This window comes from Paenibacillus sp. MT86 (assembly GCF_058792535.1).
The window spans coordinates 6,405,172-6,462,842 of sequence record NZ_CM179499.1 but is presented as its reverse complement, the minus strand read 5'-3'; the positions used below and the strand labels follow the sequence as shown (position 1 = coordinate 6,462,842).

Annotated in this window: 50 protein-coding genes (2 of these 50 only partly in view); 43 read left to right on the top strand and 7 right to left on the bottom strand. The window is 49.3% G+C overall.

Features of this window, described 5'->3' with window-relative positions; translation table 11 throughout:
* From flgK to AC3RCL_RS29415, 23 genes are all read left to right on the top strand, one after another.
* Positions 1-1,406: the 3' portion of a flagellar hook-associated protein FlgK gene (gene flgK, locus AC3RCL_RS29525; protein WP_492533514.1), read on the top strand. The gene continues 169 nt to the left of window position 1, outside the view; only the last 1,406 of its 1,575 coding nucleotides appear in the window; its start codon lies beyond the left edge, outside the window; the stop codon is at positions 1,404-1,406.
* A gap of 12 nt (positions 1,407-1,418) precedes the next feature.
* The gene (gene flgL, locus AC3RCL_RS29520) at positions 1,419-2,312 is read left to right on the top strand and encodes a flagellar hook-associated protein FlgL (protein WP_492533512.1); all 894 of its coding nucleotides are present in this window, start codon (positions 1,419-1,421) and stop codon (positions 2,310-2,312) included.
* Between the two features lie 13 nt (positions 2,313-2,325).
* A complete protein-coding gene (locus AC3RCL_RS29515; RefSeq protein ID WP_492533510.1) occupies positions 2,326-2,901 on the top strand; it encodes a DUF6470 family protein in 576 nt (191 codons plus the stop codon).
* Between the two features lie 75 nt (positions 2,902-2,976).
* Complete coding sequence (gene fliW / locus AC3RCL_RS29510; protein WP_492533508.1) at positions 2,977-3,441, top strand: flagellar assembly protein FliW; 465 nt, start codon at positions 2,977-2,979, stop codon at positions 3,439-3,441.
* Complete coding sequence (csrA, locus tag AC3RCL_RS29505; RefSeq protein WP_492533506.1) at positions 3,419-3,670, top strand: carbon storage regulator CsrA; 252 nt, start codon at positions 3,419-3,421, stop codon at positions 3,668-3,670. Before fliW ends, csrA begins: the two co-directional genes overlap by 23 nt.
* Positions 3,671-3,834: 164 nt before the next feature.
* Positions 3,835-4,662, top strand: a complete 828-nt coding sequence (locus AC3RCL_RS29500) for a flagellin N-terminal helical domain-containing protein (protein WP_492533504.1) — start codon at positions 3,835-3,837, stop codon at positions 4,660-4,662.
* A 77-nt stretch (positions 4,663-4,739) separates the two neighbouring features.
* Positions 4,740-5,084, top strand: a complete 345-nt coding sequence (locus AC3RCL_RS29495; protein ID WP_492533502.1) for a flagellar protein FlaG — start codon at positions 4,740-4,742, stop codon at positions 5,082-5,084.
* A gap of 23 nt (positions 5,085-5,107) precedes the next feature.
* Positions 5,108-6,613, top strand: a complete 1,506-nt coding sequence (fliD, locus tag AC3RCL_RS29490; protein WP_492533500.1) for a flagellar filament capping protein FliD — start codon at positions 5,108-5,110, stop codon at positions 6,611-6,613.
* Between the two features lie 66 nt (positions 6,614-6,679).
* A complete protein-coding gene (gene fliS / locus AC3RCL_RS29485; RefSeq protein WP_492533498.1) occupies positions 6,680-7,066 on the top strand; it encodes a flagellar export chaperone FliS in 387 nt (128 codons plus the stop codon).
* Positions 7,063-7,377: a hypothetical protein gene (locus AC3RCL_RS29480; protein ID WP_492533496.1), complete on the top strand. Its 315-nt coding sequence runs from the start codon at positions 7,063-7,065 to the stop codon at positions 7,375-7,377. Before fliS ends, AC3RCL_RS29480 begins: the two co-directional genes overlap by 4 nt.
* A 12-nt stretch (positions 7,378-7,389) precedes the next feature.
* Positions 7,390-10,551, top strand: coding sequence for an IPT/TIG domain-containing protein (locus AC3RCL_RS29475; protein ID WP_492533494.1), 3,162 nt, complete (start codon positions 7,390-7,392; stop codon positions 10,549-10,551).
* A gap of 61 nt (positions 10,552-10,612) precedes the next feature.
* The gene (locus AC3RCL_RS29470; RefSeq protein WP_492533492.1) at positions 10,613-11,692 is read left to right on the top strand and encodes a glycosyltransferase; all 1,080 of its coding nucleotides are present in this window, start codon (positions 10,613-10,615) and stop codon (positions 11,690-11,692) included.
* Positions 11,693-11,714: 22 nt separating this feature from the next.
* On the top strand, positions 11,715-13,622 hold the full coding sequence (locus tag AC3RCL_RS29465) for a tetratricopeptide repeat-containing glycosyltransferase family 2 protein (RefSeq protein WP_492533490.1): 1,908 nt from the start codon (positions 11,715-11,717) through the stop codon (positions 13,620-13,622).
* 89 nt (positions 13,623-13,711) lie between these two features.
* Positions 13,712-15,052, top strand: coding sequence for a glycosyltransferase family 2 protein (locus AC3RCL_RS29460; protein ID WP_492533488.1), 1,341 nt, complete (start codon positions 13,712-13,714; stop codon positions 15,050-15,052).
* Entirely contained in the window at positions 15,049-16,158 is a 1,110-nt protein-coding gene (locus AC3RCL_RS29455; RefSeq protein ID WP_492533486.1) for a DegT/DnrJ/EryC1/StrS family aminotransferase, read from the top strand. The genes AC3RCL_RS29460 and AC3RCL_RS29455 overlap by 4 nt, the downstream gene beginning before the upstream one ends.
* Positions 16,148-17,284: an ATP-grasp domain-containing protein gene (locus AC3RCL_RS29450; RefSeq protein ID WP_492533484.1), complete on the top strand. Its 1,137-nt coding sequence runs from the start codon at positions 16,148-16,150 to the stop codon at positions 17,282-17,284. The genes AC3RCL_RS29455 and AC3RCL_RS29450 overlap by 11 nt, the downstream gene beginning before the upstream one ends.
* A complete protein-coding gene (locus AC3RCL_RS29445) occupies positions 17,281-18,120 on the top strand; it encodes a class I SAM-dependent methyltransferase (protein ID WP_492533482.1) in 840 nt (279 codons plus the stop codon). The genes AC3RCL_RS29450 and AC3RCL_RS29445 overlap by 4 nt, the downstream gene beginning before the upstream one ends.
* Positions 18,121-18,148: 28 nt before the next feature.
* A complete protein-coding gene (locus AC3RCL_RS29440) occupies positions 18,149-19,147 on the top strand; it encodes a TylF/MycF/NovP-related O-methyltransferase (RefSeq protein ID WP_492533480.1) in 999 nt (332 codons plus the stop codon).
* Between the two features lie 237 nt (positions 19,148-19,384).
* Positions 19,385-19,582, top strand: coding sequence for a cold shock domain-containing protein (locus AC3RCL_RS29435; RefSeq protein WP_009594275.1), 198 nt, complete (start codon positions 19,385-19,387; stop codon positions 19,580-19,582).
* A gap of 198 nt (positions 19,583-19,780) precedes the next feature.
* Complete coding sequence (gene hpf, locus AC3RCL_RS29430; RefSeq protein WP_009594286.1) at positions 19,781-20,347, top strand: ribosome hibernation-promoting factor, HPF/YfiA family; 567 nt, start codon at positions 19,781-19,783, stop codon at positions 20,345-20,347.
* A gap of 725 nt (positions 20,348-21,072) precedes the next feature.
* Positions 21,073-23,586 (top strand): preprotein translocase subunit SecA, encoded by a 2,514-nt coding sequence (gene secA, locus AC3RCL_RS29425; RefSeq protein WP_096775884.1) that lies wholly within the window; start codon positions 21,073-21,075, stop codon positions 23,584-23,586.
* A 274-nt stretch (positions 23,587-23,860) separates the two neighbouring features.
* A protein-coding gene (gene prfB / locus AC3RCL_RS29420) for a peptide chain release factor 2 (protein WP_096775885.1) occupies positions 23,861-24,974 on the top strand; the annotation gives its coding sequence in 2 pieces (ribosomal slippage) (positions 23,861-23,932 and positions 23,934-24,974; 1,113 coding nt in all).
* A gap of 26 nt (positions 24,975-25,000) precedes the next feature.
* On the top strand, positions 25,001-25,906 hold the full coding sequence (locus AC3RCL_RS29415) for a YitT family protein (protein ID WP_009594247.1): 906 nt from the start codon (positions 25,001-25,003) through the stop codon (positions 25,904-25,906).
* A 101-nt stretch (positions 25,907-26,007) separates the two neighbouring features.
* On the opposite strand, the gene AC3RCL_RS29410 is transcribed toward AC3RCL_RS29415, so the two are convergent.
* Positions 26,008-26,550: a hypothetical protein gene (locus AC3RCL_RS29410; RefSeq protein WP_492533476.1), complete on the bottom strand. Its 543-nt coding sequence runs from the start codon at positions 26,548-26,550 to the stop codon at positions 26,008-26,010.
* Between the two features lie 147 nt (positions 26,551-26,697).
* Between AC3RCL_RS29410 and AC3RCL_RS29405 the strand changes: the two genes are divergently transcribed.
* The 8 genes from AC3RCL_RS29405 to argH all read left to right on the top strand — a co-directional run bounded on the left by AC3RCL_RS29405 (position 26,698) and on the right by argH (position 36,332).
* A complete protein-coding gene (locus tag AC3RCL_RS29405) occupies positions 26,698-27,267 on the top strand; it encodes a GNAT family N-acetyltransferase (protein WP_492533474.1) in 570 nt (189 codons plus the stop codon).
* A 389-nt stretch (positions 27,268-27,656) separates the two neighbouring features.
* Entirely contained in the window at positions 27,657-28,712 is a 1,056-nt protein-coding gene (gene argC / locus AC3RCL_RS29400; protein WP_492533471.1) for an N-acetyl-gamma-glutamyl-phosphate reductase, read from the top strand.
* A gap of 18 nt (positions 28,713-28,730) precedes the next feature.
* Positions 28,731-29,957, top strand: coding sequence for a bifunctional glutamate N-acetyltransferase/amino-acid acetyltransferase ArgJ (gene argJ / locus AC3RCL_RS29395; RefSeq protein ID WP_492533470.1), 1,227 nt, complete (start codon positions 28,731-28,733; stop codon positions 29,955-29,957).
* A gap of 32 nt (positions 29,958-29,989) precedes the next feature.
* Positions 29,990-30,826 (top strand): acetylglutamate kinase, encoded by an 837-nt coding sequence (gene argB / locus AC3RCL_RS29390; protein ID WP_492533468.1) that lies wholly within the window; start codon positions 29,990-29,992, stop codon positions 30,824-30,826.
* A gap of 253 nt (positions 30,827-31,079) precedes the next feature.
* Positions 31,080-32,297: an acetylornithine transaminase gene (gene argD / locus AC3RCL_RS29385; protein WP_015737701.1), complete on the top strand. Its 1,218-nt coding sequence runs from the start codon at positions 31,080-31,082 to the stop codon at positions 32,295-32,297.
* A 58-nt stretch (positions 32,298-32,355) separates the two neighbouring features.
* The gene (gene argF, locus AC3RCL_RS29380) at positions 32,356-33,312 is read left to right on the top strand and encodes an ornithine carbamoyltransferase (protein ID WP_009594235.1); all 957 of its coding nucleotides are present in this window, start codon (positions 32,356-32,358) and stop codon (positions 33,310-33,312) included.
* 106 nt (positions 33,313-33,418) lie between these two features.
* Positions 33,419-34,651: an argininosuccinate synthase gene (locus tag AC3RCL_RS29375; protein WP_015737700.1), complete on the top strand. Its 1,233-nt coding sequence runs from the start codon at positions 33,419-33,421 to the stop codon at positions 34,649-34,651.
* Positions 34,652-34,916: 265 nt separating this feature from the next.
* Positions 34,917-36,332, top strand: a complete 1,416-nt coding sequence (gene argH, locus AC3RCL_RS29370) for an argininosuccinate lyase (RefSeq protein WP_304148678.1) — start codon at positions 34,917-34,919, stop codon at positions 36,330-36,332.
* A gap of 202 nt (positions 36,333-36,534) precedes the next feature.
* On the opposite strand, the gene AC3RCL_RS29365 is transcribed toward argH, so the two are convergent.
* A complete protein-coding gene (locus AC3RCL_RS29365) occupies positions 36,535-37,308 on the bottom strand; it encodes an alpha/beta hydrolase (RefSeq protein WP_492533464.1) in 774 nt (257 codons plus the stop codon).
* A 416-nt stretch (positions 37,309-37,724) separates the two neighbouring features.
* Here AC3RCL_RS29365 and AC3RCL_RS29360 point away from each other — a divergent pair, with 416 nt between their 5' ends.
* Together AC3RCL_RS29360 and AC3RCL_RS29355 are read left to right on the top strand one after the other, a co-directional pair.
* The gene (locus AC3RCL_RS29360) at positions 37,725-38,453 is read left to right on the top strand and encodes a polymer-forming cytoskeletal protein (protein WP_145039242.1); all 729 of its coding nucleotides are present in this window, start codon (positions 37,725-37,727) and stop codon (positions 38,451-38,453) included.
* 66 nt (positions 38,454-38,519) lie between these two features.
* Positions 38,520-39,260 carry a hypothetical protein gene (locus tag AC3RCL_RS29355; protein ID WP_492533462.1) on the top strand — a complete coding sequence of 247 codons (741 nt, stop codon included), beginning with the start codon at positions 38,520-38,522 and terminating at the stop codon, positions 39,258-39,260.
* Between the two features lie 73 nt (positions 39,261-39,333).
* On the opposite strand, the gene AC3RCL_RS29350 is transcribed toward AC3RCL_RS29355, so the two are convergent.
* On the bottom strand, positions 39,334-40,770 hold the full coding sequence (locus AC3RCL_RS29350) for a VanW family protein (RefSeq protein ID WP_192570431.1): 1,437 nt from the start codon (positions 40,768-40,770) through the stop codon (positions 39,334-39,336).
* A 206-nt stretch (positions 40,771-40,976) separates the two neighbouring features.
* Here AC3RCL_RS29350 and ftsE point away from each other — a divergent pair, with 206 nt between their 5' ends.
* From ftsE to AC3RCL_RS29325, 5 genes are all read left to right on the top strand, one after another.
* Complete coding sequence (gene ftsE / locus AC3RCL_RS29345; RefSeq protein WP_015737694.1) at positions 40,977-41,663, top strand: cell division ATP-binding protein FtsE; 687 nt, start codon at positions 40,977-40,979, stop codon at positions 41,661-41,663.
* Positions 41,653-42,561: a permease-like cell division protein FtsX gene (gene ftsX / locus AC3RCL_RS29340; protein WP_015737693.1), complete on the top strand. Its 909-nt coding sequence runs from the start codon at positions 41,653-41,655 to the stop codon at positions 42,559-42,561. The genes ftsE and ftsX overlap by 11 nt, the downstream gene beginning before the upstream one ends.
* A gap of 27 nt (positions 42,562-42,588) precedes the next feature.
* Positions 42,589-43,857, top strand: a complete 1,269-nt coding sequence (locus AC3RCL_RS29335) for a murein hydrolase activator EnvC family protein (protein WP_192570432.1) — start codon at positions 42,589-42,591, stop codon at positions 43,855-43,857.
* A gap of 130 nt (positions 43,858-43,987) precedes the next feature.
* Positions 43,988-45,460: a S41 family peptidase gene (locus tag AC3RCL_RS29330; protein WP_015737691.1), complete on the top strand. Its 1,473-nt coding sequence runs from the start codon at positions 43,988-43,990 to the stop codon at positions 45,458-45,460.
* A 92-nt stretch (positions 45,461-45,552) separates the two neighbouring features.
* Positions 45,553-46,875, top strand: coding sequence for a PDZ domain-containing protein (locus tag AC3RCL_RS29325; RefSeq protein WP_213580632.1), 1,323 nt, complete (start codon positions 45,553-45,555; stop codon positions 46,873-46,875).
* 79 nt (positions 46,876-46,954) lie between these two features.
* Here AC3RCL_RS29325 and AC3RCL_RS29320 read toward each other — a convergent pair whose 3' ends face one another.
* Complete coding sequence (locus AC3RCL_RS29320) at positions 46,955-47,605, bottom strand: response regulator (protein ID WP_492533458.1); 651 nt, start codon at positions 47,603-47,605, stop codon at positions 46,955-46,957.
* A 48-nt stretch (positions 47,606-47,653) separates the two neighbouring features.
* Positions 47,654-48,814: a sensor histidine kinase gene (locus tag AC3RCL_RS29315; protein WP_492533456.1), complete on the bottom strand. Its 1,161-nt coding sequence runs from the start codon at positions 48,812-48,814 to the stop codon at positions 47,654-47,656.
* A 182-nt stretch (positions 48,815-48,996) separates the two neighbouring features.
* On the opposite strand from AC3RCL_RS29315, the gene AC3RCL_RS29310 reads away from it, so the two are divergent.
* The 3 genes from AC3RCL_RS29310 to AC3RCL_RS29300 are packed head-to-tail and all read left to right on the top strand — an operon-like array spanning position 48,997 to position 52,329.
* Positions 48,997-49,944 (top strand): ABC transporter ATP-binding protein, encoded by a 948-nt coding sequence (locus AC3RCL_RS29310; protein ID WP_277747184.1) that lies wholly within the window; start codon positions 48,997-48,999, stop codon positions 49,942-49,944.
* A 47-nt stretch (positions 49,945-49,991) separates the two neighbouring features.
* The gene (locus AC3RCL_RS29305; RefSeq protein ID WP_375121444.1) at positions 49,992-51,173 is read left to right on the top strand and encodes an ABC transporter permease; all 1,182 of its coding nucleotides are present in this window, start codon (positions 49,992-49,994) and stop codon (positions 51,171-51,173) included.
* Positions 51,166-52,329: an ABC transporter permease gene (locus AC3RCL_RS29300; protein ID WP_277747182.1), complete on the top strand. Its 1,164-nt coding sequence runs from the start codon at positions 51,166-51,168 to the stop codon at positions 52,327-52,329. Before AC3RCL_RS29305 ends, AC3RCL_RS29300 begins: the two co-directional genes overlap by 8 nt.
* A 256-nt stretch (positions 52,330-52,585) precedes the next feature.
* Here AC3RCL_RS29300 and AC3RCL_RS29295 read toward each other — a convergent pair whose 3' ends face one another.
* Together AC3RCL_RS29295 and AC3RCL_RS29290 are read right to left on the bottom strand one after the other, a co-directional pair.
* Positions 52,586-53,401 carry an OmpA/MotB family protein gene (locus tag AC3RCL_RS29295; protein ID WP_192570439.1) on the bottom strand — a complete coding sequence of 272 codons (816 nt, stop codon included), beginning with the start codon at positions 53,399-53,401 and terminating at the stop codon, positions 52,586-52,588.
* Complete coding sequence (locus AC3RCL_RS29290) at positions 53,385-54,179, bottom strand: flagellar motor protein (RefSeq protein ID WP_090909949.1); 795 nt, start codon at positions 54,177-54,179, stop codon at positions 53,385-53,387. The genes AC3RCL_RS29295 and AC3RCL_RS29290 overlap by 17 nt, the downstream gene beginning before the upstream one ends.
* 303 nt (positions 54,180-54,482) lie before the next feature.
* On the opposite strand from AC3RCL_RS29290, the gene uvrB reads away from it, so the two are divergent.
* Both uvrB and uvrA read left to right on the top strand, forming a co-directional pair.
* Positions 54,483-56,474, top strand: coding sequence for an excinuclease ABC subunit UvrB (gene uvrB, locus AC3RCL_RS29285; protein WP_009594250.1), 1,992 nt, complete (start codon positions 54,483-54,485; stop codon positions 56,472-56,474).
* Positions 56,475-56,574: 100 nt separating this feature from the next.
* Positions 56,575-57,671, top strand: the 5' end (the start) of a protein-coding gene (gene uvrA / locus AC3RCL_RS29280; RefSeq protein WP_492533451.1) for an excinuclease ABC subunit UvrA. 1,771 nt of this gene lie beyond the right edge of the window; the window shows 1,097 of its 2,868 coding nt (coding positions 1-1,097); its start codon is at positions 56,575-56,577; the stop codon falls past the right edge of the window.

The window sequence follows — 57,671 nt, the reverse complement described above, 5'->3', positions numbered from 1 at the left end:
GCTCTCAAGCGGCTGGTCAGCTCGGGATGGGCGTAGAAGCGGCGAGTATTCAGCGGGTTCGGGATTTCCTGTTGGATATCGAATACCGCAATCAGAACACGAATTTGTCGACATGGAGCGTTCAGCAAGAGACGCTTTCAAATATTGAGGGGATTTTTAACGAGCCTTCGGACAGCAGCCTGAGCGCAAGTATTGCAGAGTTCTGGACGGCTTGGCAGACGCTGAGCAAGAATCCAAGCGACACCGATTTGTCCGCGCGTATGGCGGTTCAACAGAAAGCGATCGCTTTGACGGAGACGTTTAACCATATTTACTCACAACTGGATACCCTCAGCAATAACTTGACGTCTCGCATCGACACCAAGGTAGCAGAAGCTAATAACTATATTGAGCAAGTGGCGGAATTGACGCAAAGCATTAAACGCATCGAGGGTCTTGGCGATAACGCGAACGACCTGCGCGATAAGCGGGATCTGCTCGTTGATCAGCTATCATTGCTCGGAAACGTCAATGTCACGGAGACCGGTGACGTTTATCAAGTGACGTTTGGCAACCAGGTCGTGGTTGATGATATGACGTTTACCCCGATTACAAACGCGATTGCGGGTGCATTGACTGGCGGGGAGATTGCCGGTTATGTGACCTCCCGTGATGTGCATGTTCAAGGGTATATCACCCAGTTGAACATTATGGCCAATACACTGGCTACAGGAAAAGTAGAAGTGACACTGCCCGCTGGAACTATTCTTCCTCCAGGTGTCAACATACCGAATGCGGTTATGGATGCGAATAATCCGCGTAAACTCGCAGAGGATACCAAGCATACCGTAGATGGTCTCAATGGGCTGCATAAGCTGGGTTACACCCTGAATGAGCCAGCGACAACCGGCGGCGATTTCTTTGTCTCTGCTAATGGAGGGCCGATTACGGCGGGGAATATGAGGCTTAGCCAGACCATTCAATCCGATCTGAAGAACATCGGCGCCTCCCTGCGGACCGAAATGAAGACTGATCCGGTGAACGGTACGACATCCGAGGTGGTTCTGAAAGGGAACGGCGGCATGGCGCTTTTGATCGCCCAACTGTCAGAACGTACGTTTAATTTCAATCCGAATAACAACAATGGTTCAGTAACGGATATCACTAATTTTGAAGGATATCTGCAGTCCGTTATCTCCAAATTAGGTACGGACAGCAGTAATGCCATCAAGATGGTGGAGAACGGCACGTTGCTGGTTGAACATGCAGATACACTCCGCCTATCGATTAGCAGTGTATCGCTTGACGAAGAAATGTCGGATCTTATTCGCTTCCAGCATGCTTACAGCGCATCATCTCGTGTGGTCACTACCATTGATGAGATGTTGGATAAATTAATTAACGGTACCGGCGTCGTCGGCAGATAGGAGGAATAAATTATGCGCATAACCCAATCCATGATGACTAGCTCCATGATGAGCGGCCTGCAAGGCAACTATCGCAGACTGGATAAGTATCAGGAGCAAATGATGACCCAGCGCCGGATTAATCGTCCTTCCGACGATCCGGTGGGTGTTGCAAGTGCTCTCCAGTATCGTGGCCAGATTACTGCTACGACGCAGTTTGAGCAAAATGCGGATGATGCGGATGCATGGCTTAAATATGGTGATACGGTAATGACCGAAGTTACACAGATTATCCAAAAGCTTTCGGAGCTGGCTGTGCAGGGCGGAACGGATACGGTACCGGCCGACGCTCGTGCCAATATTGCCGCAGAAGTAGATCAGCTATTTCAACAGCTGGTTTCTCTTGGGAACTCTCAATTTAAGGGAAAGTATATTTTTAATGGCGAGAGAACCGATGAGAAGCCATTCCCCGATGATCCAACGCAAACCGCATATGCTTTGGATGACGGCGAAGTGAGATATCAAGTAGGTGCTGGAATCACGGTGCCCGTGAACACCTTGGGAGAGCAAGTGTTTGGAGTATATGGAGACACCTCGGGAATATTTGCTGTGGTGGATAATCTTAAGAAGGCGCTGCTTGCAGATGATACTGCTGGTATTCAAAGTGCTGTTCCTTCATTACAGCAGAGTCTGGAGACGACAATTACCGCCCAGGCGGAGATGGGCGGTAAACAAAATCGCCTGGAATTTACGCTTAGCAGACTTGGCGATTTAAATTTAAACTATATGGATCTTCAATCCAAAGTTGAAGACGCAGATATATCCAAAGTCATCATCGGCTTAAAAACATCGGAAAGCGTGTATCAAGCCTCTTTGGATACCATGGCTCGCATTATTCGCCCAAGTCTCCTTGACTTCTTGAGATAGTGGAGGGATTATCGTGAATATTCCCCGAATTCAAATTCAGCAAGGCTATTCGCAAATCGGCTTACAAGTAACGAAAGGGCAACAAAGCATTGAACAAACAAGGCCTACCATCAACATGACCCAAAAGAATGCGACACTGGAAGTAGCGCAGGCTAAGGGAACCCTGGAGATCGATTCAAGGAAAGCCTGGTCTGCTTTAGGAAAGGCTCGCTTCGAAGAAGTGACCGATCGGATAGCCCAAGTTTCTCTGCAAATCTCCATGGATAATATAGCTGAAATTGCCCGTAACGGGGATCGTATGATGGCTACGCATGAAGGTGGACATGTTTTTGCGGACATCGCCAGGGAATATGTATTTAAAGTAGACCGTCCTATTGAGATAGCAGGGGAGCCCGGATATGATAATGTAGATATCAACTACTCGGCGGGTCAAGTTCAAATCAATTACATTCCAGGGGGCGTTAGTTTTAACCCCGAAATATTTAAGCCCGTGATTGACTATTATCCCGGTAAAGTAAACCCTTATCTAATTAATCAGAACTTTATATTCATGTCAGCAAACGGCAAACGTCTAGATGCCGTGGTTTAGGCGCTGATATACAATAGCTATAATGAACGTGAGTTCATTATAGCTATTGTCGTTGATAGAAGGAGGAGGAAATCTGTGATTGTTAATACCAAAAGATTTGGTCAGGTTCAGGTCGCCGAAGACCAATTAGTAACGTTTATCAAACCAATTCTGGGATTCGAAGATTCCAAAAGCTACTTCATAATGAACTCGGAAGGAAATGAAGGGTCATTTGAGTTTTTACAATCCGTAGAGGATGAGAATCTAACGTTCATCGTTATGGATCCTTTTGCATTTTTTAGCGACTATGAATTTCAGTTAAAATCCGATTGGATAGATACTCTTCATTTGGAAGGGGATCAAGATGTCAGGGTGCTGGTGATCGTTACGGTTCGCTCTGAATCTGAGATTACTTGTAACTTGAAAGCGCCTATCATCCTCAATAAAAAAAATCGGTTTGCAGCCCAAATCGTATTGGAGCAAGGAAAATACGCAACCAGGCAGCCCCTTATAGCGTTGGAGAAGGGAGCGGGTTCAAATGCTGATTCTATCCAGAAATAAAGGACAAAAAATCATGATCAACGATAATATCGTTCTGTCCATTATCGACGTGCAGGGGGATCAGGTGAGAATTGGCATCGAGGCGCCATCCGATGTCACTATCTATCGGGAAGAAATATACGAAGCAATTAAAGAACAGAATAATGATGCGACTCAATTTACGGGCAACATCCAGGATATTTTACAGCAAGCTTTTGTTAAGCAAGTAAAGAAGAATAATTTGAAATAATTTTCGAAAAAATCATGAATCAGCTATAAACTTGGAAACATGTTTGCCGATAAATATAATATGGGTCGGAAGATATGGCAGTGACGGCCGTATGCTATGTCTCGACTACAATAGGGTGAAGCAAGGATGCTAAGCACCTACACATTCCAAGGAGGAATTATACTATGCGTATTAACCACAATATCAGCTCTTACAACACACAGCGTCAATTGACTTTCAACAACACACAACAAAGCAAATCCCTCGAGAAACTGTCTTCTGGTTACAGAATCAACCGTGCTGCTGACGATGCTGCTGGTCTGGCAATCTCCGAGAAAATGCGTAACCAGATCCGTGGTCTGGAGCAGGCAAACCGCAACGCTTTGGATGGCATTTCCTTGATTCAAACAGCTGAGGGTGCATTGAACGAAACTCACTCCATGCTGCAACGTATGGCTGAGTTGTATACTCAAGCAGCTAACGAAGTATTGACTACTGCGGATACAGCTAAGATCGATGCTGAGATTAGTCAATTGACATCACAAATTGATTCCATCGCTAGCCAAACTAAGTTCAACACGAAAGAGTTGATCAGTGCTGGTGTTGATGGTAACCAGTTGACATTCCAAGTTGGAGCAAATGCAGGGGATACAATTTCCATCACTCTTTCTGCAGCTGATGCAGGCTCTCTTGACCTGGATAATTTGGCTGCTTTGGACGATGGTCTTAACGCTACTGCTGCTTCAAACTTGCAGATTGTACAAACGGCTATCGACACTGTTTCCGCGATCCGTTCTGATCTTGGTGCTGTTCAGAACCGTCTGGAGCATACCATCAACAACCTGGGAACGACTTCTGAAAATCTGCAAGCTGCGGAATCCCGTATTCGTGATGTTGATATGGCGAAAGAAATGTCGGAATTCACGAAGAATAATATCCTTCAACAAGCTGCAACAGCAATGTTGGCGCAAGCTAATCAGCAACCACAAGGTGTGCTTCAATTACTTCGTTAATTTTTTGCAGCTCATGGAAGCCGGCCGGATTATCCGGTCGGTTTTTTTTATAAAGAATAATGAAGGAGTTGCCGTGGATGCGTGTTGATTCTGTTAAAGAGTATACTACAACACAACATGACACAAGGACGAATAACACAAATAAAACGTTGGATATGGATCAGCAATCTGAAATCAATATTTCAGCATCATCGATTGGGGATAAATATTTCAATGAGATGATAGAAAAGACTAATAAGAAATTGGCTTTGGAGAATACTCATTTACGTCTATCGGTGCATGATATGAGTCACCAAATTGTCGTAAAGGTTGTTAACACAGAGACCGAAGAAGTTATTAGGGAGATACCGCCCGAGAAATTTATTGATCTCGTCTATAACTTATGTAAACAGGTTGGTTTGATTTTAGATGAAAGAGGCTAGTCGAACAAGGAGGTGCAGATTGTATGATATCACCTATACGATTTGGCGGGATAGCATCGGGACTTGACACAGATACCCTTATCAAACAGTTGATGAATGCGGAGCGAATGCCATTAAATAAACTTAATCAACAGAAGCAGAAGCTAGCATGGAAACGCGAAACATATCAGGATATGAATACCTCCCTAAACGCATTAAGGGGCCTTGCCGATAAAATGAGGTTTTCATCTGCATTTAATAAGCAGGCAGCCACAAGTAGCAATGATAGCGTTGTTAAGGTCGCGGCATCTTCTGTGGCCGTTGGAGGCAGCTATAGTATTCAGGTGAATCAATTGGCATCCACAGCATTTGCTGCTGGGGATGGAACAACGATCGCAAACGTGAAAGACAAACTCGGTGTAACCAGTAATCAGACATTTACTATAACGGGGCCACAAGGTAGTCCTCAAGGTGACATTACTATTACAGTTAATCCCGATTCAACATATGAGTCTGTAATGAAACAGGTAAACAGTGCGAATAAGGGTGTTAACCTAAGCTTTGACAGCATTAACAAACGGTTTATGTTATCTACCACGGCTACAGGTGAGACAGCGACTATAAGTGTTAATGATCCAAATAATGTCTTCCAAAACTTCTTTAATATCGATGTTGCTTCCTTTCCTATTCAGGGAAAGAATGCTATTGCGACGGTTAACGGTACGACCATGGAGGTCGCTAATAACTCATTTGAATTTAATGGAGTTCGATTCGATCTTAAGGGCACTTCGACGTCAGCGGTTTCTGTAACAGTTGCCAGAGATACTCAAAATGTAGCAACGCAACTAAAGGATTTTGTCACGCAATATAATGCATTGGTTGATGTAATCAATGGGGCAACCACAACTACACCAAACCGTAGTTATACACCACTTACCGATGAGCAGAAGGAAGCTATGACGGAGAAGCAGATCGAGATGTGGGAGACGAAGGCGAAAGTGGGACTCTTGTATCGGGATAGCATTCTACAAGATACTTTATCCTCTCTTAGAGGAATGCTGATCAATAATGTCAAAGGTTTGCCTGATGAGTTTAACGGACTTGCAGATATAGGTATTACTTTCAAAGCTTATGTTAAGGGTTCACAGAACGAGCTAGGCAAGCTTGAACTTAATGAGCAAAAGCTTCAGGAGGCTCTTAATAAAGACCCAGATGCCGTCATGAATATGTTTACTAAATCTAGTAACTTATCACCAGGTGATCAAGGTTATATCGAAGGAACGGGCTATGGTGAAAGGTTGTACAGTGCTTTAAATACTAGCATTAATAAAATAATTAAGCAGATCGGCACAACCAAAGTATCAGATAGTGCTGACGGCAGTTTAATGGGCCAACAGTTCCGTGATCTTAACAGCAGAATTCACACCTTGGAAGATCGACTTAAATCTGTCGAAGAGCGCTACTATAAGCAGTTTACCGCCATGGAGAAAACACTGCAAAAACTGAATTCGCAGGGCAATTGGATCGCACAGCAGCTGGGAGGACAATAATCTCGTTCTGTATAAGCATTGTCGTCGGTTTAAGATGAAACTTAAGTTATAAGGAGAGGTAAGTATATGATAGCACCAAATTATCAACAACAATACTTGAAGACAAAGGTAGAAACAGCAAGTCCTGGTGATCTGATGCTCCTGTTATACGAAGAGTTACATCGAAAGTTAAACATGGCGAGAATGCATTTTAAGAATGGTCAGTTTTCAGAGATGATGGAGCGTGTTCACGGGGCTCGTGCTATCTTCTATGAATTTGTAGTCACCCTAAACTATGACTATGAAATCTCTCATCAACTCAGAGAATTGTACGATTACTATATTCGAAGATTGGGTGATTTTACAGTTAATAGACAGTTGGAAATTCTTGAAGAGGTTATTGCGTTCGCCCGCGAATATACAGATACATGGAGGCAAGCCCTTGCGATGACGAAGGGCGTAAAAAGCCAATGATGAACAGACTTGACGTTTTAAGGGATCTCAAGAAATTGTATTACAAGGTTGTTATAGGAGGTTCAAATAAAACCTATTATGAGTATGAACATTTAATTGATTGTCAGTACGAAAAGTTGGAAACTTTTGAAATGTTTCCCTACGACAAACAGGAAAAAATGCTTCTAGAAGAAATTGCGCAATTCCATGAATCGGTTGTCCGTCTGATGGAAGCTAAACAGCTTCAAATGACTAGGTTGAATGAAATGACGAGAAACAATTATCATTCATCGGTTATTTCAGACTCCTATTTTTTTGATAAACAAACTTAGAGGAGGATGCATATGCAAAAAAAATCATTGGGTATCATGTTATTAGCACTGTTATTATTGATAACGGGAATACCTGTTTCCCCAGCAATGGCTTCATCCAATTATGTTACGGCATCGAAATCTTTGAACCCTTCCAGTATTATTGTAGGCGGAGAAACCGAAGTTACATTGAATATTCAAGGTACACCACCGATCAATGTCGTAAAGCCAAACGATGTTATTCTGGTTATTGACCGTTCGGGTAGTATGGGTACCGAGAAAATGAACAATGCTAAAGCGGCTGCTAAAGGATTCATTGATTTAATGGATCTCACTAAACATCAAGTAGGTATCGTTGATTACGCCTCAGATGTTAAATCCTTTGATTTAACGACTAGTGCTTCAAGTGCAAAGAGCTATATCGATACGTTGTTCGCTAATGGAGGGACTGCTACGGGTGATGCTATACATAATGCTACCCAGGTGTTGGCGAATCATCGTGCGGAAGCTCAACCCGTCATAGTGCTATTAACTGACGGTGAAGCAACAGGAACCGGAGATGGGTTGAATGCTTTTGATTATGCTTTGAAAAAAGCGAATGAAGCTAAGGATGCAGGTATTGTTTTTTATACAATCGCATTGTTGAATGTTGGAGACAATCCTGAAAACAGCGCTCCGAATACGCTTCTGAAAAACATGGCTACAACCTCTCATCACCATCATTTCGTATTGGGCTCCGTAGGGCTTAGTGATATTTATGCTGCAATCGTACAGGAAATTGGTTTAGCTAGCGCATATGACGTTGTTGTCAAAGATGTTGTCGCGCCCGGATTTGAAATCGTGCCAGATTCATACATGAATAATATCCCTAAACCTGAAGTTGACGGAAATACGCTGACATGGAAGTTTCTTGAGCTGAAGAAAGACACACTTTCCTTTACCTACAAGATTCGTCAGAAACCAGATGGATTAAATGGAAGGTATCCAGTATCTACAAGTGAATCTGTAATTACGTACAAAGATTACACAGGGTCCGCAAAGACATACAAAATGCCTACGGCTAATTTGGATGTAAATTACTTAGCTCCTGTGATTACTGGCATATCGCCGGATAAAGGACTTATTACAGGTGGAGAGAGTGTTATTATCACCGGTAATAACTTTCGTCCTAATGCTAAAGTGACTTTTGGTTCAAGAAGTGCTACGAATGTCGTCGTGGTTAATGGGAATGAAATTACAGCTAACACACCTATAGGAACGCAAGGTCCTGTAACAGTAAAGGTAACGAATGATGATAATCAATCAGCAACCGTGGATTTTAACTATTATGGCATACCAGAAATCACAAGCGTTACACCAACAAACGGTCCTATTTCAGGAAATACCATCCTAAAAATTTATGGTAAGAACTTCATGAATGGAGTTAAGGTCAAGGTTGGCGATAATTATGCTCCATCCGTTACATTTAATAACTCCACGTATCTATATGCCACTACTCCCGCTACAGATGCATGGGGGACTGTGGATCTTATGTTAGAAAATCCGGACGGAACTGCGGTAACGCTGAAAGATGGATTTACCTATAATGAACCTCCAAAATTGACGCTGACAGACATGTCGCCAAAAGAAGGTTTAACGACTGGTAACGAGAGCGTTACATTGACTGGGGTGGAATTTAAGTCAGGCGCAAAAGTTTTCTTCGGAGATGTAGAAAGCCCCTATGTTGCTTTTAATACTAATCAGAGGGTTACTGCTAGAACGCCAGCTTCTTCTGCAGGAGTAGTGGACGTGAAAATTGTAAATCCGGACGGTGCTGAATCTATTCTAGTTCAAGCATTTACATTTAATCCACCACCACCTCCTAAAGCTCCTAAAATCACTTCCATATCTCCAAACTCTGGAAGGAATGACGTTAGTACTCTGGTGACGATTGACGGTACAGATTTCGTGAATGGGGCGGTAGTTTATTTTGATGAGCAACAAGTCTCAACCGATTACGTTAACAATACAAGATTAAGGTTCCGTACCCCAATTGGAACAGAAGCTAAAGTTGTACCGATTAAGGTTGTAAATCCTGATGAACAAGGTGATATTGTTACAGACGCGTTTACACTTCTTGCTCCGCCTCCTAAGCCGGATCCTACGATTAATAAAGTGACCCCAGGAAATGGACCAATGGCCGGTGGTACATCCATTTACATCGATGGAGCAAATTATCAACAGGGTATCAAACTATACTTAGTTCGTAATGGAGTCGAAACGTTGTTATCAGCGGAATATATTAACGCGAATCGATTGAGAGTCCGTACTCCTGCAGCATCAGAACCAGGGAGTGTGGATTTTAAAGTTGTGAATCCAGATCTAAAAGAAGCAACCATAGTTTCTGCGTTTACTTATGATACTCCACCAGTTATTCCTGCACCAGTTGTTACTTCAATAACTCCGTCTGTTGGTAATAAGAACGGAGGTAATATCCTAGATATTTACGGATCAGATTTCCAGAAAGGAGCCACTGTAACATTTGGAGATACTACTGTGGCCTTGCATGCATTTATGAATTCTACAAATATCCGAGTAAAGGCTCCTGCAGTTCCTGTCAGTAGCGTGGTGGATGTAACAGTCACTAACCCGGATGGACAATTCTTTACTATACCCAACGGATATACTTATGAAGAGCTACAACCGGTAGTTTCCTCGGTAAGCCCAGCAAATGGTCCATTAGCTGGAGGGACATTAGTGTATGTGGATGGTATGTTTTTAGAACCGTCATTAGTTGTCACATTTAATGGTTCTGTATTGTCTTATGAATATATTAATTCAACAAGGATACGATTTAGAACACCAGTTGCTAGTACGCCAGGAACGGTTGATATAGTGATTACTAACCCGAGCGGTAATTCTGTTACTTCCCAATTTACTTATGATGCTCCACCACCTGTATTGCCTCCATCTGTTAAATCCCTTTCACCTACAAGTGGCCCAATAGGTGGAAATACACTTCTTTATGTAGATGGTGCAAATTATAAAAATGGCGCAAAAGTAAGTATTAATGGTGTAGAGTATTCGGCAGAATTCATAAATGCAACTAGATTAAGACTCCGCACTCCAAGAGCAAGTAGCGCAGGAATTGTGGAGATTAAAGTTATTAATCCTGACGGGCAAGAGAGCGGGGTTCTTTACTTCGAGTACAAGTAAAGTGGAAAATAAGAAGAGGTGTCCATGAGGACACCTCTTCTTAAAATTGGGAGGGGAATTTATGCTGCCTTTGAGTGTTTGTATACTTGCTTGTAATGAGCAGAAATATATTGGAGATGCAATTCTATCGATTAGGCCATACGTTCAAGAGATTGTTGTACTAGATACAGGTTCAGTTGATGATACCGTGGGTGTTGCTAGAGAGCTAGGAGCAACAGTTTATTCTTATAATTGGGCCGATGATTTTTCACTTGCCCGTAATCAGTTAATTTCTCACGCGACTCAGTCAACTATATTGATGCTGGATGCTGATGAAAGATACCAGGGGACCAGTGAGGACATAATTGATTATATTTTAAACGGTAAAGATAGAGTGGGAAGAATAAAAATTATGAATGATCAGGATTCCGAGATAGTAGAGACATACATTGCACGGATTTTCCCAAACAATGGGGACTTTATCTATTCAGGGTCCATACATGAGCAATTAATATGTTTAAGTGGCGGTTTGAATTATTATCAAACTACTTTAACAGTAAGGCACATAGGATATCAGCAGAGTGTTCTACAAGAGAAAGACAAAATTTCACGGAATTTAACTTTATTAAAGAAGCAACTGAACAATTCCCCTGAAGATCCCTATATACATTTTCAGATAGGAAGGTGCTTTTATGTTAATAAACAATATGAAGAAGCGATTGTTTACTTTTCTTTTGTGATAAAAACGCTTGAAGGGGAGAGTGTCAAACCTATTTATGAGTCAAGTGTTTATCTTCAGCTTGGTTATAGTTTATTACAATTGAGGAAATGGAACGAATTCGATGATTTTTTTGATCTAGCTATCCAAAAAAACCCCGAATATACCGATTTATATTTTATGTACGGTGTTTCGATTATTGAAGGTAAACGAATATCGCTTTTTTCAAAGATCCCAGATATATTTTCATATTGTTTGAAACTTGGCGACCCCAACTCTCAGAAGTACGAAACTGTTCGAGGTGTAGGTTCGTTTAGAGCGATGTATAACCTTGGCTTATTTTTTGAAATCACTGGTCAAATGGCACAAGCCGAATCATATTATGCCCAAAGTGCTCAGTATGGATTTGTTTTAGCCAAACAGAGATTAAAACAACTGCGTTGATCGCAAGTAGGGAGTTAACATTATGGAACGACAAACAATTACATTGTGCATGATTGTCAAGAATGAGGAAGCAAATCTGGCAAGATGCCTAGAGAGTGTCAAGGAAATCGTAGATGAAATTATCATCGTGGACACAGGATCAACAGACTCAACCATCTCGATAGCCGAGAATTTCAGTGCGAATATTTTTCGTTATGATTGGACAGATGATTTTTCTGCAGCAAGAAATTTTGCCAACTCCAAAGCGTCAGGGGAGTACATATTATCATTGGATGCTGACGAATGGTTAGAGCCCGAGAGCAAAATGAATTTGAGCAATGCTACATTGCAGGAAGATTACTACTTTTTAAAGATTCGTAATTATATTCGCACTGGAATGACAGAGGTACATTCTTTTATACGTTTATATAAAAGGTCTGTCGGCTTTATGTATGAAAATGCAATTCATGAACAAATAGAAATATCAAGATATCCGGAAGTCACAGGCAAACACCTTCAAGTTATTATTAATCATGACGGCTATACTCGTAAGACGATGAAAGAGAAGAATAAATTTGAACGTAATATGAAAATAGTAGAGAGCGAATTAGCTGAGAAGCCCACAGCTTTCGGATATTTTAATCTCGGAACACAGTATAAGCTCATCGGAGAGTACAATAAAGCCATTGAAGCATATAAATCTTCGTATTTAATGGAATCGAATAGAGCCTTTACTCCAAAGCTAATTATATATCTGGCACAGTGTTTAACTGAGCAAAAGAGATACCAAGAGGCAATTAATATACTCCAAGATTCCATTGAACTTTCTCCAGACTATACAGATTACCATTTTTATTTGGGCTCTGTCTATGTTTCAATGTGTTATTGGAAAGATGCTGAGTCGTGTTTTCTGAAGTGCTTGGAACTAGGTGAAGCCGATCAACGACATGCAAGTACTTTTGAAGGAGTAGGTACTTTCATGGCAAATGCATATCTCGGCAGAATTTATTTGGAGATGGGGGATCGAGAGAAGGCACAAGAACATCTGATTGCAAGTATCAATCAGAATCAGCAGCATATTCCATCTCTGAAGATGTGGTTGGATATGTATCTAAGTGCGAACCCTAAAGATCTGGTTACGTTTATCAGAAAACTCTATGATGTGAACAATAGTCAACAAGCTTTGATACTTGCACAAACGCTATATCATTTGAGGAGTCCATTATTTATAGAGATGATCGATATCGTTGATGTTCAAACAGATAACGAAATAGCAGCCTGGGTACACCAAGTCAATCAGTGCTGGGATTGGGCTAAACAATCATGGGGTAACTGTGAGAAGTTAAGTAGCGGTAGTTTCAGGGATATTGTAGCTCTAGCTGTGATTGTTAAGGATAATGACTTTTATAAAAAACTTAAGCAACTAGGAAATCTAAGACATAAGGATGACATGCTTATCCAACGTCTAATTAATAGAGAAGAAATAGGAAGGATAGTTTCAACGCCTGAACTTCGTGAGCATTTTTCAAATCTCTGTTTTGATTTAATAAACCTGAAGCAATATGAGGTTATTGAGTATTTTGTTACTAGTATAAAAGATTCGATCCTGCGATATGAGTTAGCAAAGCAACTTAAGAAATTCCACTTCTTAGAATTAGCGTTGGAGACATTAATAGAGCCAGAGGATCGGGTGGAGAAGATGAAAGTATTCTCGCTCGCGGGGGATTTGTTACAAGAGTTAGGCCAGTTAGGAGATAGCTATAAGTTTTATTCTGAGGCTTACGACATTGAGCCTAGTTTTGAATTAGCGTTTAAGATATATCAATTGGCTTCCCATACTGGTGACAAACAGACTGAGATGATAGCTTTTAAATTAATGCGGGAATTCAGACCTGTTTCTCCCTGGGTCTCTAACCGAACTCGATCAGATTTACAAGAATCGTCCATATAATTTAACTCCTATGGTAATGAAGGAAGCTGTAATTATTTTATCTCTATAACTAAACACATAACTGTTTTCAAGAAAAGAGTCGATAAAAAATGAATGAAGAGACAGAGCTTCGATTGTCGATGAAGTCATATATCTATAATATCATCCACACTGAAGGTATATTGAATGCTGAAAAGGCAATCCAACAGTACCTGGATATTTTTGAAGAAGACCCAGATATTATTGTATTTCAGTCACTAATTCAATTTGAGCAAAACAATGTAGATTATGCTAAATCAATTATACTGAAGGGCATTAAAAATTATCCTCTTAATGAAGATCTTCGTTATAATGCTGGTTACCTTTGTGAGAAGACAGGCGAAATCGATAATTCTGTATATCATTATCATATTGCTAACTTGATTACAGAAGATCAATCACTTAAGGAAGAACTATTGGGGAAGATTAGTGGGCTTTGTTCATCAAATGAGCTGTTATTAACTGAAGTTATTAAGAAAAAAAGGAACGATTTGCCGAAAATTAGTGTGATTATAACTGCCTATAATCAGATGCAGTATTTACAGCAAGCTGTTGAGTCTATATTGAATCAAAGTTATCCATATATAGAAGTGGTCATCGCTGATGATTGTTCTACGGATGGAACACAATTGATGATGAAGAAATTTGAAGATGATTACAGGGTAAGGTATATGCGTAATTCTAAGAACATGGGTCCTGGGATAAATGGGTGCCATGCATTTTACGAATATGCAGATGGAGAATATGTGTTGTTTGTGAATCACGACGACTACCTAACTGATACTGAATATATTTTAAAAGCAATTTGTTTGCTTGAAAGAAATAAATCTTTATCATTTGTTTTTGCTAACTGTACAATGTTGTTTACCCAATCAGGCCTAACTTATCCTACAAGGGTAAATCTGTCTAGTGAAACAAATGGCAGGTATTATTTTATGTTCTATGAAACAAAAGACTATCCACATATCACAAGTCTGCTTACTAGTGTTTTTCGAAGAGAGCTTGCTGTGAAGATGGATTGTCTCCTTGAAGAAACTAAAAGTAAAGATCTTTTTCTATATTTGAAGCTTATGCTTTCAGGTAATGTTGGATTTATTCCAGACCATGTTGGTATTTATCGAGTCCATGAAGAAAGTATAAGCTATAATATGCCGTTAGAGTTTGATTATCTCACCATTAAAGAGTTATTAAAACTAAGAAGACTGGCTGGTAGCGATAAATACTCTTTTTCAGATGCTTTATTAGACAAGTGGCTCGGTCTTAGGTTATATGCATACTTCAGGTGGAGATTTAAGGTTTTGATTGAACAAAATAAATTAGAGTTAGTGAAAGAATTAATGAGCTACCTTCAACAGAATCATCACAATACTTATTTGCTTCTAGATAAAGATCTCGAGGAAGTGTCAATATGATTCAAGTGACAAAAACCCACTTGCCAGATGTAATAAAATATCAAAAGTATGTTAATCAGATTTTTCAAAGTAATCAGCTTACGAATAACGGCATTTTGGTTCAAGAGTTGGAAAGAAGATTACGGGATTATTTAGGTGTTCCCTATTTAGTTCTTGTTTCTAATGGAACTCTTGCTCTGCAATTAGCATACAAATTGCTCGAGCTTGAAGGGGAGGTCATAACAACTCCATTTTCTTTTGTAGCTACGACAAGCAGCTTGATTTGGGGAGGATTAAAACCTGTTTTCGCGGACATTAATCCAGAAACCTTAAATATAGATGTTACAAAAATTGAAGAAAAGATCACGAGGGATACTTCTTGTATCTTGCCGGTACATGTATTCGGAAATCCGTGTGAGGTTGAGAAAATCCAAGAAATTGCTGATAGAAACAAGTTAAAAGTAATTTACGATGCAGCGCACGCATTTGGTACTGGCTACAAGGAACGGAGTATTTTAAATTTTGGTGATGTTTCAATTGTGAGTTTCCATGCTACTAAGCTTTTTCATACAGTTGAAGGTGGAGCATTAATAGTACAAAATGAAGAACTTTATAAAAGAGCAAAGCAGTTAATTAACTTTGGATTTGGATCAAATGGAATTCCAGAGGTACTTGGTATAAATGCTAAAATGAATGAATTTCAAGCAGCTATGGGTTTGTCTGTTCTAGATGACATAGAAGATATTCTTTCAAAAAGAAAGCAAGTCCATAACTTTTATCAAGATAGATTAACTTCTATCTCTGATATTAATTTTGTATCCTTTAATCTTTTTGGAACAAGAAATTATTCATACTATCCAATTATATTAAAAAATGAGGAACTAGTATTAAGAATTAAACAAGCGTTAGAAGAACAGAGCATCTTTCCCCGAAGGTATTTTTATCCTTCATTGGATAAACTTCCTTTTGTCGATTCACCAGTTATGGAGGTATCCGCAGTGATGGCTAATCGGATATTGTGTCTTCCGATGTACGGAGAACTATCGGAGTCGTTAGTTGATGAGATATGTCATATAATAATAGACCAAACAGCTCTAATGGAGAAGGAGAATGAATGTGTTAAATAAAGCTGCATCTAATTGCACGTTTATTCTTTTTTCTGGTTTTAATAATAGAGCTGTACTAACATTATGCCGAATTTTTACGAAGTACAAAATTAAGTTTCATATTATTGCTTTAAATAAGAATGATCCAATCTATTTAACAGATTATTCTTCCCACGTTAAATGGATACGTGAAAGGCAACAACTTGATCTTGATGAATTCATAGAAGCAATTGAACATATAAGAAAACGGTATGATGTGGATAAGGTTGTTATTGTACCTAGTACGGAGGCGCTTAACCGTTTCATTTTGGAGCATAGGGAATTATTGCGGGTTAGAAATATATCTGTCCCCTTAGTGAATAAGGATTTATATGAGTTGATTTCGAACAAATACTCTTTTGGTGAAATGTGTGCTCAGAAAGGCATGAAGGTCCCAAATGAGGTTGCTCTGTCTGGGGAGGAACTTAATTATCCAATCGTGGCTAAGCCAATATGTTATTCTTCAATAAATGCTATTAGTCCAGTTATTATTAATCAGCAATCTGAAATGTTAGAGTTTCTACGAATATATAATAGGGACGATTTTTATTTTCAGGAATACGTAGATGGGGAATCTTATTATTTATTATATTCTATCGATAAGAAGGGAACGGTAGTCAGTTTTTCTCAGAAAAACTATATTCAACAAGGTAATGGAAAATCAATTGTCTTAGCTGTATCAGCAGATATACACAATGAAAGTATCGGTGAGAAGTATAAGCAACTTTTTTTGGAATTGGGTTATTATGGCGTTGTAATGGTTGAGATACGAAGAACAAAGGAAAACGATTACATGATAGAGGCAAACCCTAGATTCTGGGGTCCCCTTCAATTGACCATGGATTGTAATGTTCCAATTGTTGAGTTGTGGTTAAAAATGTGCGGCTGTGAACTTCATGAAGAGTGGGTAAATCATTCTTCTTATATTTCAGGGGAATACCTTTGGCTGTCAGGGTTGTTGAGTTCTGTAAAAATTAATGATGTAATGTACCATGTTAATCCTGACATTATACAGCACTTGCCTGATTATCTATTGAGTGATGTTTATTTAAGAAAGGATAGCCTTAAGTATTTCTACCATGAGATCAAGGGAGACAGACATAAATGAATGATAACAATTTGAAGCTAAGAACTCTGTATAAAGATTCATCTAAGCATTCGACTTATCAAAATATACCTACTTTTGTACAAGAAGCTCTTGGGTATCAGGAGCAAATAAATGAGGATTGGCGTGGAGATACCGCGCGATATAAATATATTTTGGGGTTCTTACAAAAGATAATGGTGAAAAAAATTGTTGATATTGGAGCCAATACTGGTTTTTTCTCGCATAGTCTTGTGAAGGATCTATCTGAAGTTAGTGTCACAGCAATTGAACCTAATAGAAATCATGCGGATTTTATAAGAGAAATCAACGCGATTTTTAATCTTGATAATATTAAAGTAATAGACAAAGCTCTCCAATTAGATGATTTTGATGATTTTAAAGAGGTATTTGATTGCGCCTTGATATTAAACGTGCTTCATCACGCAGGTGTGGATTTCGATCAAGATAAAGTGAAAGAACCACATGAGGTTTGGGATTACATGGAGAACTATCTGAATAAGTTTTCAAAAGTCTCTTCCTTGATAATTCTTCAGTTAGGATATAACTGGGGGGGCGACAAAACAAAGCCAATCGTGCCTACTAGTGACTGTTATCGAATGTTCTCTAATTTATATAATAGCGCCAAGCGTTCCGGATGGAATATCCGAGAGGTGGCTTATTATTTTAAAATGGAGCAGGAGTATAAAACGATGCCACAATCCATACTTGATACCATAGATAATGATGAGAGCAAGTCGAGAGACTTATTTAATTCTTGGTGTTTATCTATGGACATTTCAACAAGTAGTGAATTTTATAAAAGACCTCTATTAATTTTGGAAAACAGTGCTAACTGAAGTCTATACTATCAGGAGATGAAATTAAATGTATAAGCTATTGGTCTTTGGTAACGGGGGTTTATGGAGTATTGTAAAGAACTATATCGATTCTAACAAAGCAGAGATTATTGGATTTATTAATAGCGATCTAAAATTGAATGGGACGTTTTTTGAAGATAAGCCTGTAATTACACCACAACAAATAATGAATTATGAATTTGACTATATCGTACTCGCGAGTGGTCAGTATGACGAGTTAATTAACCAACTTAAGGACGCAAATCTTGAGAAGGAAAAAATTATTGCATTTAAGATCAACGGTTCGAAGGTGTTTCAGGAAATTCAAGATCAGGCAAATCGTAGAATACTAGAAGAAACAAATCAAAATAGTTTTAACCTAATATCCCGCAATAATGTAGAGCCTTACTTTTTAGTAAATATGAATATGTTAGGTAGGGAAAGAGAGTTTGAACTTACTGATGGTTTTACTGATTATGTTCGACTTTCGACATTAGAACTCATCGCGAATGAGATCAATACATGTAACATACCTGGTAATGTTGCAGAGCTAGGCGTATATAAAGGGGATTTTTCAAAGCATATTAACAGATTGTTTCCAGCGAAGAAGCTGTATCTTTTTGATACGTTTCAGGGATTTGACAATAGAGATATCTTGATAGATTTACAAAAAAAATACTCTAGTGAAACCACTCGATTCACAGATACAACCATAGATCTTGTTATGAAAAAAATGAAGTACCCAGAAAATATACACATAAGAAAAGGTTATTTTCCTGAAACATCGGAAGGCCTTGAAGATCAGTTCTCTTTTGTAAGTATTGACACTGATCTGTATAAGCCGATTTATGATGGACTTACGTATTTTTATCCTAGGTTAGTAAAAGGTGGATATATTTTTGTTCACGATTATAATAATGCTATATTTAAGGGAGCGAAAGAAGCAGTACGAAAATTCTGCTCAGAGAATTCTATTCCTTATGTACCCGTTAGTGATAATCTAGGAACAGTAATCATTGCAAAATAAGATTCCCAATACTTGATTCACCCCCACGCTCCCTGGTTAAATAACCATAAACCTATTTTGTCCGCAAACTATTTTCGCCTGCCAACTCAGTCGTGAAGCCAAGTCGACATTTTTCCCGGTTTTCTGCAAAAGAAAACCTTTTCCTTGGTAATTGACACTGGATAAGTCGGGTGCTATAGTCGGAAATGTGGACAATTAGTGTCACACTTTATTTGACAATGAAGGGAATGTTAGTGCATGCAAGGTAAAGTGAAATGGTTCAACGCAGAGAAAGGTTATGGCTTCATCGAGACTGAGGACGGCGGCGACGTATTCGTACATTTCTCCGCGATCCAATCCGAGGGCTTCAAGACTCTGGAAGAAGGACAATCCGTAGAATTCGAGATCGTTGAAGGCGCTCGTGGCCCGCAAGCAGCTAACGTAATCAAATTATAATCATCCCGGCATAGCCGACCTACATAAACGGTAATCGATGGTTAACAATTGGAGATTCGCTAGCCCAAGACTCCGGAACTTCCGGGGTCTTTTTTTTGTATCCGACCTCCGAAAAATATTGTGCTAAAATTCACAATTCTGTCTTTTTACATAGCCATAACAAAATGGTATAATGAGGGTGCAAAGGAGGAGTGCCCAATGCAATTCACTATCCGAGGTCAACAAATTGAAGTGACCGATGCTTTGAAGGACTATGTTGACAAGAAACTCAGCAGGCTAGATAAGTATTTTGATGCACCCCCCACCTCCGAAGGATACGTCACCCTGAGTGTCATTCGAGGATTGCACACGGTGGAAGTGACCATTCCGCTTACCGGTGTGGTACTTCGTGCGGAAGACCGAAGCGATGATATGTACGCTTCCATTGACGCCGTTGTGGACAAGTTGGAACGTCAGATTCGCAAGCACAAAACCAAGCTGAACCGCAAGATCAAGCAAGAGGGCGGACTGAAGACGCTCATTGCGGAGAACGGGGCGGCGGCCACCAGTCAGGTGGATGCAGAGCAAGTGGAGTATGACGAGGACGAATACGAAGTCGTCCGTACGAAACGTTTTACCATGAAGCCGATGGACGTGGAAGAAGCGATCCTGCAGATGAACATGGTAGGCCATAATTTCTTTGTATTTTCCAACATTGACACACAAGAAGTAAATGTCGTCTACAAGCGTGATGACGGCAAGTACGGATTGATCGAGCGGGACTAAGTTTTAAGCGGCAGCATTCCTAAGGGAATGCGGAGGCAGCTAGCCCGGTTCGAATTTTAAAATGAAATCGAAATGTAAGATGAGCCTTCATCCGTGCAAGCGGGTGGGGCTCTTTATTTGGATATACGGCTTCGAGACGCGAAGGATCACAAAAAGGATGGAATTTGATGGTAACCCCATCGGAGTATGCCGAATAGTGCAACCTTTTTTTAAAAGATATAAGGGTTCTTAGGGGACTGTGGTGGTCTCCTTAAAGATCACCTGACACAACCACAGTTAGGAACTTCATTTATAGCCGGATTGAAGCCCATTTAGCCGATAATTCAGCGATTGCTCCAGACGATGGCTTCAGGCCTCATCCTCAGCTTATTCCGTACAATGGACATCGATGTTCCTGTCCTCATTAGATGTAGAATTTGACTTCGGGGATGAAGATAATTCCATTGTTGCGCGCCGGGAAAATGCTCCACGCAACTTTTTTGGGCCTCTCCGCGTCTCATAGAGTAAGGCTTCGCGTAACAGACACCTCTTGTAATAGCACATATTGTTGCGGCATCCCTTACAAACTGTTACAATTTATGCAAACCCTCATTTTATGGGACGGGCTTTTTAGCCTGCATGAAATGGGACCATCATAAGGAATCAATGAATCGATTTCATCATTTAACCCTTTGGCATTTAATGAAGTTGATTCTATCACTTGTTTTGCACGAAAGGGGTTAACCATGCTAGGACTTGTCAAAAAGATTTTCGGCGACACCAACGAGCGTGATGTCAAACGTCTCATGAAGACGGTCGATGTAATCAACAAAATGGAACCGGATTTTGAGAAGCTCTCCGATGAGCAGCTGCAAGCCAAAACCGAGGAGTTCCGTGCGCGGATCGAGAAAGGTGAGACGCTGGAGGAATTGCTTCCCGAAGCGTTTGCGACAGTCCGCGAGGCTTCCAGACGGACGCTTGGCAAGCGTCACTATGACGTGCAGTTGGTCGGGGGGATGGCCCTCCACGAAGGCAAAATTGCAGAGATGAAAACCGGTGAAGGTAAGACCCTTGTAGGTACGCTGCCGGTTTACTTAAATGCCCTGCTTGGCAAAGGCGTTCACGTGGTTACCGTCAATGATTATTTGGCACAGCGTGACAGCCAAGAAATGGCGCAAATATATAACTTCCTGGGTCTGTCCGTCGGGGTTAACCTGAGCGGCATGGAGCACCCGGATAAACAGCAGGCTTATGCTTGCGATATTACGTACGGGACGAACAATGAGTTCGGCTTTGACTATCTGCGTGACAACATGGTCCTCTACAAAGAGCAGATGGTACAGCGTCCGCTGTATTTCTGCATCATTGACGAAGTGGACTCCATCCTGGTTGACGAAGCGCGTACGCCGCTCATCATTTCGGGACAAGCTCAGAAATCGACCGAGCTGTATTTTGCAGCCGACCGGTTCGTGAAGCGTCTGACGGCCGAAGAGGATTATACGGTAGACATTAAAGTCAAATCCGTAGCCTTGACGGAGAAAGGCGTGGCGCTGGCTGAACGTTCCTTCGGAATCGAGAACCTGTATGACCACAACCACGTAACCTTGAATCACCACATTGTACAAGCGCTGAAAGCGAACGTGATCATGCGCCGCGATGTGGATTACGTGGTTACCGACGACGAAGTGGTCATCGTTGACGAATTTACGGGCCGTCTGATGGCTGGACGCCGTTACAGCGACGGTCTCCACCAGGCGATCGAAGCGAAGGAAGGCATCGAGGTTCAGAACGAGAGCATGACCCTGGCGACGATTACCTTCCAGAACTACTTCCGGATGTACCGCAAGCTGGCGGGTATGACGGGTACGGCGAAGACGGAGGAAGAAGAATTCAAGAAAATTTACGGTCTTGAAGTGCTTCAAATTCCGACGAACCGACCGAATCAGCGTGTCGACATGCCGGATGTGGTTTACAAGAGCGAAGATGGCAAGTTCAAGGCGGTAGTAGCCGAGATCGTGGAACGCCATAAGAAGAACCAGCCGATTCTGGTGGGTACGGTTTCCATCGAGAACTCCGAGCGTTTGTCTGAAATGCTGAAACGCAAAGGCGTCCAGCATAAAGTCCTGAATGCGAAATACCATGCGGAGGAAGCGGAAATCATCTCGCGCGCCGGACAGCCGGGATCGGTAACGATCGCGACGAACATGGCGGGACGCGGTACGGATATTTTGCTTGGCGAAGGCGTACAGGATATTGGCGGACTTCACATTATCGGTACGGAGCGTCACGAATCGCGCCGGATCGATAACCAGCTGCGCGGCCGTGCCGGTCGTCAGGGTGACCCGGGTTCTACCCAGTTCTATCTGTCCCTGGGCGATGAGCTGATGAAGCGTTTTGGTACGGACAACGTGCTGAACATGATGGAACGCCTTGGCTTCGAAGAAGATCAGCCGATCGAGAGCAAAATGATTACCCGTGCTGTTGAATCCGCGCAGAAGCGGGTAGAAGGCAACAACTTCGACATGCGTAAAGTCGTTCTCCAATACGATGACGTCATGAACCAGCAGCGCGAGATCATCTACAAGCAGCGCCGCGAGATCTTGGAATCCCAAGACATCAAGCAAATCGTTGTAGAGATGATCAAGCCGGTCATTGACCGCGTCGTGCAGGCGCACTGCAGCGATGACATTCCGGAGAACTGGGAACTGCAGGAAGTGGCAGACTACGTGAACAGCAAGCTGCTGGACGAGGGTGCCGTTACCCGCGAGGATCTGTGGGGCAAAGAAGCCGAAGAGCTTACGGAGTATCTCTTCGATCGCGTGATGAAGAAATACGAAGAGCGCGAGCAAGCCATCGGCGAAGAAATGGTACGCGAGTTCGAGAAGGTTATCGTGCTGCGCGCGGTAGACAGCAAGTGGATGGATCACATCGATGCGATGGATCAGCTGCGACAAGGTATCCACCTCCGTGCATACGGCGGTACCGATCCGCTTCGCGAATACCAATTCGAAGGCTTCGAAATGTTTAATGCGATGATCGCTACGATCCAGGAAGAAGTGGCGACCTACATCATGAAGGCTCAAATCGCAACGAACCAGGAGCGTCAAGCGGTCGTGGACGAGAACAAAGTCTCCACGAACAGCAGCAGCGAACCTGCCGAGAAGCGACCGGTCCAGGTAGCTGAACAGATCGGCCGGAACGACCCATGCCCATGCGGCAGCGGCAAGAAGTACAAGCATTGCCATGGACAGAACGCGTAAGCGATCCGTCCCAAAGGCAGTGAATCGTATAGAATAGCCCGTCCAGGTGATGGGCGCGGATTTTTCTGGCTCCCTTAAGAGCGGCAGATGAACCGGGTGATGGTGGTCTTTTCCACGGTGATCCGAATCCCCCTGCTGCGCTTAAGGGAGTTTATCTGAATAAACGGCGAAATTCCTGGTACAGCAACGTGAAATTCTCTTGAAATGGAACGTTTTCCATGGAGGAGAGGGTATACTGAAATTATTACGTGTAGATAAGAAAGGACGAGGACTCATGATCGATCCAAGTGTGAAGCAGGACCTGCGTGAAATCAGCAAAAAACTAACCAATCTTAGGGGGTCTCTTTGACTTAGATCTCAAACAGGAAATGATTGAGAATTTTGAGGAGAAGATGGCGGCTCCTGATTTCTGGGACGATAATGAGAAGGCTCAGGCGCTCATCGCCGAAATGAATGCCGTGAAGTCTTCCGTGGATCAATATCAGAAGCTGCAGGCGGATTACGATGATGCCGTCGTGATGATCGAGCTGGCGGATGAAGAGGGCGATGACTCCCTTGCGGGAGAGATCGGTGAGACGATCAAGGACCTGGTTGGGCGCGTGGAGGAATTTGAGCTTCAACTGCTGCTGAACCAGCCTTACGATAAAATGAATGCGATTCTTGAGCTGCATCCCGGCGCGGGGGGTACCGAGTCTCAAGACTGGGGCCAAATGCTGCACCGCATGTACACGCGATGGGCCGAGAAGCGCGGCTTCAAGGTGGAGACGCTGGATTATCTCCCTGGCGATGAAGCGGGAATCAAAAGCGTAACCCTGTTGATCAAAGGCTTTAATGCCTACGGATATTTGAAGGCTGAAAAAGGGGTCCATCGACTGGTTCGGATCTCTCCGTTCGACTCTTCGGGCAGACGGCATACGTCCTTCGTGTCCTGTGACGTCGTACCGGAAATTACGGATGACGTGGAGATCGACATCCGTACCGAGGATCTGAAGATCGACACGTACCGGGCGAGCGGCGCCGGCGGTCAGCATATCAATACGACGGACTCGGCCGTCCGGATTACGCACTTGCCAACCGGCGTGGTGGTGACGTGCCAGAATGAACGCTCCCAGATCAAGAACCGCGAGCGGGCGATGACGATGCTTCGTTCCAAGCTCTACGAACGCAAAATCGAGGAGCAGCAGAAGGAATTGGCGGAAATCCGCGGCGAGCAGTCCGATATTGCTTGGGGCAGCCAGATCCGTTCGTATGTATTCCATCCGTACAGTATGGTCAAGGATCATCGGACGCAAGTAGAAACCGGTAATGTCGGCGCCGTCATGGACGGAGATTTGGACGGATTTATCGACGGATATTTGCGCAGCCAGATCAAGCAGGAAGTCGAGTAGGACGTTGAGGAGAGATTTATAGAACTATGGCGCAATCCGCTGGCAATCCATCGATCAACAAACGAAAAAGAGAACCCTTGATTCCGATCAACGGTCCGCTCCGGCAGACGGTGGACGCAATCTTTATTATCGTCGGCTCCTTTATTATGGCGCTGTCGTTTAATCTGTTTTTCCTGCCCAATCATATCGCCTCGGGCGGCGTGTCGGGTTTGTCCGTTCTTGCGCAAGCGTGGCTCGGCATTGAACCGGCCTTTACGCAGTGGGCGCTGAACATTCCTTTGTTCGTGCTTGGCTTTTGGCTGCTTGGGCGCGACTACGGCATCCGCTCCCTGCTGGGAAGCGTGATTTTGCCGCTGTTCGTCTTTTTGACCAAGGACTGGCCGATTCCAACCTCTAACCCGCTTCTGGCATCGATTTATGGCGGTATCGGCGTCGGTATCGGCATGGGGCTGGTCTATCGCGGCAGGGGGTCAACCGGCGGATTGACCATCGTGGCGCAGCTCCTGCAAAAATACAGCGGCCTGAGCTTTTCCGTCTGCGTCGTACTGCTGGATGCGATCGTAATCTCGTCGGCAGCCCTCGTATTGTCGCTGGAGCAGGCGTTATACGCACTGATTGGATTATACGTAACAGGCAAAGTGATTGATGCCATTGAGCTGGGCTTTAGCTTTACCAAGGTGGCCTACATTATATCCGATCATACGGAGCCGATTACCAAGGCCATTCTCGAGGACCTTGACCGCGGTTTAACCAAGCTTACCGCAGAGGGAGGCTATACGGGCGAACACCGGACGGTCCTGATGGTCGTCGTCGGACAGAGCGAAATTCCCCGTCTCAAAACGGTGGTCCAATCGGTGGATCCGAATGCCTTCGTCATCATTAGCAATGCCCATGAGGTATTGGGCGAAGGATTCCGCAATATTAAGGCGTAGCCTCTCGGCTCGTCAGCATACTCTCTATAAAAAAGAAGTAACCATTCGTCAGACAGCGTAGTCTGAGCAGGGGTTACTTCTTTTTTTATGTAATGGGATCGTTACCGACGGATCTGAACCAGCGTAATCTTTGACTTCGAGGTGTCCGCCATGAAGGAGATGCGGGTCTTGCCGAAAGTGTAGACCATCTCGTATGCCTCTTCCATGTCGTTATAATACATTTCGTAGGCGCTGCCTAAATGCTTTTTGACGTCCGCAAAGGTTTGGTCCGGGAAGCCTTCTTTACCTATCAACAAACACCACATGCCGTTTGAGCCTGTATAAGGGTTTTCGAAATTAAATCCGGCATACGAAATATTTTTGAATTTCCAAAACTCGCCGCCGTAGTGGTAGAATGAACTCACAGGTTTTCCCAATTTGGAGGCGATCTGATTTTCGGTCATGCCTAATTGGACGCCGCCAAAGCCTGGGATGACTCCTTTTTTCAAATAAGCCGCCGTGTTCTTGTTGAGGATTAACATTGGCGCAGGTTTGGTTTTTGCTTGGGTGGTTGAAGCGGCAGCGAAACTGGGATGAGGAGCCTGCCACGTGAGGCAGATCAGTAAGAGAAAACATAATAGGCCCGTCGTTCTTTTGAATATCATGGTTTTACCTCCAGGAATCTAAGTTGTAGGAACATATTTCCCTAAGAGGATTATATCAAAGCACCGTTTAGGTCGATAGACTTATTTATTAGGTTAAAAGTAATAGGGAGCGTGAAGTCTTAGTTTATAGAACAGGGGGAGTTACGAATGGAAATCGAACAGATCTACGGCAGTTTGCCGGTGCTGGAAACCGAACGTCTGCGCCTTCGCAGAGTATCGATGCAGGATGCCGATCAGATGTATGCCTATGCCTCAGACGATGAGGTGGCGAAATACGTTACTTGGGAGACCCATCGCTCGATCGATGACAGCAAGCGGTTTATTCAATCCATACTGGCTCAGTATGCCAAGCATGATATTGCCCCGTGGGGGATCGAGCTGAAGGAGAGCGGGAGACTGGTCGGGACGGTTGATTTTGTATGGTGGAAGCCCGAGCAGCAGGCCGCGGAGATCGGTTATGTGCTTGCACGGGATTGTTGGGGACAAGGCATCATGACCGAAGCGGCCTCTGCGCTGCTCAAGCTTGGTTTCGGCCGTATGGAGCTTGTACGCGTGCAGGCTCGATGTTTGGTGGAGAATATCGGCTCTCAGCGCGTAATGGAGAAGATCGGCATGTCCTATGAGGGGACGGTGAGGAAGGGGATCAAGGTTAAGGGGCAGCATTGGGACCTCAAACTCTATTCCATTCTGAAAGAAGAGTTCGATCCATCTCGATAGACATTGCCTCGGAGCTCGTTAGCAGTTTGGACCAAATTTGAATAATCCATTGTATTTATATGAATACGGTCGTATAATAATACATATTTATGAGACGGATAAAGTCAATGAATACCTTGGAAGCACATATCGCTTTTGACGCAGGAAACGGAACGCTTCCGAAGAAGTTCATGACCAGCCTGACTACTTCTTGAAGCAAAATGATACCAAGAATCATCAGCGGACACGCGTGGTTTTTGATACCCAACATAGGATGAAGAGGGAATTTAGACGGCGGCATGGCTCGATCGGAAGAAGGAAACGGAAGAGCATGGGGTAGAGATGAAGGATGGATGAATGGGACCTTGCATAAGGTCCTTCAGCTGTTCCTTGGGGAGAGGGATGAGGATATGACGGACACAAATACAGTAAGAGTTGCTATTGTTGGATCTACCGGCTACGGTGGCGTGGAACTGATCCGCTTGCTGCAAGCGCACCCGCGCGTTGAGATTACATCGGTAATCTCTTCATCGACGGCAGGCGTACCGATATCGGACGGATTTCCGCATTTGACCAATATCATCACACGTAACCTGGATGGCGTTAACCCGGCGGAAATCGCCGAGGTGGCCGACTTGGTATTTGCGGCTACGCCTTCGGGCGTCAGTGCCAAGCTGGTACCGGAGTTGCTGGATGCAGGCTTGAAGGTCATTGATCTCTCGGGCGATTTTCGCTTGAAAGATGGAGCCGTATATGAACAGTGGTATAAACACACGGCTCCGAGCGCGGAGCTGTTGGAAAAGGCCGTATATGGCCTGTGCGAAGTGTTTGGCGAAGAGGTCCGCGATGTGGATTTCATCTCCAATCCGGGCTGTTATCCGACCGCGACGCTGCTGGGTCTGATTCCGGCCATCAGCGCGGGCTGGATCGATGCTGCATCCCTTATTATCGACGCCAAATCCGGCGTGTCCGGTGCAGGACGGGGAACGAGCCTGATGACGCATTATGCCGAAATCAACGAGAACTTCAAAGCCTACAAGGTGAATAAGCATCAGCATATTCCCGAGGTCGAGCAGGTATTGACGCAGGTAGCGGGCGAACCGATTACGGTCACCTTTACGACGCATCTGGTACCGATGACGCGGGGGATCATGAGCACCATGTATGCCACGCTGAACGGTCCTTACACGGAAGAGGATTTCATTGAACTGTACCGCCAGTATTTCAAGGATCGTAAATTTGTGAGAATCCGCGACCTGGGCGTATGGCCTGCAACAAAAGAAGTCAGCGGGTCGAACTTCTGCGATATCGGCTTTGCGGTGGATGCGCGCACGAACAGGGTGACCATTATATCGGTCATTGATAATGTGGTGAAGGGTGCGGCCGGGCAGGCGATCCAGAACCTGAATTTGATGATGGGATGGGAGGAGAGCCTCGGACTTACGTTTACGCCGATTTATCCGTAAGCGGCTGGGGATACAGACATGGGAGAGAATACGTTTGCGATTATCGATGGGGGCAGCATCGTAACGCCGCAAGGCTTCAAGGCTGCCGGGCTCCACTGTGGACTTAAGAAGACCGACCGTAACGACCTGGGTGTCATTGTATGCGATGTGCCTGCCGTGGCGGCTGCCGTCTATACGACGAACCTGTTCCAAGCGGCACCGCTGAAGGTAACGCGTGAAAGCTTAGAGGACGGCAAGCTTCGCGCGATTGTCGTGAACAGCGGGAATGCCAATGCCTGCACGGGCAAGCAGGGCGAAGAGGATGCTTACACGATGCGCGCCGATACGGCTGCGCAATTCGGCCTGGACGTGAACGATGTGGCCGTTGCTTCGACGGGTGTCATCGGGGAGCTGCTGAAGATGGACCGAGTATCCTCCGGTATTGCCGGCTTGCCTGCACGGCTCAGCGGCGAAAGCGAAGGGGCTGAAAGCTTCAGCCAAGCGATTTTGACAACCGATCTGGTAAAAAAGGAAGCCTGCGTTACCGTACAGGTTAACGGCACGAAGGTGACCATCGCCGGCACGGCGAAGGGATCGGGGATGATTCATCCGAACATGGCGACCATGCTCGGATTCATGACGACGGATGCGGTCATTGGTCAGGAAGCGCTGCAGCAGCTGCTGCGCCAAACGACCAACCTGACCTTTAATATGATTACGGTGGACGGCGATACAAGCACCAACGATATGCTGGTTGCGATGGCCAGCGGCCTGGCGGGGCATGACGTGTTAACGCCGGAGCATCCGGATTGGGATGCATTCGCAGCCGGCTTCCACTATGTGTGCCAGCAGCTGGCGAAGGCAATCGCGCGTGACGGAGAGGGAGCTTCCCGCTTGATCGAGGTTCGCGTGGACGGCGCCGAAAGCGACGATGACGCGCAAGCGATCGCCAAGACAATCATCGGCTCCAGCCTGGTCAAGTCGGCGGTGTTCGGTGCGGATGCCAACTGGGGACGGATCATTGCGGCTGTGGGACGCGCAGGCCGTCCGGTCAATCCGGAGACGGTGGATATTGCCATTGGCCCGATTTCGGTGCTGGAGCAGTCAAGGCCCGTTGCTTTTGACGAAGATGCGGCGCTGGCTTACCTTCAAGGCGACACCGTGGATATCGACGTGAAGCTGCATATCGGCAGCGGGTCGGCTACGGCTTGGGGCTGTGATTTAACCTATGACTATGTCCGCATTAATGCGGCTTATCGTACTTAGATAACTAAAAAATCAGGACGGAGGAGATGGATATGAAGAGCACGATCGATCAGGAGAATTCGCAGCCAGTTCATACCTCAAGCACGGATACGTTTGTGATGAAATGCGGCGGCAGCACGCTCGCGGCCCTTCCGGACAGCTTCTTCGAGGATTTGAAGAATCTGCAGGATAAGGGGGTTAACCCTGTTATCGTGCACGGCGGCGGTCCCGCAATTTCCGGCAACCTGGAGAAACTCGGTATCGAGACCGAGTTTGTGAACGGTCTGCGCAAGACGACGGAGGATGTTCTGGACGTCGTGGAGATGGTGCTTGCGGGCACCATCAATAAACAGATCGTACGACGGATTCAAAGCGTGGGCGGTTCTGCCATCGGCTTGTCCGGTTCGGACGGCGGGCTGATCGAGGCCAAACCGGTAACGAACCATGCGGAGGTTGGCTGGGTCGGCGACGTTACGCTGGTGAAGTCATCGATCCTGAGCGGCGTGCTGGAGATGGGGTACATGCCGGTGGTTGCGCCGATCGGCGTGGATCCATCCGGTCAGCGCTATAACATCAATGCCGATACCGCAGCTGGTGCCGTGGCTTCTCATCTGGGCGTTAACCGGATGATCGTTGTCACCGACGTGCCGGGGATCATGAAGGGATCGGGCGGCGAGAAGCGGGTGCTTCCGACCGTGACGGTGCAGGAGATCGAGGATATGATTGGAACGGGCGAAATCTATGGCGGCATGATACCGAAGGTAAGAGCAGCCATCAGCTGCATTCACGGCAAAGTGAGCGAGGTCGTCATCGTGGACGGAAGCGAGCCGAACGTGCTGAGCCGGGTGCTTGGAGGCGAAGTGCTGGGCACGCGCATCGTGCGGATGTAGATTTAGATTCGAGATTGTAGAATATAACGGCTTCAACGGAGAAGGTGGAATTGTTCTGGAGAAGCAGCGCGGTCGCCTTTGCCTCCGGAATTTATCCTTGATTACATGATTCCATGAAAATCTGTGGGCAACAGGGATCGGAGGAATGATCCGAATTCGCAGTGCTGGTTAAGCTTAATGGATGTTCATATCGTAGGACGGTTCAAACGTGAAACACGAAGCAATGCCAAATGCAAAGGAGTGTGTGAAGGCTATGGGAAAAGAAGCAGCAGGCGGTATCAAGGCAGCTAATGAAAGCTCGTTGTTCCAAACGTACGCCAGATACCCAATCGCCCTGGTCAAAGGGGAGGGCAGCTGGCTATGGGATGATCAAGGCAACAAGTATCTTGATTTTATGGCCGGTCTGGCGGTAACGAATCTCGGCCATGCCCCGGTAAAAGTGAAAGAGAAGCTGAAAGCCCAGCTGGATGAATTGTGGCATGTCTCGAACCTGTTCCACATTCCGGGCCAGGAAAAAGCAGCCGAGCTGCTGACAGCCAACACCTGCGCGGATGCGGTCTTCTTCTGCAACAGCGGGGCCGAAGCGAACGAAGCTGCCATTAAGCTGGCACGCCGCTACCATCAGAAGGTGAAGGGAACGGGACGCTACGAGGTCATTACGTTTACCCAGTCCTTCCATGGTCGGACGCTGGCTACGCTGACGGCCACCGGCCAGGATAAGGTGAAGGAAGGCTTCCTCCCGCTTCCGGCAGGCTTCAAAAGCGTTCCCCTGCATGACCTTCCGGCGCTGGAAGCAGCCATTAACGACAATACCGCAGCCATCATGATCGAGATGGTGCAGGCGGAGGGCGGCGTGCATCCGGTGGAACCGGAATTCCTTCAAGCCGTCACCGGGCTGTGCAAGAAGCACGGACTGCTGCTGATCGTGGACGAGGTGCAAACGGGCATGGGCCGGACCGGCAAGCTGTTTGCGCACGAGCATTACGGCATCGAGCCGGATATTTTCACCGTGGCCAAAGGGCTCGGCTCCGGGTTCCCGGTAGGCGCGATGCTGGGCAAGGCTTACTTGCGCGAAGCCTTCACGGCAGGAAGCCATGCCACGACGTTTGGCGGCACGCCGATTGCCAGCGCCGTCATCCAGGCCACCATCGAGACGATGCTGGAGGACGACGTGCCGCAGCGCGCGGCCGAAGCCGGAGAATATTTGATGACGAAGCTGAATGAGAGCCTGGGCAATCATCCTTTTGTGAAGGCGATCCGGGGGAAAGGCCTGCTGATCGGCATCGAATGCGTCGAACCGGTTGGCGAGCTGGTGCTGAAAGGACAGAGCCGCGGGCTGCTGTTCGTAACGGCAGGACCGAACGTGATCCGGCTGCTTCCGAATCTGTACGTTACGAAACAAGAGATCGACCAAGCGGTGTCGATCGTTACGGAACTTATACATGAACATACGGCGGTTAGCCAAGCATAGAAGAATCGTGCAGCAGCATTACGGACAATAACAGCATGGTTAAGGAGGACTGAAGAATATGGCCGCTAGCGGACAATTGAAGGAATTAAGCCTGAAAGGGCGGGATATGATCGAGCTGGACGAATACTCGACGGAAGAGATTCAGTTCTTGCTCGATTCGGCAATCGAGATCAAGCGCAAGCAGAAGAACGGCGAAGTCTATCAGCCGCTGAAAGGCAAGACGATCGGCTTGATTTTTGAGAAGTCGTCCACGCGGACGCGGGTGTCGTTCGAGGCTGGGATGTTCCAACTGGGCGGACATGCGCTCTTTTTGAGCAAAAACGATATTCAGCTCGGACGCGGCGAGCCGATCAGCGATACGGCACAGGTGATGTCCCGTTATCTGGACGGCCTGATGATCCGTACCTTCGGGCACGACAACGTGGTCAACCTTGCGAAATATGCTTCGATTCCGGTCATCAACGGCCTGAGCGACATGGCGCATCCATGTCAGGTACTGGCTGATTTGCAGACGGTGCTGGAGCACAAGGGCAAGCTGAAGGGCCTCAAAATGGCCTTTATCGGCGATGGCAACAACATGGCGCATTCGCTCCTGATCGGCGGTGCCAAAATGGGCATGCATGTGGCCGTGGCCAGTCCGAAGGGCTATGAGGCAGATGCCAGCATCGTGAAGCTGAGCGAGGAAATCGCGGCGCAAACGGGCGGCAAAATCACGATTACCCAAGACCCGCTCGAAGCCGCGAAGGATGCGGACGTGATCTACACGGATGTATGGGCAAGCATGGGCTTTGAAGAGGAGCAGGCACAGCGGGAAGCCGCTTTTGCGGACTACCAGGTAAACGAAGAGCTGGTGAAAGCGGCGAAGCCGGATTACTTGTTCCTGCATTGCCTCCCGGCCCACCGCGGCGAAGAGGTCAGCGAAGGCGTGATCGACGGTGCCAATTCCGTCATTTTCGATCAGGCCGAGAACCGTCTCCATGCCCAGAAGGCTTTGATGGTTGCTTTGATGGCATAGAGCCGCCGATGACCAGCGAACATTCTCTATGAAAATGCGTCAATGGACGTTATCTTTAGTATAATGAAGGACAGGGTTGTTAGTAACAAAGAGAGGGAGTTAAACCATGGCAAAACAAAAAATCGTATTGGCGTATTCCGGCGGTCTGGATACGTCCGTCATTCTGAAGTGGCTGAAAGAAACCTACGATGCGGAGATCATTGCCTTCACGGCCGATATCGGCCAGAAGGAAGAGCTGGACGGACTTGAGGAAAAAGCGCTGGCGACCGGCGCCTCCAAAGTGTACATCGACGATCTGCGCGACGAATTTGCGAATGATTTCATCTTCCCGATGTTCCAGGCGGGTGCCATGTACGAAGGGCAGTACCTGCTCGGCACCAGCATCGCGCGTCCGTTGATCGCGAAACGCATGGTGGATATCGCACGTGCCGAAGGCGCGACGGCAATTGCGCACGGCGCTACGGGCAAAGGGAACGACCAGGTTCGTTTTGAGCTGGGCGTAGCCGGCTTGGCACCGGACATTGAAGTGATCGCGCCTTGGCGCATCGAGGAGTTCCGAAACTCCTTCCCGGGACGCGCGGAGATGATCGCTTACGCGGAAGCGCACGGCATTCCGGTAACGGCATCCGCTGCGAAATCCTACTCCATGGACCGCAACCTGCTCCATATCAGTTACGAGAGCGGTGTGCTGGAGGACCCTTGGTTCGATGCAAGCGCGGAGGACAGCAAGGATATGTACCTTCTTAGCGTATCGCCTGAGGATGCGCCGGATGAGGCGGAATACCTCGAGCTTACGTTCGAGCAAGGGAATGTCGTTGCGCTGAACGGCGAGTCGATGAGCCCGCTGCAAGTGATGGAGAAGCTGAACGAGCTGGGCGGCAAGCACGGCATCGGTCGCGTGGACATGGTGGAGAACCGCTTCGTCGGCATGAAGAGCCGCGGCGTCTATGAGACTCCTGGCGGCACGATCCTGTTCACTGCTCATCGCAAAATGGAGTCCATCACGATGGACCGTGAAGTGATGAACCTGCGCGACAGCCTGATTACCCGCTACAGCACCTTGGTTTATAACGGCTTCTGGTTTGCGCCGGAGCGTCTGGCATTGCAGGCGCTGGTGACCGAGAGCCAGAAGAACGTTACGGGTACGGTGCGCGTGAAGCTGTACAAAGGCAATGTGATCGGCGCAGGGGTGAAGAGTCCGGTGAGCCTGTACAACCCGGACATCGCTACGATGGAAGCCGATCCGACCCAAGCTTACGATCAAGGCGACGCTACCGGCTTTATCCGCTTGAACGCATTGCGTTTGAAAGTGGCAACCGGCGTGAATCAGAATCAATAAAACAGTCTGAGGGCCCGTGTAACGGAACAAGTGCATCGGATAGAGCGCGGTAACAACGCGGCCGAAGGATACATGATATGATGCCTTATGTCTTATATCCGGTAATTGATCGAATATAAGCGTATGGATATGGACGTACTAGTAAAGAACAGGCTGAAGGCCGTTTTCATGCTGGAGAGCTCCGTCGATTCTCGTGCAACGGGATGAACGGGACCTCTTAAGCGGGAAGCGGCCCTCTGCCTTAAATCAGAGAGGGGCAAGTGTTGTGAGCAAGTTATGGGGCGGACGCTTTACGAAGCAGACCAACGCATTGGTGGAGGAATATACGGCATCCATCGGTTTTGACAAGCAGCTGGCCGAGGAGGACATCCAGGGAAGCCTTGCGCATGTGTCCATGCTGGGCAAATGCGGCATCGTGCCGGCGGAAGACGTGGAGACGATCAAGGCAGGATTGGGCAAAGTGCTGGAACGCATCCGTGAGGGCAGCATCGAGTTCTCCGTATCGGATGAGGATATCCATATGAACATCGAGAAGAATCTGATCGAGGAAATCGGACCTGTCGGCGGCAAGCTCCACACGGGCCGCAGCCGCAACGACCAGGTGGCAACGGACATGCACTTGTATTTGCGCAACCGCGTCGTGGCGTTGACCGGCATGCTGCACGAGCTGCAGACCGCGTTGATTGGGCAAGCGAAGGATAACCTGGATACGATTATCCCGGGGTATACGCATCTGCAGCGGGCGCAGCCGATTCTGTTCGCGCATCATCTGATGGCTTACGTGTCCATGTTCCAGCGGGATATCGATCGTCTGATCGACAGCTATAAGCGCATTAACGTGCTTCCGCTTGGGGCAGGCGCGCTTGCGGGCACGACGTTCCCGATCGACCGCCATTTCGTGGCGGAGCAGCTCGGTTTCGACGGCGTTTACGAGAACAGCCTGGATGCGGTCAGCGACCGCGACTTTATCCTGGAATTCCTCTCGGATGCTTCCATCATCATGATGCATTTGTCCCGCCTGAGCGAGGAGCTGGTGCTCTGGAGCAGCACCGAGTTCAACTTCGTCGAGCTGGATGATGCGTTCTGCACGGGCAGCAGCATTATGCCACAGAAGAAGAATCCAGACGTGCCGGAGCTTGTCCGCGGCAAAACCGGACGGGTATACGGCAACCTGATGGGCCTGCTCACCGTGCTGAAGTCGCTGCCGCTTGCTTATAACAAGGACATGCAGGAAGACAAAGAGGGCATGTTCGACACGGTGGCTACGCTGGAAGGCGCATTGCAGCTGTTCGCCCCGATGATTGCCACGATGAAGGTCAACAAAGGCCGCATGCGCGAAGCGGTGAACACCGACTTCTCGAATGCAACGGACATTGCGGACTTCCTGGTCGGCAAAGGGCTTCCTTTCCGCCAGGCACACGAAGTGATCGGCAAGACCGTATTGTACTGCATTCAGAACAACAAATACTTGCTGGACCTGACGCTAGACGAATTCAAGCAGTTCTCCGAGCTGTTCGACGACTCCATCTATGGCGTGCTTCAACCCGAGACGGTGGTCAATGCGCGTAACGTTTACGGCGGTACGGCAACCGAGCAGGTGAAGGCGGCGATTGACCGCAGCGTGCAGACCCTTCAGGTCACGGAAGAATGGCTGGGTCTCCGTCAGGGGAATGTAGAGTAAGGATACAGAAAACTTGGCATAGCAAAAATAAAGGTGGATCGGCAAATGTTACATTTGCTGATCCACCTTTTGTTGTGTAACGATGAGATCCGTTGAATGGGGATTGCCTAAAATCCTCTCACGAAGAGAAGTACACCTAGTACATCCCATGGAACCGGGAATGTACCGCCGGCACGTTCATGGCGTGCGTATTAGGGGTTCATCAGGCTTTCAACGGAAGCCATTTCAGAACATCCTGGATGTGGGTATCCCAATATCCCCAATCGTGGCCGCCCGGCCCTTCCTGATACGTGAAATCCAGGGAGGTTGCTTCGCAGGCTTTGCGGAACGCTTGATTGTCTTCATAGAGGAAGTCCTCCGTACCGCAGCATTGATACAGTAGCGGCTTCGGCCCCTCCGAGCGGTCCATTTCCTGAAGCAGCCACAACAGGTCGTTGTCGGTGCCGGTAATGTCCCGATCTCCGTAGATTAAACGATGCTCAAACAAAGCCTCGTTCCTATTAACATGACCCGCCATATCGAGCGCGCCCGACAGGCTGGCAGCAGCGGCGAAGGATTCGGGACAGCGAAGGGCCAGCTTGAACGCTCCGTACCCGCCCATGGACAACCCGGCGACGAAGTTATCTTCCCTCGCGTGGGATAACGGGAAGAAGGAACGGGCGATGGCCGGCAGCTCCTGGCTGATAAAGGTCCAGTATTTGCCGCCGTATTCCATGTCCGTATAGAAGCTGCGATGCACTTGCGGCATAACGACGGCAATGCCCATCTCGGCCACGTAGCGTTCGATGGAGGTTCTGCGCAGCCAGATGGAATCGTCGTCGGACAGGCCGTGCAGGAGGAAGAGCGTCGGATGCAGACCGCTTTTGGCATGATTCGTCATGCCGATTTGTGAAGAGGTTTGCTGAGGGAGAATGACGGTCATGGACGTGCTGAGACCGAGCACCTCTGAGTAAAAGTGACATTGCATAAGAGCCATGGATTATGTATCCCCTTTCATTTTTGAAAATGAGAGATCAAAAAAACGAGCCTATTAGGATCATATCACAATCGATCTCCCTTGCTACAAGTAAATCTAAGTCATCTTCTGCGGCGGGCGAGAACGGATTTAAAGTCTGCTGCGTTCGGAAGCTTCGCCATTCTCCAGGACTTAAAGGCCGTCAGCGCCGGAATTGAAACGGATGGGAGGGGCCCGTGCGTAAAACGCCTCGGTCTTCAGACCGAGGCGAGGTTCAGCCATCGGGCTGTTCTATGATGGGCTGCGTTGTGTTATGTTAGAGGGAGATTATGGCTCCATCTGGTGGAGGATTCAATAGCATTGAATTAGAAGTTCAGCGAGTGTCCAGTTAAGATATAGTATGATGATCCTATTTGTGAATCTGGAGGAGTATGCTCATGATACCACATGACGATAAACTGTCCGATCTGAAGATTACGGGAACCGGCAGCTCAAGCGGCGGCCAATACGGCAAGGTGCGGATCGATGGTGCCGGTCAGGTGAATGGAGATCTGGACTGCCGGGAATTAACAGGCAACGGAACGATGAGTTTGAACGGCGACGTAGCTGCCGACAAGATTCGCGTGAACGGTTCGGGAACCATTAAGGGGACGGTGGATGCGGAGGAGCTGCATGTAGCCGGCAGCCTGAGCGTGAAGAGAGGCGTGCGCAGCCGATCCATTTTTATCGGGGGGCATTGCAGCATTCACGGTGATTCCGAATCGAAGAGGCTTGATGTAACCGGAAACCTGAGAAGCCATGGTGACGTGCGGAGTGAGACGGCCACGTTTCATGGGGGCTTCAAGATCGATGGCCGCCTGCATGTAGGAACAGCGGATATTCGGCTGTTGGGCCGCTGCCTTGCGCAGGAAATCGTCGGAGACCGGATCACGATCCGCAAAAAAGGAAAGCGTCTCTGGGAGATGCTGTCCCTGCCATTACGGGGAACGCGGCTGGAGGCACGCATTATTGAGGGCGATGTCCTGGATCTAGAGTATGTCGAAGCCGATATCGTCCGCGGCAACCGGGTGATTCTCGGCCCAGGGTGCGAGATTCGGCAAGTGGAATACCGGGATGAATTGACGCAGCATCCGGAAGCCCAGGTCAGAGCATCCCGGCGGTTTTAAGTTTTAAGGGCGACATTGGGCCAAACATCCGGGCATAGGCCGAATAGATGGCAAGGAGGCAGCGATATGGTGCATAACGGAACAGCCGTAGATAGACCCGGTGTTTCCATAACGGGTGACGGTGTCGTTGGCGGCGGTATGGTCGGCAAGCTTCGGATAAACGGTGAAGGCGTCATTCATGGCGACACGGATTGCCATCTGCTAAGCTGCAACGGGAGCGCGGTCATAAACGGAAGCCTGCTCGGAAGGCAGGCTAGAGTGAACGGCCATGTGAAGGTGTCCCATCATGTCCAGATGGAGCACGTCCGGGTGAATGGAAGCTTGGATGCCGGCGGAAGCGTTAGGATCAGCCGCATCGGAATCAATGGCGGCTTGAGCACGGGAGCCGATCTGTTTGCGGTCAAAGGCGTCGTGAACGGTACCCTGGATGTTGGCGGCAACCTGGAAGCCGAAGAGATGACGGTCCGCGGCATACTACGCGTGAGCGGGTCCGTGATAGCTCGGGAATTGACGCTGAGGCTCGTTGCGCAAGCCTCGCGCGTCAACGAACTCCGAAGCCGCACGGTCTTCGTAGCTCCAACGGTGCTGGCCAAATGGTTCCGTTCCTCACGGATCGGATATCTGAATGCCGAGCTGGTTGAAGGCGAGGATATTCGTCTGGAGAATACGAGCGCGGCCATTGTCAGGGGCAGTAGAGTCCATATCGGAAAGGGTTGCTCCATCGGCCGGGTGGAATATACCGAGACGTTCAGCGCAGATGCCCAGGCGGAAATCGGAAGCTATTATAAAATCGATGCACGACATTAAAATAACGGCAAGGAAAACAGCCCGTATTCGCGATTCGATTCGCGAATGCGGGCTGTTTCGTGCCAGCTTCGATTTACGGGGCGCTGATACCGTCCTCAACGACTTCCTCTTTGGGCGTTTCGTTCGCATCCGGCAGCGGGACCTCGTTGGTCGGATTGATGGCAACGATGCTGTTCTGGGGACGGTAGGTATCCTTGGATATTTTCACGTTCTCCACGACTTTCCCGTTCACTTTCTTGGTTCGGTAGGTTTCTACCACATAGCCTGGTTTCCCGTTCTGAACCACCTGCTTCAATCCCGGCGGCAGCGAGTTGTTGTGGATGACCTTTTCCGGCGAAGGCAGGGTTTCAATCGTGGTGGATACCAGCTCGTATTCCGTATTTTCCGGGAACGTGCCGAACATCTTCAGCGTTAAATTGCCGTGCGATACCTCGGACAGGATAAGCAGGTGCTTGCCTGTATTGTTCCGGAAGCGAAAGTTGATCGCCCCTTCGGCAAAGGTGGCGTCCTGTCCCTTGGGCAAGTAGCTGACCGGAAGGGAATGATTCCGCCTTTCGGTGATCTCCAGCCCGATCAGCAGGGCGGCATGATACACCGTGCTGGATACCTGGCAGATCCCGCCCCCGATACCGGGCACCAGCTTGCCGTTCACGATGACGGGAGCTTCCTCAAATCCATACTCCTTCTTCGCAACATCTATGATATGAGCATAATTGAACTCATCGCCGGGCTTCAGAATCATGCCGTCCACGGCTTTGGCGGCAGCGGTTACGTTATGTACGCGTCCGGGCCCGCTGGATCCAAGACCGGTGGAGAATTCAACGATTTTTCGCTCAATGCCCTCGTCCTGCAGCGACTTTACGGTAACGGGGGGCTTTTGACGGATAAGAGGCAGCTGCACCGCAATGGCTTCTTCCGGATACGGTTCCGTGAAGTGGGACTCGTTCGGAAGCGCTGCGCTGAACCCTTCATAGAACGCAGGCCAATCGATGCGGTACGCGGTTTTCTCCGGGGTATACCGGACCACATCGTCATCGGAAATGCTCCGCACTGCGTTGACAGGCTCTCCAAAGCGTTCTTTTTGCCAGTCTTCGTTTAACCGCCCTTTCAATACGTCGCGATTCCAGTCGGTGGATATATGCCATTCCAGCTGAAACTGCCGCCGGTAAAGAACCTGTTCCCATAGCGATCCTTCGGACAGCTTGGCAATGGCTTCTTTGAAATCGGCTGCGCTGAACCGAACGCCGGCTTCTTGGAGACTGAAGCTTTCCGTGCGCCCTTTGAGGGCCTCCGACTCCAGCGTCACCTTGATGCTTGTCATGGCGTGGAGCCGCTGTTCCAGCTCGGACAATACCTCGTCGGCGGGTTGCCCCCCTACCTGCCAGCCGGAGAGAACGACTCCCTTCGGCAGCTCCTTTTGGTTCGCGTACATCGTCAATAGACCGAAACCGACGGAGAGGAGAAGAGCGATACTGATGACAAAGATGAGACCGAGATGAATTTTTTTCATTTGAAACCACCTTCTTAACTTCGTATTGGCCGCAGTACATGCACTTGTTCATGTATATGTCACGGTGGGCTCAAACTTTCGGGTACTCAAAAGGTAACAAATTTGTTACAATAGACGATGTCGTGAGGATTTTTCTTGGATTTTAAAGGAATTCGATGGAAACTGTCGAAAGTATAATGGCTAATTATGGATTGGGAAGTGATGAAGTGATCGAAATGCAGGACGTATGGAAGACTTATCCAAGCGGCGCCCATGCGCTTCAAGGAGTTTCCGTTACCATTAACCGCAATGAATTCGTCTATGTTGTCGGACCGTCGGGTGCCGGCAAATCGACATTCATGAAACTTATCTATAGAGAAGAAGTGCCGACCAAAGGCCAAATTTCCGTTAACGGATTTAATATCGGGAAGCTGAAGCAGCGCAAAATCCCCTATGTTCGCCGAAATATCGGGGTTATTTTTCAGGACTATCGTCTGCTGCCCAAGCTGACTGCTTACGAAAATGTAGCTTTTGCCATGGAGGTTATCGAAGCGCCGCAGCGTCTCATCAAGAGACGGGTTATGGAGGTGCTGGATCTGGTGGGCCTGAAAGCCAAGGCGAACCGCGAGCCTTCCCAGCTCTCCGGCGGAGAGCAGCAGCGGATCGCAATCGCCAGGGCGATCGTGAACAACCCGTCCGTCATTATTGCGGACGAGCCTACGGGCAACCTGGACCCGGAAACCTCCTGGGGCATCATGCAGTTGCTGGACGAAATCAATTTCAGGGGAACCACCATCGTAATGGCTACCCACAACAGGGATATCGTGAACACGATGCGTAAGCGCGTACTTGCGATTGAGCACGGACAGATCGTCCGCGACCAGCAGAGAGGAGAGTACGGGTATGAATTTTAGAACCTTCTTGCGGCACTTGCGGGAAGGGGCGAAGAGCGTTTTCCGGAATGGGTGGATGTCGGTCGCATCGATTACGTCCATCGTGGTGTCATTATTTATACTGGGCGTTTTCATGCTGTTAGTCATGAATGTGAACGCATTAGCCGATAAAGCAGATAGCAATGTGCAAATCAATACGTACTTGAATCTCAATGTGGACGAGAAGCTGCGCGAAACCATCAAAGGCGAGATCGAGGCCATGCCGGAAGTCAACGCCATCAAATTCGTGTCCAAGGAAGAGGGCATGAAGGAGCTTGAGGAAAGCCTCGGTTCCGAATGGGTGGAAGGCTTCAGCGAAGCGGACCAGAATCCGCTTCCGGACGCATTCGAGGTTTCCGTTATCGAACCGACCACGGTTGGGTTCGTTGCCGACAAGATTACCGCGCTGAACGAGAAGTATGCGGAAGAGCCGATCCTGCGCGTCAAGTACGGGGAGGGCACGGTAGAAACCTTGTTCAAGATTACGAAAACGGTGCGGAATATCGGCTTTATTTTCGTAGCGGGACTCGGCTTGATGTCCATGTTTCTGATTTCGAACACCATTCGGGTAACGATTTTGGCCCGTCGCCGCGAGATCGGCATCATGAAGCTTGTCGGCGCGACCAACAACTTCATCCGCTGGCCGTTCTTCGTGGAAGGAGCCATGATCGGCCTCTTGGGCTCGATCATTACGGTTACGCTGCTGTTTATAGGCTACAATCGCCTGTACGCCGCGTCGCAGACGGATTTGACGCTGGCGCAGAGCCTGATTCCATTGGGAGATCTGTGGCTGCTGCTCGGGACCATCATCGTGGCCCTTGGCATCGTCATTGGCATTTGGGGCAGCACCATGTCGATACGTAAATTTTTGAAAGTATAAAACAAGGTAAAGGATGGGGAGCGAAACTTGAAGAAAATCGCCGCAGGAGTAGCAGCCTTATTACTGGCCACTGTTATGATCCAACCGACCGTCGGACAAGCCGAGAAGAAGACTTCAGCCGATGTAGACAAAGAGCTGAGGGTGCTTCAGGAGCAGGTCAAGAAAGCGCGGGCGCAGAAGAGCAAGGCTGCGGATGATAAACAAGAAGCCCAGCATTATAAGAATAAAACGACGAAGAACCTGAAATACGTAATGGAGCAAATCAGCATCGTCAGCAATGAATTGACGAAGATTTCCGTCAAGATCGAGGAGACGGAGGATTTGCTGAGAACAACGACCAAGGAGCTTGAAGCGGCGGAGGAGCGCATCGCCTCCCGCGAGAAGCTGCTGGAATCCCGGATTCGCCTCATCTATATGGATGGGCAAGTATCGTATCTGGATGTGCTGCTCTCCGCAACCAGCTTCAGCGATTTTATTGAGCGTGCCGATTCCTTGAAGACCATCGTCGATCAGGACCAGGATTTGCTGGTGCAGCATAAGCAGGACAAGCTGCTGGTTATCGACAAGAAGAAAGAACTAGAAGGGCAGTACGCAACCGCCAAGGATCTGTACGGCCAGATGGAGGACCGCAAGAGCATCCTGAACGAGAAGGAACAGGAGAAGCGCGTTCTGCTGGCCCAGTACGATCAGGATATCGAGGATGCGGACATCTTGACCGAAGAACAGGATAAAATGTTGGTTGCCCTGGCAAGCAAGCGTTCGGACCTGCAGAAGGAAAAGAATAAGCTTGCCGCCGAAGAAGCGGCCCGTAAAGCGGCGGCTGCCAAAGCGGCGGCGGCGAAGAGAGCGAAGGCGACAACCCTCGGCGGCAGCAAAGGCGGCGGCGGGTATACCGGCAACGGCGGACCGTTTGCGATACCGGTCTCCGGAGCCAGACTCTCCTCCGGTTACGGACCGCGCGTCCATCCGGTAACGGGCGAGGTTGGCAAGATGCACACGGGTCAGGACTTCGCGGTTCCGCAAGGGACCGAGATCCGGGCAGCCGAGAGCGGCACCGTCATCTTGGCCGAGTGGTGGAGCGGTTACGGAAACTGTGTTATTGTTGATCATGGGGGCGGCGTATGGACCTTGTATGGGCATATCCGCAATGGCGGCATTAAAGTCAGCGAAGGCGACAAGGTGTCCAGAGGGCAGAAGATTGCCGAAGTAGGCTCCACGGGTCAGAGCACGGGACCGCATCTTCATTTTGAGGTTCGGGTCAACGGATCGCCGGTGAATCCTTCGCCTTATCTGTAACAGAAATGATGACGCAAACCATATAACCTTCAATACCGCTGTATAAATATTCCCGGCAAGCCAATCATATACTAGGTGGACGGGATTCCCCTGTGTGTTGCAGTTGAAACGTACAAAGGCGGTGAAGTACTTGCTGAAAAAACGAACGGCTGTCTTTCTGGTCATCGCTGCCATGCTGTGCGGCGGACTGTTAACGATGGCTTTGACCCAGCTGCCTGCTCCAAGTCAGACCGGAGACGGCGGCGAGGGATTGCTGGCCAGCATCGCGAACAGGAATGGACTGGAGCAGTCTGAAGCGAAGAAACTGGGGACAGCGATTGACCTCATCGAAAGCAATTATTACAAGGATATCGATCGGTCGAAGCTGATCGACGGCGCGATCAACGGGATGATGGAAGCGCTGGAAGATCCGTATTCCAACTATATGGGCAAAGAAACGGCGGCCCAGTTTGAAGAAAGCATTGAGGGCTCCTTCACGGGGATTGGCGCGGAAGTGTCCTCCGTAGACGGCAGCGTCGTCGTTGTATCCCCGATCAAGGGATCGCCTGCGGATAAAGCCGGCATTCGGGCCAAGGATACCATCCTATCCGTCAATGGCGAATCCTTGCAGGGCCTTGAGCTGAATGCGGCCGTTAACAAGATTCGCGGTCCGAAGGGCTCCAAGGCCGTCCTTCAGATCAAGCGGGCAGGATCCGAGCAGCCGATCGAGTATGTTATCGTCCGGGATGACGTCGATCTGGAAACCGTGTCGGCACGGATGGAGAAGGGCGGAATCGGCGTGATCGAGATTTCCCAATTCTCGCTGAATACGGGCGAACGCTTTAAGGAAGAGCTCAAGAAGCTGGAAAGCCAAGGCATGAAGGGACTGCTGATCGACGTCCGGAACAATCCCGGCGGCGTGCTGTCCGTTGTCATTGACATCGCAGAGCAGTTCGTGCCTAAAGGCGAGCTGATCGTTCAGGTCGAAGACAAGGATAAGAAGCGGGAGAAGCATCCTTCCAATGGCGTGGCGAAATCGTACCCGATTACGGTGCTGATGAACAAGGGCAGCGCCAGCGCTTCCGAGATTTTGGCAGGCGCATTGCAGCAGTCCGCCGGAGCTACCCTGATGGGCGAGCACTCCTTCGGAAAAGGGACCGTGCAAACGAGCTTTGACAAACAGTTTGGCGACGGAAGCCTGCTCAAGGTAACCATTGCCAAATGGCTGACGCCAAACGGTACCTGGATCCATGAGAAGGGAATCGAGCCGGATATTAAGGTGTCGCAGCCTGAATACTTTACCGTCGCGCCGATCGATAAGAAGAAAACTTATGCGTACGACACGAACAGCACGGATGTGAAGAACGCGCAGATTATGCTTGAAGCGGTTGGTTACGCGGCAGGACGCACGGATGGTTACTTCGACCGGAATACGGAGAAGGCGGTCAAGAGCTTCCAGAGCAAGCACAAGCTGAAAGCGGACGGCATCATTAACAGCGCTACAGCCGAGGCATTGGAAGCGGCATTGATCGAGAAGATTCAGGATCCGAAAGAGGATAATCAAATGAATCGCGGAATTGCCGAGGTTCGGAAGGAAATCGCCGCTAAGGCGTCGAACAAGTAAGAAGGCTGAACGTTAGCCTTCTTTTTTCTTTGGAGATATCAGAAAGCGTAAACTTCGAAGCATCTTGGAACCGAAAGGAGCGTGGCAAGCCGTTGGAGACATTGAAACAACTGCTGATGTATGGGATAGATGCAGGCATACAACTGCTGACGCAGCCCTTTTATTATATTTCGATTTTGTTTGTCATGCTGTTTTACCGAAGGCAGGTGTTGGTGGAGCGCAAGCTGTTCCATGTGAAGCTGCATTCCTGGGGATTGCAGACCTGGCGTACGTTTCTAGGGGGACTGGCGGCAGGCATCGGCGTGTCCATCGTGGTGGCCTTCTTGGGGATATCATTAAGTCTGGAAGCCATTATATGCATATGGGTGACTTCGCTGATCCTGATGCTGTTTCATATCCGGTACTTATGCTTTGCCTATTCCATCGGTCTGCTTGGGATCATTCAGTTTGTGTTGGGCTGGTTTCCGAATTGGCAGCCGGAAGGCTGGATTCATCAGGTAACGGCAACGATCCTTGGTTTGGACATTCCGGCCTTGCTGGCGTTGTCCGCCGTCCTACATTTTGCGGAAGCTTTGCTGGTAAGGATACAAGGGGCGGGATTTGCCACCCCGCTGTTTCTGGAGGGCAAGCGCGGCAAGCTTGTCGGCGGCTATCATATGCAGAGCTTCTGGCCCCTGCCGTTGTTCCTGCTCGTTCCGGCGGTTGGCGGGGGCAGCGTGCTGCCGTGGACGCCGTTCTTTGGCGGCGATGCTTGGAGTACGGGCTTTACCATGATGGCCCTTCCGGTCGTGATCGGCTTCGGAGAGATGACGCAGAGCATGCTCCCCCAGGAGAAGGCAGGGATCACGTCGAAGCGTCTCATATTCTATGGAGCGATTGTGCTGGCGTTGAGCCTGCTGGCCGAGTGGTGGTCGCCGCTTACCATCGCGGCCGCATTAGCGGCGCTGCTGCTGCATGAAGGCTTGGTATGGTACAGCAGATACGAAGAACAGCAACGCAGCCCGATGTTTGTACATCCGGTACGCGGATTACGCGTTCTCGCCGTGCTGCCGGACAGTCCGGCGAGCGAGCTCGGCATTTTGGCAGGGGAGACGATCCTCAAGGTGAACGGTAAGCTGATTCACAGCAAGGAGCAGCTGCACAGTGCCTTGCGACAGAATCCGGCCTTCTGCAAGCTGGAGGTTCAGAACCATCAAGGGGAGAGCAAATTTCTCCAGCGTGCGATCTACGCCGGGGATCATCATCAGCTGGGAGCTATCGTGGCGCCAGACCCGAGGGATGGCATTGCAGTGGGGTTGAAGCCGGTAAGCTTGATCACGCTGCTGGCGAATAAACTTCATATTCGCAGCAAGCGGGGGGCTTCCGGCAGCAAGACGTCCGGCGGTTCCGAAGAAGCCGGATTCCCTTCATCGTGATACGGCAAACGGGCCTTTGTCCAATATGGACAAGGGCCCGTTTTTTAGCTTCATGCCGTTATGTAATGAATAGGCGGGACTAGCCCTGCACCTTTTTTAAATAAAAGATAGCGATTTGCGTCCGGTCCCGAAGATTCAGCTTGCCCAGTATATCGGTGACGTAGTTTTTGACGGTGCCTTCGCTCAGGTAAAGCTGCGCGGCAATTTCCTTATTGGACAGGCCCTCCGCGATAAGGGCGACGACCTTTTTCTCGGCAGGAGTGAGCCCGAACTGTTCCAGCTCAGCGGATCTCGGGACCGGCTGCGGGGTTGGACGAAGCATGCCGGTCAGCTTGCGGGCGATATCGGGATGTATCAGCATGTTACCGTCATGCACCGTTTTGATCCCCTGGATGATGCGATCGGGCGGAATGTTCTTCAGCAGATAACCGCTGGCCCCGTTCCGCAGCGCCTCCACGATGTAATCATCGTCATCGAAGGTAGTCAGCATCAGCACCCGTACACCAGGGTATCGCTCGCGAATGCGCCGGGTTCCTTCCACGCCGTCGCATACCGGCATCCGGATGTCCATGAGCACGACGTCGGCATGAAGTCCGTCCATCAATAACGATAGTGCCTCCTCCCCGTGTTCCGCGACAGCCAATACTTCGATATCCGGATCCATCCCCACCAACAGTTTCAAGCTTTCCCGAATGAACGGGTCATCGTCTGCAATCAATACGGATATCATGGATAGCCACGATCCTTTCTATAAATTAGGGTCCTGCCGTCGTGCCAGTCACATAATCTCGCGCTTCCGGTAGACAGGCAGCCGGGTGATGACGGTAAAAGGCACGGATTTTCTGACCTCCAGCGTTCCGCCCACCACCTTGGTTCGTTCGAGCATGCCGCCTATCCCGATGCCATGACGGTCTGCCGCAGCGATCGGGTTCGCCTCCTCTTGGACCGTGCCATCGTTGGAGACCTCCATTCGAACTTCCTCGTCTCCGTACTGGAGAAAAATTTGGACCTGCTTGGCCTCGCCGTGGCGTATGGCGTTGGTGATGGCTTCGCGGGCATTTTTGTATAATACCACCTGTTGGCTCGGATAAAGCGGATAAGGAATTCCCTGCAGTACAAGCTCGGTCTCGATTCCGGTCTCCCTGCCGGTCTCCTCCAGCAGCCGATCCAGGGAATAATCGTCCGTGATCCGCCTTGACGGATTCATCTGTTTCACGGCGGTCCGCATCTGCTCCATGCTCTCCCCCAGCTGGTCGCGGATTTGATGGAGCATATCCATGCCCCGGGCGGCATCCTGCGGCACGATATGAAGAGCGGCTTCCATCATCATTTTGACGCGAATCAGCCGATGGCCGATATCGTCATGCAGCTGGCGGGAGATGCGGTTACGCTCCTCGGCCTGCGCCGCGCTTTCCACCTGATGGGCGAACTGCAGCAGCTGCCTGCCTGCTTCGTCCTGCTGGAAATGCAGTCTTTTCAGCTCGTCGTATAAATGAATGTGATCCAATTCCTTCTGGTTCATTTCATGGATGCGGTGGAGTGTGACCGCCAAGAACAGAAACAGCAGATTGGCCGTCGTATGCAGCAGCGCATCGTAATCGGTAATCGCGATGTTGAGCAGCGCAAGGTGACCGAATGCCAGCCACAGCCTGCCAGGCCGCTCGAACAAGGGCAGATAGACGCATAGGGAGGATATGGACAGGAATACCATCATGAAGCCGTATTGGTGGCATAGCCATAGGGACAACGGGATTTCCAGCAGTATGGCTGCTTTCCGGTAAGCAGGCGAAGGCAGGAAACGGCTCAGCACCGCAATCGCCAGAAAAAGCAGGATGTACACCATATACTCCCCGTAATCGTCGAGCTGCTGCAAAAACATGTCCGCTGCGGCGGGCAGGAGAATGAGGCCGTACCTGAGATAGGCAAGTGGAGATGTCACGTGCGATCCAACCCTTTTCCATTGTGAAGTCAAACCGTTCAAACGATTGGCTTCATTATAGCACATGGATGTTTTCGGCAAGGAGATGACTTTCGTCACCCCATAAGGTGACTTCCTCTACCTTCAAAATCCGGCGATTCCAGATAGAATGTAATCAACAGATGGATACGAGGGAAATGGAGATGATGATTATGACGGTCTTTCTGGAGATGAAGGATGTCGTAAAACGATATGGTAGCAAGCTGTCGGTGGATCATATGAACCTGGAAGTGCACGAAGGCGAGATTTTTGGATTATTGGGACCGAACGGAGCGGGCAAGAGCACGTCCATCAATATGATCTGCGGCCTTCTGGCGAAGGATCAGGGCATCATCAAAGTAGACGGTATCTCCATCGAGGAGCAGCCGCTGGAAGTGAAACGGAGAATTGGGCTGGTGCCCCAGGATCTGGCCCTGTACGAAGAGATGACGGCTTGGGATAATGTCGCTTTTTTCGCCAAATTGTACGGCCTGCGCGGCCAGCTGCTGAAGGAACGGGTGGAGGAGGCGCTGGCGTTTGTCGGGCTGCAGGATCGGGCAAAAGAAAGGCCGTCCACCTTCTCCGGGGGGATGAAACGAAGACTGAATATTGCATGCTCGATTACGCATCGTCCGAAGCTGATTATCATGGATGAGCCGACGGTGGGGATTGATCCGCAGTCCCGGAATCATATCCTGGAATCGGTGGAGACGTTGAACCGCATGGGTTCTACCGTTATTTATACAAGTCATTACATGGAGGAAGTTGCCGCGATCAGCGACCGGGTGGCCATCATGGATCAAGGTCATGTTATCGCCTGCGGGACGCAGCAGGAGCTTCGGGCACGCGTGGCGCATGAGGAAAAAATCATTCTTACTGCCGATGGGATCACACCGGATCTGGTGGAGGAGCTGACCATTCACCCGCGCGTTAGGCGCGTGGCGCAGAATGATAACGAGGTCGAAGTCTATGTACCGTCAGCTCAGGATGAGCTGCAGGATATTTTATTCATTTGCAGTAAACACCATACGACGCTTCGCTCCCTGCAGTGCGAGGAGCCGGGGCTTGAAACGCTGTTTCTCAGCCTGACCGGGCGAACGCTTCGCGATTGATCATAACGGACACGAGCAGAGGAATCCATGAAGGAGGAATACCGAAGATGAATACGATGATTATCGCTTGGTTCGAGCTGAAGCGGATGGCCACCAGCCGATCGGTGCTGATCAACCAATTTTTGCTGCCGCTGATCCTTATTTTCATATTGGGAAACGCGCTTTCGGGCTGGTTTGGCAATGATCAGGAATTTAAACAGCCATCGGTCCGAGTGGGATTGGTGTTAGATGCCGAGGCTGGAGGACAGCTGCCGGGGAGCATGCAGACGCTGACCGGCTTGCCGGAGATTCAGGACCTACTGGAACCTGAGGTGGTATCCAGCCGCGAAGAAGCCGAAGAAAAGCTGCGCCGGGGCGAGGTCGATTACGCGGTGGTGATTCCTGCTTCCTTTGATGAACGAATGAGCCAGGGAGCGGATGTGAAGCTTGAGCTGCTACCTGGAAGAGACCGTGATCTAAACCTCGTGGCAGACACTGTCTTCAAGACCTTTATCGCAGATGCCAATCACAAACAGGCGGAGGTAGTCGTTATGGGCGGAGACCAAGTTCTTGCGGCTCAAGCGGCAGCGCCTGTCGATGCGTCGGACGGACCCAACGTTACGATCGGGCAGCTGAGCGAGAAAGGAGCAACGTACTCCGCAGCCCAATATTACGCTGCCTCCATGCTGATCATGTTCTTGCTGTACTCTGGTCTGATGGCCAGCAGCAGCCTGCTGGGCGAGCGGGAAAGCCGGACCTTATATCGCTTGCAAAGCGCGCCCGTTAACCCCGGAACCGTGTTTGCCGGAAAAATTATCGGATCCAGCCTGATTACGCTGGTACAGGCAGCCGCCATCGTCCTTGGATCCATGTGGCTGTACGGCGTTAAATGGGGACCGCACCCCTTGCTGCTCATCGTGGTCTGCGTATTAATCACGTTATCGTCCATGACCATCGCCACGTTCATAACCCTGGTCTCCTCCACGGCGGCTGGAGCCAGAGGGCTGATGCAGGCGATCATTATCGCCATGACGTTTGTCAGCGGAGGGTTTATGCCGCTGCCCGTGGAGTTCTTCCAGAAGCTCGGCGCCTTCACCGTCAACCATTGGGCGATGCAGAGCATGCTGCGGATGATGCTGAACAGCGACGTGCATTTGATTGTCACATGCGTTGGCATGCTGGCGGCCATTACCGCGGCCCTGTCGGCTGCAGCCATGATTACGTACAGGAAGGTGGGATACCATGCATAGCTTAACCATTGCCTGGCATATGGTGAGACGGACGCTCGGGCGAAAGAGAGGCTGGATCGTTTACCTGCTGGTTCCTTGCGTAGTGGTCACCTTGACGGTGTTTCTCATGGGGCAGACCACGGCCGCGAGCATTCTGGTCACTTACGTGAACGAGGATGAGGGACCTGCAGGGCGGTACTTGATGAATGAACTGGAGCGGAGCGGCCAATACGTGCTCAAGGAGTCCGGGTCCGAGAATATGCTGAGGGAAGACCTGGTGGAGAATAAAAGCACGGTGGGCGTTTATATTCCGCAGGGGTTCAGCGACGGATTAATAGAAGGCCAACGGCCGGCAGTTAAAATATACGAAGTCTCCACCTCGGAGGCCTCGGTAATGATCCGAATGACGGCGGACTCCGCGGTTACGCGCCTGAGCGGTACGGCCGCCTTGATCCGGGAAACCTCGGAGCCGGACGCGGATCGTATGCTGGCGCTGCAAGAGGTGCTCAAGCAATCCGCGCTGAATCGGGTGGATACCGAGGTCACGGATCTGAATCTATATGCGAAGCCGGGACTCTCGAACGTAACGGGATTTACCCTGATGTTCATGATGACCCTTATCTCCAGCGTGGTGTCGATGATGATTGATGACCGCAGGCAGCGAACGCTGTCCCGCATGTATACGGCGCCGGTACGCGCCTATCAGATCGCTTTAGGTAATTTTCTGGGCAGCCTGGTGGTCGGCTCGCTGCAGGTGGTCATCGTGCTCGTGCTCAGCCGGTATGTCCTTCGTTACGATTACGGAGTTCCGTTCGTGCTGCATTTCCTTATTCTGATGGCCTTTATGCTCGTATCGTTAGGCGTGGCAAGCACGGTCGCGGGGCTGATCCGGAACGGGCAAAATGCGGCCATGATCAATTCCATGATCGTCACGCCGACCTGCATGCTGGGCGGGTGCTTCTGGCCGCTTGCCATCATGCCGGAATTCATGCAGAAGATCGCCAATTTCATCCCGCAAAAATGGGCCATTGAGGCGGTGGAGACCGCTGCTACGGGCGGCACGTTATCCGACATCGCACTGCCGCTTGCCGTGCTGGGCCTGATGGCAATCATTCTGCTGGCCGTCGGTTCCGCTGTCCTGCGGCCGAGCGAGAGCGGGGTTGGGCACGGCGCTTAAATTATTCGCTCCAGGAGTTCCTCCGTAATAAAGCTCTTGAAGCTTCGACCGGAGGTTGCATATCCTGGTGCCGTATCGTGAGGCCCAGGTTTGTTATTAGTGATCCAACCATTGTTTATATATGCAAAAGCGCCCGGTCAGATCTGAATCCATGCCGATTCAGTCTGCCGGGCGCTTATTCGGTTTATGCGGATGTGTTACGATTTCCTTCAACGCAAAGCATGGAAGTACATGGGCCGGTCATAGCGGCAATTGCCTACTCCTTCAGCTGCCGTAACACCGTGATTTCAACCCGGCGGTTCTTCTGCTTGCCTTCGGCGGTCGCGTTGTCCGCGGCCGGCCTCGTATCGGCATAGCCTGCATACTGGAAGCCTCCCGGGTCCAGCTTGCTGTGCTCCAGGAAGAATCGCAGCACCGACATCGCTCGGGCGCCGGAGAGCTCCCAGTTGTCCTTATAGCTGGAGTAGCGGCCGATCGGCACGTTGTCCGTATGCCCCTCGATGCTCACCGTGGTGTTTAAATCGCCGAACAGGCTGGCTAATTTGCCCAGAACCGGAGCGGCGCCAGGTTTAAGCTCGGCCTTGCCGACATCGAACAGGAAGCGGTCGCTTAACGTAATGGCAATCCCCTGCGGCTCATCCGAGATGAAGATGTCCTCTTCGAGCTGGTTATCCTTCACGTATTGCTGAATGAGCCCCATAAAGTTCGCCAGCTCTTCCTCCTGGGCACGGAAAGCAAGCTCGCGCTCGGTCAGCGGTTCCTGCCCGTTATCCTTGTCCTCGCCTTCCTCGTCGGCAGCAGGCTTCGGCGGAGGATTTTTATGGTTCTCGGTATCGGCAGTTCCGGTAATCCCCGAGCCCATCTCCAGAATGCTGTCCCCGCTCTGGAAGGTGGCCTGCAGGGATTGGGTGACGAGCTTGTATTTTTCCGTGTCGAGCCGGCTCATGGCATACATCACAACAAAAAAGATCAGAAGCAGCGTAATCAGGTCGGCATAAGTGATCATCCAGCGGTCGCGCTGTTCGCCTTCGGCCTGTTTGCGCTGACGCCGCCGTCTATTCGGCTGTCTCATGCGCGATCCCCCTTGAGGACGGAATGTCCGTGGTGCCTGCGGAAGCGAAGGAGGCTAGCTTTTTGCGAACCAACAGCGGGTGCTCTCCGTTCTGAACGGCCATGATTCCTTCGAGCAGCAGCTCCATTTTTACAATTTCTTCTTCGGAACGTGCTTTAATCTTGGACGCAATGGGCAAAAAGATAATATTGGCACTTGCGACGCCGTATAAAGTGGCGGTAAACGCGACAGCGATGGACGGGCCGAGACCGGTCGGGTCCTGCAGGCTGCCCAGCACGTGGATCAATCCCATGACGGTACCGATGATCCCCATGGTAGGGGCATAGCCTCCGGCGGACTCGAAAATTTTGGCATAGCCTTCGTGCTTCTGCTCGGCGGCATTGATATCGAGCTCCAGGATTTGACGCACCATTTCCGGGTCGTTGCCGTCCACGACCATCTGCATACCTTCCCGCAGGAACGGATCCTCGTGTTCGGCCGAGATGCGCTCGAGCGCCAGCACCCCGTCTCTTCTGGCCGTTACCGACATATCGACGATGGCATCAATCAGCTCGTCCGTCGAACGGTTGCTGCGGCCGAAGGCCAGCTTGAGCGCAGCGGGGATCGTACGGAGCCGGGTGGCAGGGAAACTGACGATGACGGCGGCGATGGTCCCGCCGAATACGATAAGCGCAGCCGCGCCTTGCAGCAGGCCGCTCAGATGCCCGCCTTCCCATAAAAACCCTCCGATCAACGCGGCCAGACCGGCGAGAATGCCAAGAATAATCGTAATATCCATAACGCTGTATCATCTCCTTAAGGAAGTTAATTAAGATCATCGGTTCGTATGCCACAAGTTCGACATGAACACTGAAGGCTCCCGAAGTCGTGGAAGCCGGGGACTTAAAGATTTGCCCTGGAACTTATTGAAATTTTCATTAAACTGTTTGCATCAAAAAAACGTAAAGGGTATAATGAGACGGGAACAAATATTCTTATTCCTTACGCAGACACCACTAATTTCCCATAGTATATCATCGGGAAGTTTCGACATATCTTTTAGCATGAATTTCATTTTAGAGTATGAGGGTGATGAAGGGCAATGAGCGATTTAGTTGTCAGTACCAAATCCTTTGAGATCCAGTCTGAATTCCAGCCGCAGGGCGATCAGCCCACGGCTATTGATGCGTTGGTCGAAGGACTTCGCCAAGGGAAAAAACATCAGACGCTGCTAGGTGCAACAGGAACGGGTAAGACGTTTACGATCGCGCAGACAATCGCCAAGGTAAACCGTCCGACACTCGTCATTGCGCATAACAAGACGCTGGCTGCGCAGCTGGCCAGCGAGTTTAAGGAATTCTTCCCGAACAACTCGGTGGATTATTTCGTGAGTTATTACGATTACTATCAGCCGGAAGCCTACATTCCTTCCTCCGATACGTATATCGAGAAGGATTCCAGCATTAATGAAGAGATCGATAAGCTTCGCCACTCCGCCACGAGCTCGCTGTTCGAACGGCGCGACGTCATCATCGTGGCGAGCGTATCCTGCATATACGGTTTGGGTTCGCCGCACGAGTACGGGGAAATGCTGCTTTCGCTCCGGGTCGGCATGGAGAAGCCGCGCAACGAGATTCTGTCGCGGTTGGTCGATATCCAATACCAGCGGAACGATATCAACTTCGTGCGCGGCACGTTCCGCGTGCGCGGGGATGTCGTCGAGATCTTCCCGGCCTCGAAGGGAGAGCATGCCGTCCGCGTCGAGCTGTTCGGCGACGAGATCGAACGGATCACGGAGATCGACGTCTTGACGGGCGAGCTGGTTGGGGAACGCGAGCATATCGCCATCTTCCCGGCGTCTCACTTCGTCACCCGCGAAGAGACGATGCGGGTAGCGCTCGTGAATATCGAACGCGAACTGGAAGAGCGCCTTGAACTGCTGCGCTCGGAAGGCAAGCTGCTGGAGGCTCAGCGGCTGGAGCAGCGCACCCGTTACGACATCGAGATGATGAAGGAAGTCGGATTCTGCTCCGGGATCGAGAACTATTCGGGTCCCCTGACCTTCAGGGAGCCTGGGGCTACGCCATATACGCTTCTCGATTACTTCCCGGACGACATGCTGTTCGTCATTGACGAGTCGCACGTTACGCTGCCGCAAATCCGCGCGATGTACAACGGTGACCGGGCACGTAAAACGGTACTGGTCGATCATGGCTTCCGCTTGCCGTCCGCGCTCGATAACCGGCCGCTGAAGTTCGAGGAATTCGAGGAGAAGGTGAACCAGATCATCTATGTATCGGCCACGCCGGGACCATATGAGATGGAGCACTGCGATACGATGGTCGAACAGATTATCCGGCCGACAGGCCTGCTCGATCCGATCATCGACGTGCGCCCGACCGAAGGGCAGATCGATGACTTGATCGGCGAGATCCATGACCGCGTGGACCGGGACGAGCGCGTGCTCGTGACCACGCTCACGAAGAAAATGGCCGAGGATTTGACCGATTACCTGAAGGAAATCGGAATCAAGGTCCGTTACATGCACTCCGATATCAAAACGCTGGAGCGGATGCAGATCCTGCGAGATCTTCGGCTTGGTACATTCCACGTGCTGGTGGGTATTAACCTTCTACGGGAGGGTCTTGACCTGCCGGAGGTTTCCCTCGTAGCGATTCTGGATGCGGACAAGGAAGGTTTCCTGCGTTCCGACCGCTCGCTCATCCAGACGATCGGACGGGCGGCCCGGAACTCGGAAGGCAAGGTTATCATGTACGGCGACAAGATCACCGATTCGATGGATCGGGCCATCAAGGAAACCGAGCGCCGTCGCAGCATCCAGGTTGCTTACAACGAGGAGCACGGCATCACGCCGCAGACGATCCGCAAGAAGGTGCGCGATGTCATCGAAGCGACGAAGGTCGCCGAGGGCAAGGCGGATTACCTGGTGGGCGAAGGACAGAAGATGTCGAAGAAAGAGCGTCAGAAGCTGATCCAACGCCTCGAAGCCGAGATGAAGGAAGCGGCGAAGAATTTGCAATTCGAGCGTGCGGCCGAGCTTCGTGACGCGCTGCTGGAACTGCAAGCCGAGTAATATGGAGAGACGAATGACAAGGGGGACGGCCTATGCGGTCGTTCTCTTTGTGAAATATAAGCACCACATGCATGCCATATGGAGTAGGAGATGATATCGTTTGGCCAGTGAAAAAATTGTGATCAAAGGCGCCCGCGCACACAATCTGAAAAATATCGACGTCACGATACCGCGTGACAAGTTTGTCGTTCTGACGGGGCTTAGCGGCTCGGGCAAATCCTCCCTCGCATTCGATACGATTTATGCCGAGGGTCAGCGCCGTTACGTGGAATCCTTATCCGCTTATGCGCGCCAGTTCCTCGGACAGATGGAGAAGCCGGATGTCGATTCCATTGAAGGCCTGTCGCCGGCGATATCGATTGACCAGAAAACCACGAGCCGCAATCCGCGCTCGACGGTAGGCACCGTGACGGAAATTTACGATTATTTGCGTCTGCTGTTCGCCCGGGTCGGACACCCGCACTGTCCGGACCATGGGGTGGAAATTACCTCCCAGACGGTCGAGCAGATGGTAGACCGCATCATGCAGTATCCCGAGAAGACGAGACTGCAAATTCTCGCGCCGGTCATTTCCGGCCGCAAGGGCGAGCACAAAAATCTGTTTGCCGACATTGCGAAGCAGGGCTTCGTTCGGGTGCGCGTCGATGGGGAGCTTCGCGATCTGTCGGAGAACATCGAGCTTAAGAAGAATAAAAAGCATACGATCGAGGTGGTAGTGGACCGGATCGTGGTGAAGGAAGATATCGAGGCCCGCCTCGCCGATTCGATCGAGACGGCACTGAACCTGTCAGGCGGCCAGCTCCTGGTCGATATCATGGGTCAGGAGGAGCTGCGGTTCAGCTCCAACTTTGCCTGCCCGATCTGCGGCTTCAGCATGGAAGAGTTGACGCCGCGAATGTTCTCCTTCAATACGCCTTTCGGTGCTTGCCCGGATTGCGACGGCTTGGGCGTGGAGATGATCGTGGATCCAGAGCTGCTTGTGCCGGATATGAGCAAAAGCGTCGAGGAAGGCGCCTTTGCCGCATGGAGCGGGGGCACATCCACGTATTATCCGCAGTTTTTGAAATCGGTCTGCGCGCATTTCGGCATTCCGCTGGACAAGCCGGTCAGTACCTTTAGCCAGGAACAGATGAATAAACTGTTGTACGGCACGGGCAAAGAGAAGGTTCACTTCCGTTATGAGAATGACTTCGGTCA

What these genes read in the sequence shown, in the direction of transcription:
- flgL (WP_492533512.1), top strand. Translation starts at nt 1,419, where the DNA reads ATGCGCATAACCCAATCCATGATGACTAGCTCCATGATGAGCGGCCTG.
- csrA (WP_492533506.1), top strand. Translation starts at nt 3,419, where the DNA reads ATGCTGATTCTATCCAGAAATAAAGGACAAAAAATCATGATCAACGAT.
- AC3RCL_RS29500 (WP_492533504.1), top strand. Translation starts at nt 3,835, where the DNA reads ATGCGTATTAACCACAATATCAGCTCTTACAACACACAGCGTCAATTG.
- AC3RCL_RS29495 (WP_492533502.1), top strand. Translation starts at nt 4,740, where the DNA reads ATGCGTGTTGATTCTGTTAAAGAGTATACTACAACACAACATGACACA.
- fliD (WP_492533500.1), top strand. Translation starts at nt 5,108, where the DNA reads ATGATATCACCTATACGATTTGGCGGGATAGCATCGGGACTTGACACA.
- fliS (WP_492533498.1), top strand. Translation starts at nt 6,680, where the DNA reads ATGATAGCACCAAATTATCAACAACAATACTTGAAGACAAAGGTAGAA.
- AC3RCL_RS29480 (WP_492533496.1), top strand. Translation starts at nt 7,063, where the DNA reads ATGATGAACAGACTTGACGTTTTAAGGGATCTCAAGAAATTGTATTAC.
- AC3RCL_RS29475 (WP_492533494.1), top strand. Translation starts at nt 7,390, where the DNA reads ATGCAAAAAAAATCATTGGGTATCATGTTATTAGCACTGTTATTATTG.
- AC3RCL_RS29470 (WP_492533492.1), top strand. Translation starts at nt 10,613, where the DNA reads ATGCTGCCTTTGAGTGTTTGTATACTTGCTTGTAATGAGCAGAAATAT.
- AC3RCL_RS29465 (WP_492533490.1), top strand. Translation starts at nt 11,715, where the DNA reads ATGGAACGACAAACAATTACATTGTGCATGATTGTCAAGAATGAGGAA.
- AC3RCL_RS29460 (WP_492533488.1), top strand. Translation starts at nt 13,712, where the DNA reads ATGAATGAAGAGACAGAGCTTCGATTGTCGATGAAGTCATATATCTAT.
- AC3RCL_RS29455 (WP_492533486.1), top strand. Translation starts at nt 15,049, where the DNA reads ATGATTCAAGTGACAAAAACCCACTTGCCAGATGTAATAAAATATCAA.
- AC3RCL_RS29445 (WP_492533482.1), top strand. Translation starts at nt 17,281, where the DNA reads ATGAATGATAACAATTTGAAGCTAAGAACTCTGTATAAAGATTCATCT.
- AC3RCL_RS29440 (WP_492533480.1), top strand. Translation starts at nt 18,149, where the DNA reads ATGTATAAGCTATTGGTCTTTGGTAACGGGGGTTTATGGAGTATTGTA.
- AC3RCL_RS29435 (WP_009594275.1), top strand. Translation starts at nt 19,385, where the DNA reads ATGCAAGGTAAAGTGAAATGGTTCAACGCAGAGAAAGGTTATGGCTTC.
- hpf (WP_009594286.1), top strand. Translation starts at nt 19,781, where the DNA reads ATGCAATTCACTATCCGAGGTCAACAAATTGAAGTGACCGATGCTTTG.
- secA (WP_096775884.1), top strand. Translation starts at nt 21,073, where the DNA reads ATGCTAGGACTTGTCAAAAAGATTTTCGGCGACACCAACGAGCGTGAT.
- AC3RCL_RS29415 (WP_009594247.1), top strand. Translation starts at nt 25,001, where the DNA reads ATGGCGCAATCCGCTGGCAATCCATCGATCAACAAACGAAAAAGAGAA.
- AC3RCL_RS29410 (WP_492533476.1), bottom strand. Translation starts at nt 26,550, where the DNA reads ATGATATTCAAAAGAACGACGGGCCTATTATGTTTTCTCTTACTGATC.
- AC3RCL_RS29405 (WP_492533474.1), top strand. Translation starts at nt 26,698, where the DNA reads ATGGAAATCGAACAGATCTACGGCAGTTTGCCGGTGCTGGAAACCGAA.
- argC (WP_492533471.1), top strand. Translation starts at nt 27,657, where the DNA reads ATGACGGACACAAATACAGTAAGAGTTGCTATTGTTGGATCTACCGGC.
- argJ (WP_492533470.1), top strand. Translation starts at nt 28,731, where the DNA reads ATGGGAGAGAATACGTTTGCGATTATCGATGGGGGCAGCATCGTAACG.
- argB (WP_492533468.1), top strand. Translation starts at nt 29,990, where the DNA reads ATGAAGAGCACGATCGATCAGGAGAATTCGCAGCCAGTTCATACCTCA.
- argD (WP_015737701.1), top strand. Translation starts at nt 31,080, where the DNA reads ATGGGAAAAGAAGCAGCAGGCGGTATCAAGGCAGCTAATGAAAGCTCG.
- argF (WP_009594235.1), top strand. Translation starts at nt 32,356, where the DNA reads ATGGCCGCTAGCGGACAATTGAAGGAATTAAGCCTGAAAGGGCGGGAT.
- AC3RCL_RS29375 (WP_015737700.1), top strand. Translation starts at nt 33,419, where the DNA reads ATGGCAAAACAAAAAATCGTATTGGCGTATTCCGGCGGTCTGGATACG.
- AC3RCL_RS29365 (WP_492533464.1), bottom strand. Translation starts at nt 37,308, where the DNA reads ATGGCTCTTATGCAATGTCACTTTTACTCAGAGGTGCTCGGTCTCAGC.
- AC3RCL_RS29360 (WP_145039242.1), top strand. Translation starts at nt 37,725, where the DNA reads ATGATACCACATGACGATAAACTGTCCGATCTGAAGATTACGGGAACC.
- AC3RCL_RS29355 (WP_492533462.1), top strand. Translation starts at nt 38,520, where the DNA reads ATGGTGCATAACGGAACAGCCGTAGATAGACCCGGTGTTTCCATAACG.
- AC3RCL_RS29350 (WP_192570431.1), bottom strand. Translation starts at nt 40,770, where the DNA reads ATGAAAAAAATTCATCTCGGTCTCATCTTTGTCATCAGTATCGCTCTT.
- ftsX (WP_015737693.1), top strand. Translation starts at nt 41,653, where the DNA reads ATGAATTTTAGAACCTTCTTGCGGCACTTGCGGGAAGGGGCGAAGAGC.
- AC3RCL_RS29320 (WP_492533458.1), bottom strand. Translation starts at nt 47,605, where the DNA reads ATGATATCCGTATTGATTGCAGACGATGACCCGTTCATTCGGGAAAGC.
- AC3RCL_RS29310 (WP_277747184.1), top strand. Translation starts at nt 48,997, where the DNA reads ATGATGATTATGACGGTCTTTCTGGAGATGAAGGATGTCGTAAAACGA.
- AC3RCL_RS29305 (WP_375121444.1), top strand. Translation starts at nt 49,992, where the DNA reads ATGAATACGATGATTATCGCTTGGTTCGAGCTGAAGCGGATGGCCACC.
- AC3RCL_RS29300 (WP_277747182.1), top strand. Translation starts at nt 51,166, where the DNA reads ATGCATAGCTTAACCATTGCCTGGCATATGGTGAGACGGACGCTCGGG.
- AC3RCL_RS29295 (WP_192570439.1), bottom strand. Translation starts at nt 53,401, where the DNA reads ATGAGACAGCCGAATAGACGGCGGCGTCAGCGCAAACAGGCCGAAGGC.
- AC3RCL_RS29290 (WP_090909949.1), bottom strand. Translation starts at nt 54,179, where the DNA reads ATGGATATTACGATTATTCTTGGCATTCTCGCCGGTCTGGCCGCGTTG.
- uvrB (WP_009594250.1), top strand. Translation starts at nt 54,483, where the DNA reads ATGAGCGATTTAGTTGTCAGTACCAAATCCTTTGAGATCCAGTCTGAA.